At 66.8% G+C, this 55,066-nt stretch carries 58 protein-coding genes and 4 tRNA genes (2 of these 62 only partly in view); 20 read left to right on the forward strand and 42 right to left on the reverse strand.

From position 1 onward, the window contains the following. From AC4D14_RS12540 to AC4D14_RS12550, 3 genes are all read right to left on the reverse strand, one after another. Positions 1-355: the start of a carbohydrate ABC transporter permease gene (locus AC4D14_RS12540; RefSeq protein WP_490903306.1), read on the reverse strand. The gene continues 533 nt to the left of window position 1, outside the view; 355 of the gene's 888 nt are visible here — the first part of the coding sequence; it begins with the start codon at positions 353-355; the stop codon falls past the left edge of the window. Positions 356-429: 74 nt separating this feature from the next. After that, positions 430-1,359 carry a carbohydrate ABC transporter permease gene (locus tag AC4D14_RS12545; protein WP_490903307.1) on the reverse strand — a complete coding sequence of 310 codons (930 nt, stop codon included), beginning with the start codon at positions 1,357-1,359 and terminating at the stop codon, positions 430-432. Between the two features lie 167 nt (positions 1,360-1,526). Next, positions 1,527-2,882, reverse strand: a complete 1,356-nt coding sequence (locus tag AC4D14_RS12550; RefSeq protein WP_490902768.1) for an ABC transporter substrate-binding protein — start codon at positions 2,880-2,882, stop codon at positions 1,527-1,529. 244 nt (positions 2,883-3,126) lie between these two features. Between AC4D14_RS12550 and AC4D14_RS12555 the strand changes: the two genes are divergently transcribed. Continuing rightward, positions 3,127-4,866, forward strand: a complete 1,740-nt coding sequence (locus AC4D14_RS12555; RefSeq protein ID WP_490902770.1) for a glycoside hydrolase family 13 protein — start codon at positions 3,127-3,129, stop codon at positions 4,864-4,866. A 27-nt stretch (positions 4,867-4,893) separates the two neighbouring features. Here AC4D14_RS12555 and AC4D14_RS12560 read toward each other — a convergent pair whose 3' ends face one another. From AC4D14_RS12560 to AC4D14_RS12595, 8 genes are all read right to left on the reverse strand, one after another. After that, entirely contained in the window at positions 4,894-5,520 is a 627-nt protein-coding gene (locus AC4D14_RS12560) for a hypothetical protein (RefSeq protein ID WP_490902773.1), read from the reverse strand. Next, on the reverse strand, positions 5,517-6,170 hold the full coding sequence (locus AC4D14_RS12565) for a DUF6286 domain-containing protein (protein ID WP_490902777.1): 654 nt from the start codon (positions 6,168-6,170) through the stop codon (positions 5,517-5,519). Before AC4D14_RS12565 ends, AC4D14_RS12560 begins: the two co-directional genes overlap by 4 nt. Continuing rightward, positions 6,167-6,556: a hypothetical protein gene (locus AC4D14_RS12570; RefSeq protein WP_490902779.1), complete on the reverse strand. Its 390-nt coding sequence runs from the start codon at positions 6,554-6,556 to the stop codon at positions 6,167-6,169. The genes AC4D14_RS12565 and AC4D14_RS12570 overlap by 4 nt, the downstream gene beginning before the upstream one ends. Further along, entirely contained in the window at positions 6,553-6,744 is a 192-nt protein-coding gene (locus tag AC4D14_RS12575) for a DUF2273 domain-containing protein (RefSeq protein ID WP_490902781.1), read from the reverse strand. The genes AC4D14_RS12570 and AC4D14_RS12575 overlap by 4 nt, the downstream gene beginning before the upstream one ends. Before the next feature lie 11 nt (positions 6,745-6,755). After that, entirely contained in the window at positions 6,756-7,214 is a 459-nt protein-coding gene (locus AC4D14_RS12580; RefSeq protein ID WP_490902783.1) for an Asp23/Gls24 family envelope stress response protein, read from the reverse strand. Between the two features lie 113 nt (positions 7,215-7,327). Beyond that, a tRNA-Phe gene (locus tag AC4D14_RS12585) sits at positions 7,328-7,400 on the reverse strand. 61 nt (positions 7,401-7,461) lie between these two features. After that, positions 7,462-7,535 (reverse strand) — tRNA-Asp (locus AC4D14_RS12590). Positions 7,536-7,626: 91 nt separating this feature from the next. Then, positions 7,627-7,699, reverse strand: a tRNA-Glu gene (locus AC4D14_RS12595). A 183-nt stretch (positions 7,700-7,882) separates the two neighbouring features. Here AC4D14_RS12595 and AC4D14_RS12600 point away from each other — a divergent pair. Next, on the forward strand, positions 7,883-8,242 hold the full coding sequence (locus tag AC4D14_RS12600) for a metallopeptidase family protein (protein ID WP_490902787.1): 360 nt from the start codon (positions 7,883-7,885) through the stop codon (positions 8,240-8,242). Positions 8,243-8,283: 41 nt separating this feature from the next. Here AC4D14_RS12600 and AC4D14_RS12605 read toward each other — a convergent pair whose 3' ends face one another. After that, positions 8,284-8,646 carry a hypothetical protein gene (locus AC4D14_RS12605; RefSeq protein ID WP_490902789.1) on the reverse strand — a complete coding sequence of 121 codons (363 nt, stop codon included), beginning with the start codon at positions 8,644-8,646 and terminating at the stop codon, positions 8,284-8,286. Positions 8,647-9,027: 381 nt separating this feature from the next. After that, positions 9,028-10,050 (reverse strand): universal stress protein, encoded by a 1,023-nt coding sequence (locus tag AC4D14_RS12610; RefSeq protein WP_490902791.1) that lies wholly within the window; start codon positions 10,048-10,050, stop codon positions 9,028-9,030. A gap of 316 nt (positions 10,051-10,366) precedes the next feature. Between AC4D14_RS12610 and AC4D14_RS12615 the strand changes: the two genes are divergently transcribed. Beyond that, on the forward strand, positions 10,367-10,954 hold the full coding sequence (locus tag AC4D14_RS12615) for an FAD-dependent monooxygenase (RefSeq protein ID WP_490902793.1): 588 nt from the start codon (positions 10,367-10,369) through the stop codon (positions 10,952-10,954). A 24-nt stretch (positions 10,955-10,978) separates the two neighbouring features. On the opposite strand, the gene AC4D14_RS12620 is transcribed toward AC4D14_RS12615, so the two are convergent. Continuing rightward, positions 10,979-11,602 carry a copper resistance CopC family protein gene (locus AC4D14_RS12620; protein ID WP_490902795.1) on the reverse strand — a complete coding sequence of 208 codons (624 nt, stop codon included), beginning with the start codon at positions 11,600-11,602 and terminating at the stop codon, positions 10,979-10,981. 104 nt (positions 11,603-11,706) lie between these two features. On the opposite strand from AC4D14_RS12620, the gene AC4D14_RS12625 reads away from it, so the two are divergent. Further along, positions 11,707-13,158 carry an NCS2 family permease gene (locus AC4D14_RS12625; protein ID WP_490902797.1) on the forward strand — a complete coding sequence of 484 codons (1,452 nt, stop codon included), beginning with the start codon at positions 11,707-11,709 and terminating at the stop codon, positions 13,156-13,158. Between the two features lie 24 nt (positions 13,159-13,182). On the opposite strand, the gene AC4D14_RS12630 is transcribed toward AC4D14_RS12625, so the two are convergent. The 3 genes from AC4D14_RS12630 to AC4D14_RS12640 all read right to left on the reverse strand — a co-directional run bounded on the left by AC4D14_RS12630 (position 13,183) and on the right by AC4D14_RS12640 (position 15,055). Then, a complete protein-coding gene (locus AC4D14_RS12630; protein WP_490902799.1) occupies positions 13,183-13,995 on the reverse strand; it encodes a spermidine synthase in 813 nt (270 codons plus the stop codon). Between the two features lie 104 nt (positions 13,996-14,099). Beyond that, entirely contained in the window at positions 14,100-14,609 is a 510-nt protein-coding gene (locus tag AC4D14_RS12635; protein ID WP_490902801.1) for a GNAT family N-acetyltransferase, read from the reverse strand. A gap of 104 nt (positions 14,610-14,713) precedes the next feature. Further along, positions 14,714-15,055, reverse strand: a complete 342-nt coding sequence (locus tag AC4D14_RS12640) for a thiamine-binding protein (protein ID WP_490902803.1) — start codon at positions 15,053-15,055, stop codon at positions 14,714-14,716. A gap of 99 nt (positions 15,056-15,154) precedes the next feature. Here AC4D14_RS12640 and pta point away from each other — a divergent pair, with 99 nt between their 5' ends. Together pta and AC4D14_RS12650 are read left to right on the forward strand one after the other, a co-directional pair. Next, positions 15,155-17,287: a phosphate acetyltransferase gene (gene pta, locus AC4D14_RS12645; protein WP_490902805.1), complete on the forward strand. Its 2,133-nt coding sequence runs from the start codon at positions 15,155-15,157 to the stop codon at positions 17,285-17,287. 2 nt (positions 17,288-17,289) lie between these two features. Then, on the forward strand, positions 17,290-18,429 hold the full coding sequence (locus AC4D14_RS12650; protein ID WP_490902806.1) for an acetate kinase: 1,140 nt from the start codon (positions 17,290-17,292) through the stop codon (positions 18,427-18,429). A 41-nt stretch (positions 18,430-18,470) separates the two neighbouring features. Here the strand turns inward: AC4D14_RS12650 and AC4D14_RS12655 are convergent, their stop codons facing one another. Further along, positions 18,471-18,782 (reverse strand): AzlD domain-containing protein, encoded by a 312-nt coding sequence (locus AC4D14_RS12655; protein ID WP_490902808.1) that lies wholly within the window; start codon positions 18,780-18,782, stop codon positions 18,471-18,473. Beyond that, on the reverse strand, positions 18,779-19,495 hold the full coding sequence (locus AC4D14_RS12660; RefSeq protein WP_490902810.1) for an AzlC family ABC transporter permease: 717 nt from the start codon (positions 19,493-19,495) through the stop codon (positions 18,779-18,781). Before AC4D14_RS12660 ends, AC4D14_RS12655 begins: the two co-directional genes overlap by 4 nt. A 108-nt stretch (positions 19,496-19,603) precedes the next feature. Here AC4D14_RS12660 and AC4D14_RS12665 point away from each other — a divergent pair, with 108 nt between their 5' ends. Then, a complete protein-coding gene (locus AC4D14_RS12665) occupies positions 19,604-20,782 on the forward strand; it encodes a zinc-dependent alcohol dehydrogenase (RefSeq protein WP_490902812.1) in 1,179 nt (392 codons plus the stop codon). On the opposite strand, the gene AC4D14_RS12670 is transcribed toward AC4D14_RS12665, so the two are convergent. Both AC4D14_RS12670 and AC4D14_RS12675 read right to left on the reverse strand, forming a co-directional pair. Next, a complete protein-coding gene (locus AC4D14_RS12670; RefSeq protein ID WP_490902814.1) occupies positions 20,757-22,607 on the reverse strand; it encodes a glycoside hydrolase family 15 protein in 1,851 nt (616 codons plus the stop codon). The two genes, AC4D14_RS12665 and AC4D14_RS12670, sit on opposite strands and share 26 nt — an antisense overlap. A 12-nt stretch (positions 22,608-22,619) precedes the next feature. After that, the gene (locus tag AC4D14_RS12675) at positions 22,620-23,513 is read right to left on the reverse strand and encodes a glycerophosphodiester phosphodiesterase (protein ID WP_490902816.1); all 894 of its coding nucleotides are present in this window, start codon (positions 23,511-23,513) and stop codon (positions 22,620-22,622) included. Between the two features lie 120 nt (positions 23,514-23,633). Here AC4D14_RS12675 and AC4D14_RS12680 point away from each other — a divergent pair, with 120 nt between their 5' ends. Further along, the gene (locus AC4D14_RS12680) at positions 23,634-24,881 is read left to right on the forward strand and encodes a DUF445 domain-containing protein (protein ID WP_490903308.1); all 1,248 of its coding nucleotides are present in this window, start codon (positions 23,634-23,636) and stop codon (positions 24,879-24,881) included. Positions 24,882-24,915: 34 nt separating this feature from the next. Here the strand turns inward: AC4D14_RS12680 and AC4D14_RS12685 are convergent, their stop codons facing one another. Together AC4D14_RS12685 and AC4D14_RS12690 are read right to left on the reverse strand one after the other, a co-directional pair. Further along, a complete protein-coding gene (locus tag AC4D14_RS12685; RefSeq protein WP_490902818.1) occupies positions 24,916-25,707 on the reverse strand; it encodes a hypothetical protein in 792 nt (263 codons plus the stop codon). 187 nt (positions 25,708-25,894) lie between these two features. Beyond that, complete coding sequence (locus AC4D14_RS12690; protein WP_294568821.1) at positions 25,895-26,161, reverse strand: GlsB/YeaQ/YmgE family stress response membrane protein; 267 nt, start codon at positions 26,159-26,161, stop codon at positions 25,895-25,897. A 339-nt stretch (positions 26,162-26,500) separates the two neighbouring features. Between AC4D14_RS12690 and AC4D14_RS12695 the strand changes: the two genes are divergently transcribed. The 5 genes from AC4D14_RS12695 to AC4D14_RS12715 all read left to right on the forward strand — a co-directional run bounded on the left by AC4D14_RS12695 (position 26,501) and on the right by AC4D14_RS12715 (position 31,252). Next, positions 26,501-26,755, forward strand: a complete 255-nt coding sequence (locus AC4D14_RS12695) for a DUF6458 family protein (protein ID WP_490902820.1) — start codon at positions 26,501-26,503, stop codon at positions 26,753-26,755. Between the two features lie 184 nt (positions 26,756-26,939). After that, complete coding sequence (locus AC4D14_RS12700; protein ID WP_490902822.1) at positions 26,940-27,707, forward strand: DeoR/GlpR family DNA-binding transcription regulator; 768 nt, start codon at positions 26,940-26,942, stop codon at positions 27,705-27,707. Then, positions 27,704-28,723, forward strand: a complete 1,020-nt coding sequence (locus tag AC4D14_RS12705) for a 1-phosphofructokinase family hexose kinase (RefSeq protein ID WP_490902826.1) — start codon at positions 27,704-27,706, stop codon at positions 28,721-28,723. The genes AC4D14_RS12700 and AC4D14_RS12705 overlap by 4 nt, the downstream gene beginning before the upstream one ends. Then, positions 28,724-30,817, forward strand: a complete 2,094-nt coding sequence (locus tag AC4D14_RS12710; RefSeq protein ID WP_490902827.1) for a PTS fructose transporter subunit IIABC — start codon at positions 28,724-28,726, stop codon at positions 30,815-30,817. Between the two features lie 156 nt (positions 30,818-30,973). Next, complete coding sequence (locus tag AC4D14_RS12715) at positions 30,974-31,252, forward strand: HPr family phosphocarrier protein (RefSeq protein ID WP_490902831.1); 279 nt, start codon at positions 30,974-30,976, stop codon at positions 31,250-31,252. 189 nt (positions 31,253-31,441) lie between these two features. On the opposite strand, the gene AC4D14_RS12720 is transcribed toward AC4D14_RS12715, so the two are convergent. The 5 genes from AC4D14_RS12720 to AC4D14_RS12740 all read right to left on the reverse strand — a co-directional run bounded on the left by AC4D14_RS12720 (position 31,442) and on the right by AC4D14_RS12740 (position 35,417). Continuing rightward, on the reverse strand, positions 31,442-32,167 hold the full coding sequence (locus tag AC4D14_RS12720) for a hypothetical protein (RefSeq protein ID WP_490902833.1): 726 nt from the start codon (positions 32,165-32,167) through the stop codon (positions 31,442-31,444). Further along, positions 32,164-32,886, reverse strand: coding sequence for a hypothetical protein (locus tag AC4D14_RS12725; RefSeq protein WP_490902835.1), 723 nt, complete (start codon positions 32,884-32,886; stop codon positions 32,164-32,166). The genes AC4D14_RS12720 and AC4D14_RS12725 overlap by 4 nt, the downstream gene beginning before the upstream one ends. Before the next feature lie 219 nt (positions 32,887-33,105). After that, a complete protein-coding gene (locus tag AC4D14_RS12730; protein WP_490902837.1) occupies positions 33,106-34,401 on the reverse strand; it encodes an endonuclease/exonuclease/phosphatase family protein in 1,296 nt (431 codons plus the stop codon). A 128-nt stretch (positions 34,402-34,529) separates the two neighbouring features. Further along, on the reverse strand, positions 34,530-35,174 hold the full coding sequence (locus tag AC4D14_RS12735; protein ID WP_490902838.1) for a hypothetical protein: 645 nt from the start codon (positions 35,172-35,174) through the stop codon (positions 34,530-34,532). A gap of 170 nt (positions 35,175-35,344) precedes the next feature. Beyond that, positions 35,345-35,417, reverse strand: a tRNA-Lys gene (locus AC4D14_RS12740). Positions 35,418-35,509: 92 nt separating this feature from the next. Between AC4D14_RS12740 and AC4D14_RS12745 the strand changes: the two genes are divergently transcribed. The 3 genes from AC4D14_RS12745 (at position 35,510) to AC4D14_RS12755 (ending at position 37,974) form a co-directional block, all read left to right on the forward strand. Further along, positions 35,510-36,157, forward strand: a complete 648-nt coding sequence (locus AC4D14_RS12745) for a hypothetical protein (protein WP_490902840.1) — start codon at positions 35,510-35,512, stop codon at positions 36,155-36,157. Positions 36,158-36,345: 188 nt separating this feature from the next. Next, a complete protein-coding gene (locus tag AC4D14_RS12750) occupies positions 36,346-36,963 on the forward strand; it encodes a DUF47 domain-containing protein (RefSeq protein ID WP_490902841.1) in 618 nt (205 codons plus the stop codon). Further along, positions 36,964-37,974: an inorganic phosphate transporter gene (locus AC4D14_RS12755; RefSeq protein WP_490902843.1), complete on the forward strand. Its 1,011-nt coding sequence runs from the start codon at positions 36,964-36,966 to the stop codon at positions 37,972-37,974. It abuts the gene before it with no gap. A 167-nt stretch (positions 37,975-38,141) separates the two neighbouring features. On the opposite strand, the gene pstB is transcribed toward AC4D14_RS12755, so the two are convergent. The 4 genes from pstB to pstS all read right to left on the reverse strand — a co-directional run bounded on the left by pstB (position 38,142) and on the right by pstS (position 42,284). Further along, positions 38,142-38,921 carry a phosphate ABC transporter ATP-binding protein PstB gene (pstB, locus tag AC4D14_RS12760; protein ID WP_490902845.1) on the reverse strand — a complete coding sequence of 260 codons (780 nt, stop codon included), beginning with the start codon at positions 38,919-38,921 and terminating at the stop codon, positions 38,142-38,144. 31 nt (positions 38,922-38,952) lie between these two features. Beyond that, positions 38,953-40,056 carry a phosphate ABC transporter permease PstA gene (pstA, locus tag AC4D14_RS12765; protein WP_490902846.1) on the reverse strand — a complete coding sequence of 368 codons (1,104 nt, stop codon included), beginning with the start codon at positions 40,054-40,056 and terminating at the stop codon, positions 38,953-38,955. Further along, positions 40,057-40,974, reverse strand: a complete 918-nt coding sequence (pstC, locus tag AC4D14_RS12770) for a phosphate ABC transporter permease subunit PstC (RefSeq protein ID WP_490903309.1) — start codon at positions 40,972-40,974, stop codon at positions 40,057-40,059. Between the two features lie 191 nt (positions 40,975-41,165). After that, on the reverse strand, positions 41,166-42,284 hold the full coding sequence (gene pstS / locus AC4D14_RS12775) for a phosphate ABC transporter substrate-binding protein PstS (protein WP_490902848.1): 1,119 nt from the start codon (positions 42,282-42,284) through the stop codon (positions 41,166-41,168). Between the two features lie 239 nt (positions 42,285-42,523). Here pstS and AC4D14_RS12780 point away from each other — a divergent pair, with 239 nt between their 5' ends. The 3 genes from AC4D14_RS12780 to disA all read left to right on the forward strand — a co-directional run bounded on the left by AC4D14_RS12780 (position 42,524) and on the right by disA (position 46,388). Next, the gene (locus tag AC4D14_RS12780) at positions 42,524-43,651 is read left to right on the forward strand and encodes an FUSC family protein (protein ID WP_490902850.1); all 1,128 of its coding nucleotides are present in this window, start codon (positions 42,524-42,526) and stop codon (positions 43,649-43,651) included. A 68-nt stretch (positions 43,652-43,719) separates the two neighbouring features. Continuing rightward, positions 43,720-45,105: a DNA repair protein RadA gene (radA, locus tag AC4D14_RS12785; protein WP_490902852.1), complete on the forward strand. Its 1,386-nt coding sequence runs from the start codon at positions 43,720-43,722 to the stop codon at positions 45,103-45,105. A gap of 206 nt (positions 45,106-45,311) precedes the next feature. Further along, positions 45,312-46,388 (forward strand): DNA integrity scanning diadenylate cyclase DisA, encoded by a 1,077-nt coding sequence (disA, locus tag AC4D14_RS12790; RefSeq protein WP_490902854.1) that lies wholly within the window; start codon positions 45,312-45,314, stop codon positions 46,386-46,388. 45 nt (positions 46,389-46,433) lie between these two features. Here the strand turns inward: disA and AC4D14_RS12795 are convergent, their stop codons facing one another. Then, the gene (locus tag AC4D14_RS12795; protein ID WP_490902856.1) at positions 46,434-47,066 is read right to left on the reverse strand and encodes a hypothetical protein; all 633 of its coding nucleotides are present in this window, start codon (positions 47,064-47,066) and stop codon (positions 46,434-46,436) included. Between the two features lie 87 nt (positions 47,067-47,153). On the opposite strand from AC4D14_RS12795, the gene AC4D14_RS12800 reads away from it, so the two are divergent. Further along, positions 47,154-48,107 (forward strand): HhH-GPD family protein, encoded by a 954-nt coding sequence (locus tag AC4D14_RS12800; RefSeq protein WP_490902858.1) that lies wholly within the window; start codon positions 47,154-47,156, stop codon positions 48,105-48,107. Here AC4D14_RS12800 and dhaM read toward each other — a convergent pair. From dhaM to lysS, 9 genes are all read right to left on the reverse strand, one after another. Then, entirely contained in the window at positions 48,104-48,850 is a 747-nt protein-coding gene (gene dhaM, locus AC4D14_RS12805) for a dihydroxyacetone kinase phosphoryl donor subunit DhaM (protein WP_490902860.1), read from the reverse strand. The two genes, AC4D14_RS12800 and dhaM, sit on opposite strands and share 4 nt — an antisense overlap. After that, on the reverse strand, positions 48,847-49,488 hold the full coding sequence (dhaL, locus tag AC4D14_RS12810; RefSeq protein ID WP_490902862.1) for a dihydroxyacetone kinase subunit DhaL: 642 nt from the start codon (positions 49,486-49,488) through the stop codon (positions 48,847-48,849). Before dhaL ends, dhaM begins: the two co-directional genes overlap by 4 nt. Before the next feature lies 1 nt (position 49,489). After that, on the reverse strand, positions 49,490-50,491 hold the full coding sequence (gene dhaK / locus AC4D14_RS12815) for a dihydroxyacetone kinase subunit DhaK (protein WP_490902865.1): 1,002 nt from the start codon (positions 50,489-50,491) through the stop codon (positions 49,490-49,492). Positions 50,492-50,714: 223 nt separating this feature from the next. Then, entirely contained in the window at positions 50,715-50,897 is a 183-nt protein-coding gene (locus AC4D14_RS12820) for a CsbD family protein (RefSeq protein WP_490902867.1), read from the reverse strand. A 128-nt stretch (positions 50,898-51,025) separates the two neighbouring features. Beyond that, positions 51,026-51,535, reverse strand: a complete 510-nt coding sequence (locus AC4D14_RS12825) for an amino-acid N-acetyltransferase (protein ID WP_490902869.1) — start codon at positions 51,533-51,535, stop codon at positions 51,026-51,028. Positions 51,536-51,664: 129 nt separating this feature from the next. Continuing rightward, positions 51,665-54,172, reverse strand: coding sequence for an ATP-dependent Clp protease ATP-binding subunit (locus AC4D14_RS12830; RefSeq protein WP_490902871.1), 2,508 nt, complete (start codon positions 54,170-54,172; stop codon positions 51,665-51,667). A gap of 101 nt (positions 54,173-54,273) precedes the next feature. After that, positions 54,274-54,597, reverse strand: coding sequence for a histone-like nucleoid-structuring protein Lsr2 (locus tag AC4D14_RS12835; RefSeq protein ID WP_490902873.1), 324 nt, complete (start codon positions 54,595-54,597; stop codon positions 54,274-54,276). Between the two features lie 76 nt (positions 54,598-54,673). Next, a complete protein-coding gene (locus tag AC4D14_RS12840; RefSeq protein ID WP_490902875.1) occupies positions 54,674-54,889 on the reverse strand; it encodes a hypothetical protein in 216 nt (71 codons plus the stop codon). Between the two features lie 3 nt (positions 54,890-54,892). Then, positions 54,893-55,066, reverse strand: the final stretch of a protein-coding gene (gene lysS / locus AC4D14_RS12845; RefSeq protein WP_490903310.1) for a lysine--tRNA ligase. 1,281 nt of this gene lie beyond the right edge of the window; 174 of the gene's 1,455 nt are visible here — the last part of the coding sequence; its start codon lies off the right edge, out of view — the gene reads right to left on this strand; it ends in the stop codon at positions 54,893-54,895.

Here is a 55,066-nt window from a genome sequence, read left to right on the forward strand (position 1 = left end):
AGATGAAGAGGCTGTCCTTGCCGCGGAACCGGCCCCAGGCGAACATGTAGGCGGCCATCGACCCGATCACCAGGGTGAAGACGGTTCCCGGGATCACGATCGCCAGCGAGTTGACGAAGTAGGAGAGCAGGTTCGGAGACTGGCTGCCGCCCGGGCTGAGGACGTCTTCGTAGTTGGCGAGGGTGAACTCGAAATCGGTGAAGACGTTCCACCAGCCGTTGCCCTTAATATTCGCCTCGGGGCGGAACGAGGAGATCAGCAGGCCGAAGGTCGGGACCGTCCAGATGGCGGCGATGATGATCGCCGCCGCCGTAGCGCCGCGCGAGGTGAGGCGCTGCCTCACCCGCCGCTGCATCGGAGGCCGGCCGCCCGGTTCGATGTCCTTAAGCTCGGGGAAGACCTTTTGGGTGTTCTCGGCCGGGATGGCACTCATCGGATCTCCTTTTGCTGGCGGAGCAGCCGTGCGTTGTAGACGACCACCGGAAGGACCATGAGGAACAGCACCAGCGCAAGCGCCGCACCGCGGCCCGGCTCGCCGGCACGGAATGCCTGCGTGTACATTTCGTTGGCCACGACCGAAGTCTCGTACTGGCCGGCGGTCATGGTGCGGACGATATCGAACACCTTAAGCGTGCCGATGGTGATCGTCGTAACAACCACGATGAGCGATCCGCGGATTGTGGGAATTGTGACGTTGCGGAACTGCTGCCAGGGGCTGGCGCCGTCGAGGCGTGCCGCCTCGACGATCTCCGTGGGAATGCCCTTGATCGCGGCCGAGAGCACCACCATGGCGAAGCCGGTCTGGATCCAGATCATGACGGCGATGAGGAAGAAGGTGTTCTCGGGGGCGTCGAGCAGGAACTGCTTTGGTTCCTGGCCAAGCCACACGAGTATCTGGTTGAACAGGCCGATCTGGTCCTGTTCCGGCCCCTTGTAGGCGTAGACGAAGCGCCAGATGACGCCTGCGCCAACGAACGAGATGGCCATGGGCATGAACACGAGCGCCTTGAGCGCCTTCTCGCCGCGTGCCTTGTCGATGAATACCGCGTAAGCCAGGCCGATTGCGGTGGCCAGCAGCGGGACAAGGACCACCCAGATCACCGTGTTGCGCAAGGTGATCAGGGCTTCGGGCTGGGTGAACATCCAGACGAAGTTGTCGAGGCCGACGAACTTCTCGTTCCGGTCGGTGAAGGCCAGGTAGGAGGTGCGCAATGCCGGATAAACGAGGCCGACACCCAGGAGGATCAGTGCCGGCGCGAGGAACCCGGCGATCTGGAACTTGTCCCGGGACGATTTCGGCGCCCGGTCCACCAGGAGCATGATCAGCCCGATGACGGCGGCGAAGATGGCCAGCGCCATCACCACCTGGATTCCTTTGTCTGCTATATCTTCCACAGGCCAGCCTCCTTGGTGTCCGTGATGAAGAATGGGGTGGGTCTAAGGTTCGGCTGCCCCTGGGAAAAAGGGTGCAGCGCATGGCGCCGCCGGCGGCTGAAAACGTAAGCCGCCGGCGGCGTCGGGTGCTGCTAGGAGCTCGGCCAGCTGCTCTCGACCGAGTCGACCATTTCCTTTGTCGAGGATCCGTTGACCCAGTTCACGATCCCGCTCCAGAAGGAGTTGGCGCCGACAGCGCCGGGCATGAGGTCTGAAGCGTCAAAGCGGAACACCGTTTCCTCGTTCTGGAGGAGTTCGATCGACTTGCGGTCGAGCTCCGAGGTGGCGACGGCCGGGTCGAGGCCCTTGTTCGCGCTGATCGCACCGCCCTGCTCGACGCGGGCGTTGGCGAACTCAGAGCTGGCCAGGTAGGACTGCAGCGCAACAACCTCGGGACGGTCGGCGTACGCGCCGATCATTTCGCCGCCGCCGGTGATTGCCGTTCCGTCTTCGGCGTTGACCGGAGGGGTCATGAAGGCCCAGACGTCTCCGTCCTCGGCAACCTTGGTTCCTTCAGGCCAGTTGGCGGCCTGGAAGGATGCCTGGTGGTGCATGGCGCATGCGCCGTCGAGCACGGGCTGTCCGGCCTCGGCGAACGGGGTCGAGAGGATCGAGCGGACATCTCCGAAGCCGCCGTTGACGAACTTGTCATCCTTGAGGATGTCGCCGACCCGGTCGATGGATTCGACGATCTTGGGATCGTTGAAGGGGATTTCATGGGCGACCCACTGGTCGTAGACCTCGGGGCCGTGGTCGCGGAGGACGGCGTCCTCGATCCAGTCGGTTCCGGGCCAGCCGGTTGCTTCACCGGATTCGAAGCCTGCGCACCACGGCTTCATCTCGGCTTCTTCGCTGGCGATCTTCTCGGTCAGCGCCATCATGTCGTCCCAGGTTTCGGGGACTTCCCAGCCCTTCTCCTCGAAGGTGGCCGGCTTGTACCAGACGTAGCCCTTGACGTTCGCGAGCATGGGCGCGGCGTAGAACTTGCCGTCAACCGTGCCGTACTTCTTCCAGTCCTCCGACCAGCCCTCGTCAACGAGGTCCGAGACCTCCTGCGGGGCTTCCTTCAGGTTGCCCGCGCGTGCCTGGTCGGCGAGCAGGCCAGGCTGGGGGAAGATCGCGAGGTCCGGCGGGTTGCCGGCCTTGGCGCGCACGCCGATCTGGGTCTCGAACTCCTTGGAGCCTTCGTAGGCGACCTCGATGCCGGTGCATTCGGCGAAGTCGGCCCAGGAGTTTTCAAGCAGCTCGGCTTCGACGTCGACGATTGTTGAGTAGACGCTGACCTCGGTGCCTTCATGCTGTCCGTAGGCTTCGTACGCGGCACAGTCCGCGTTTTCCCCTCCCCCGGCATTGTCCGATCCACCTGAACCGCAGGCGGAGAGAGCAAGTGTCAGTACGCTCAGCGCCGCGACCGGTAGCAGGGCGCGCTTTGTACGAAGATTTGGCATGAAACAGACTCCTTTGTCCGGCGCCACGCATCGGTTTCTCCAAGGTTTCCAAGGAAACCGCGAAGCTCAACCGTGCCGCCGCCTCACCAGATTGATAACCTTGAGAGTAAGCGCTTACATAACGCACAACAAGTCGCACGTGACCTGCGTGACACACCGATACCAAATTGTGACTCGCTGTATCGCCGTTCCCGCGGATGTTCCCGGACCTCCGGCCGCCGCACCCCGCCTGTAAGGAGACCCCATGACCAGTTCCACAGTGACTGGCACCGCACCACGTTCCGCCGACCCCGGGCGTCTTCGCCCGTGGTGGGCCGACGCAGTCATCTACCAGATCTATCCGCGGTCCTTCGCCGACGGCAATGGCGACGGCATGGGCGACCTGCCCGGTATCCGCTCGCGCCTTCCCTACCTCCGGCAGCTCGGCGTCAACGCCGTCTGGCTCTCGCCGTTCTATGTTTCACCACAGGCCGACGCGGGCTACGACGTCGCTGATTACCGCGGCGTCGACCCCCGGTTCGGCACGTTGGCGGACTTCGACGAGATGCTCGCCGAAGCACATGCGCTCGAACTGAAGATCATCGTCGACCTGGTGCCCAACCACACCTCCGATGAGCACGCATGGTTCAAGCAGGCCCTTGCGGCCGGGCCGGGATCGCCGGAGCGGGACCGGTACATGTTCCGTGACGGCCGGGGAGAGGACGGGTCCCTTCCGCCGAACAACTGGCAGTCCATTTTCGGCGGGAACGCCTGGACCCGCGTGCCCGACGGGCAGTGGTATCTTCACCTCTTCGACACCAAGCAGCCCGACCTCAACTGGGAAAACCCTGAGGTCCAGGCGGAGATGATCTCGGTCCTGCGTTTCTGGCTTGACCGCGGCGTCGACGGATTCCGCATCGATGTGGCTCACGGCCTGGTCAAGGCCGACGGGCTCCCCGACTGGTCGGAACGCGCAAGCATGGTGGAGGGTTCGGCGAAAGACGACGACGCCAGGGGCGCCGCTGCCGAACCTGAACCGACACCGCCCTATTTCGACCAGCCGGGGGTCCACCAGATCTACCGCGACTGGAACCGGGTCCTTTCGGAGTACCCGGGAGACCGCATGCTTGTGGCCGAGGCGTGGGTTGAGCCAATGGAACGGCTCTTCCACTATGTCCGCAGCGACGAGATGCAGCAGGCGTTCAACTTCGACTTCCTGCTGGCCGGGTGGGACGCCCAGCGCCTTACGGCAAGCATCAAGGAGTCGATCCACCAGGCCGGTGCCGTGAACGCGGGGAACACGTGGGTGCTCTCCAACCACGATACGGTGCGTCACACCAGCCGGTTCGGGCTCCAGAACCCGACGCTGTTCCCCAAGGGAATCAGCGCCGAGGACGAGCAGCCCGATGAGGCCCTCGGCCTTGCCCGGGGGCGGGCCGCGGCGCTGATCATGCTGGCGCTGCCGGGATCGGCCTACGTCTACCAGGGCGACGAGCTGGGCCTGCCCGAACACACGACGCTTCCTCACGACGTCAGGGAGGATCCAGCGTTCTTCCGGACCGCGGGCGCCGAGCGGGGACGCGACGGGTGCAGGGTGCCATTGCCGTGGAAGGCGGACGCTCCGGGGTTCGGCTTCGGCGACTACACCCCGGCCGCCGGCACCGCAGCGGCAACGCCCTGGCTTCCGCAGCCGGAGGGCTTCGCCGCGTATGCGGTTGACCGCCAGGTCGACGTGCCCGGGTCGACCTTCGAGCTGTACCGTGCGTTGCTGCAGGTGCGGAAGGACAACCTGCTCGGGGCCGGAACCGTTGAGTGGTCCGAGTTCCACGACCCTGCTGCGGGAGTGCTTTCCTTCCGGAACGGCGACATGCTGGTTCTTGCCAATCTCGGTGCGGTTCCGGTGCCGGTCCCCGAGGGCTACGTCGTCGCAGCAGCGAGCACGGGGCAGGCGGACATTGCGGACCTTCCACCCAACGCTTCGGTGTGGCTTCGTCCCGGGCGGTGAGTCCGGGCAGGGATTGATCCAGTAGTCCTAGTCCACGCGGTCGGCCCGCTTGAAGCGCGCACGGGCGCCGGTGCTGATGCTGATCAGCACCGGCGTGCGGCGTCCCAGAACGAGGTCGAGGGCCGCTACGAGCCTCGAGACATCGTCGGCAACCTTGTAGGGGGCAACACCTTTCCGTGGGAACACCCTCACCCACAGGGCGGGGCTGCCCCGGAACTGCCAGGTCGACACCGACGCGTTCGCCAGCTCCCCCCGCTCAAGCAGTGCACCGCGCAGGGCCTGCTCGGCTGCCCCCGCGGTGATCGAGACGCTGCCCGGAACCCCGCCGTTCCCGCCCGCGGCGCCGTCGTTGTCTTTGACGAAAATTCCGGTCCGGCCCCGGCCTTGGGCCGTAATCCACGCAACCATCAGGACGGCCGCGAGGAGGAAGCCTGCGGCGAGGGCAAGCCACATCCAGCTTCCCCGCTGGTCGGCAGCGGGGGTGCGCTGCAGCGCCGTCTCTATCCCTTCGCCTGCCGCGGCCGCCACCGAACGCCAGGCCCGGGCTGCGGACGGTGATACAGCGATGGCTGCGCCAAGCCCGCCGGCGGCCATCAGCAGCAGACCGAACAGGCCGAGAAGCAGCCGGTTCAGCGCGCGCGGAGTCGAATTCACTGGCCCACCACCCCCGTCGGGGCGATCAACACATCGACCTTTGGAACGGACTTTCCCAGGGTGAGCCGCAATTCGTCCTCGACCGCTGCCCTGACGCCCTCGGCGGCGACGGGTATCCCGGAGGTGGGGCGTACCTGCACCTCGACCGAGCGCCGCCCCACTGTGACGAGAACCTGTTCGGGGCCCACCCCCGCAACCCGGCGGGCCCGGCGGGCCAGGGACGACGCAAGGACTTCCGCATCCACAACGACGGCTGCGCGGTCGTTCGGCAGTGAATACCGCGCCCTGCGTCCGGGCAGCACCGCTGCGAGGAACAGCCCGAGGCCCACGAGGAAGAGTACGAGGCTCCCCGAGACCAGTGAGACGGCGGGAACTCCGGCGGGCAGTCCCCCAAGCCACGCGGCAACCCGTTCCAGGTCGGCCAGAAGGGGTTCTTCGTCGAGCACCTTGAGCAGTGCCTCGAGGAGCAGCACAACAGAGCCCGCTCCGACGATTGATCCGGTGATGATCGCTGGCACCGCGCGGGAGGAATGCAGCTCACGCCTGAGGGCATGCGCCGTCAGGTTTTCAAGGTCGCCGCCCACCCCCGGGGCCCGCCGTCGCGTTGTTTCGTCGCCTGCCGCGCCGCGCTCCATTGCTTGCCTTGTCATCGAACCCTTGCACCTTCGGCCACGGTGACGCCGGTGACCCGGATGTCGACCCTGCTGAGCCGTGCGCCGCTCAGCGCTGCAACAGCGTTGAGGATCGTTTGTTTTGCCCCGGCGGCGCGGTCCAGGACCGGCCCGCCGAACTGGTCGAGGACGGCGGCATCGTCAGCCACCCTCGCGAGGGCGGGGATGGGCAGCGGGAGGGCAAGATGCAGCGCGAGGAGGCCCTCATCGTCGGAGAAGTCGGCGCGGACCGAGGCCGGGGAGATGCCGAAAGCCTCGGCAGCGGCGGCGCGGGCGGTGCTTATCAGCGCCTGGGTGCTGATCCTGTTGTGACCGTTGAAGTGAGGGCCGCCGGGCGCGGCCGCGGAGTGGACGGCGGTGCTCACGAGGATGATCGGCGGCCGGCGAGGGCGTCGCGGAGTCCGCGCACGTCGAGCTTGCCCTCAGCGGTCCGCCCCAGAATGGCGCCGACGCCCATGAGCAGGGCTGTCAGCAGGAATCCCCAGAAGCCGAAACTGAGCGCGGCGAACGCAAGGACCGCCCCAGCCGCCATGCCTGTCACAGTGGGTGTCATTACGCTGCCCTTCATCGTTCAGGTCGGTGGGCCTTCGCCCCGCTGCGGTCAACGCCGCGGGTTTCGCTCAATTCTGGAACGTGGACATCACTTATCTCAACATTGACCTCAATGACCTCAAGGCCAACGAGTTCGCTCACCGCTTGGTAGACAGCCGCCCGGACGGCGTCGGCGAGCCGGTTCAAGGGGTAGCCGTACTGGGCGATGAGGCTCACGTCGACCGCCACCTGGGTCTGGCCGATCTCCACCCGCACCCCCTGCACGGCGTCGCTGGCGCCCACGGCTTCGCGCAGCGCCCCGAGGCCCCTGCCGGTGGCTGCTCCGAGTGCAAAGACCCCGGGAACCGCGCGTGCGGCCACCGCGGCGATCTTAACCGCGGCAGCATCGGCAATGACGGTGCGGCCGGTTGCTGGGCCGGGCGGGAGCGGTGCCAGGGGGGAATCGGCACCGTACCGGGGAGTGTCGTCCATTCGCGCCATACCTTTCGTCAGTGCCAGCCTATGCCCAAGGTACCCCGGCAATGGTGTGCTTAAACGAAGAAACCCCGGGAATTCCAAAGGGAAATCCGCGGGGTGTTCAGGTGTGGCTCCGACCGGCGTCGATCCGGTGACCTTTCGATTTTCAGTCGAACGCTCTACCAACTGAGCTACAGAGCCGCGCAACCATCTTTCGATGATCACCGTATCCAGTCGGACGCGGGTTACCACGCCGCCTGAGCGACCCTGACGGGACTTGAACCCGCGACCTCCGCCGTGACAGGGCGGCGCGCTAACCAACTGCGCTACAGGGCCTTGCGATCTTGCACTTTCCAATTTCACAAGAGTTTCATCCTACCAGCATCTCTGCCGCAGTTTGAACCGCCGCTGCGCGGCGCCTCTTGCGTACCCCCAACGGGATTCGAACCCGTGCCGCCGCCGTGAAAGGGCGGTGTCCTAGGCCGCTAGACGATGGGGGCCTTGACCACACGGGATGAAATCACCCTCCCGGACGCCTTGCTTTTCCGGGGAAGTTTTCCCTGCCGTGGACCTATAAAACTATAGGACCAAGTTCTCGAATATCCAAAATGGGTTTCCTGACCGCGTCCTCCGGCGCATGGACCAGGGGCGGGCGGTTATACAGTCGAAGGGTGCCCATCGACATGAGTCTTGCGGATTTTGAAGCCGCCGTGGACGACGCGATCGACTCGATCCCCGAAGACCTCGCCCGCGCCATGAACAACGTCGCCATTTTCGTTGTCGAAGAACACGAGCCCGGCCCCGGAGAGGACCCGGACCCCGACCTGCTTGGCCTCTACGAGGGAACGCCCCTTACTGAGCGGGATTCCTGGTGGGCCGCCGGGTCGCTGCCGGACCGGATCAGCATCTTCCGCCAACCGTTGATGCGGCTCTGCTCAACGCGCGAGGAGCTGGTTGAGGAAATCCTTGTCACCGTTATCCACGAGGTGGCGCATCACTTTGGGATCGACGACGACCGACTCCATGAACTGGGCTGGGGTTAGCAGATACAGCGCCGACGACGTCGGATTGAAGTTCGGCCCGCTCAGACAGCGGTGAACGTCAACAGGATGCCGGCCACAGTGAGGACCAGCCCGGCAAGAGCGGCGAACCGCGCCCCCCGGTGGGGCCGGCGGGACGTCCACTGCTCGGGCTTCCGCGCCCGGTAGTAGATGGCGCACTCATCTCCCGGTGCGCAGCCGTCGTGGACGCCCGCCGCCAGGGCCCTCTCGCGAAGTTCATACCGTGTGTCATGCCACCGCAGCACCCTTATGCCCGCCTCAAGCGAATGGACCGCCTGCGTCCTCACCCACGAGCCCTCGATGCAACGCAGCACCAGCGCTGCGACAAGCAGCGCGATGCCGGCTGCGGTGAGGCCCGTGGTGAGCAGTTCCACTGCCACGAGCATTGCGGAATCCGCATTGTCGAGGGCACCGTTTCGATTCGGGATCCGAGTACCTCCTGGATTGTGGCGGTGTCGCCTACGTGGCTAAAGCATAGGTCGGGAACCCTGTGGCTCGCCCGTCCGGGAAGCGGGTGGGCATGTCAAGGGAACGGGCGAGGGAAAAAGCATTAACTTTTGCCTTCCGATCCTGTTTTACTGAAAACGGTCCTCAGGCTTGTTTAGCAGCGGGCAGGCTTCACGGCCGGGCGGGATTGCAGGGCATGTAGAGGATGCCCTGCAATCCTGCTGAGCCGCATCCGCCGTGCGCTAAGCGGCAGCAAGGATCCGCGGATTCCGCCAGGTCCTGCAGCCGGTTCCGCGGAGTTGAGTCCAGTTCAGCGCCGCTCAGTTCGGTGTTGGGATCATCGGCCCGAATTCGCTCCGGTTCAGCAGGCGGGGGTCTTCGCTGTCCGGCACCACCATCACCGGCCCCTTGGCGTGATGAAGCACCCCTTGGCTTGTGGAGCCCATGAGCATCCCGGCGAATCCGCCCCGCCCGCGCGTTCCCACAACCAGCAGTTCCGCTGTGCGTGAGGCCTCGATCAGCACCTCGGCCGGCGGTCCGTCGAGCAGTTCCACGGTGATGGTCAGCGACGGGAAGTGGCTCTGCAGCCAGTCCCGCCCGGCACCAAGCTGGGCTGTGATGTCGGAGCGGACGGCGTCGCGGTCAAGCGGAGCCGGAACCCACGCAAGGGAGCCGTTGAAGGGCGGAATCGAACAGATCACCCGGAGCGGAATACCCCGGGAGAGGGCCTCCTCGGCAGCTGCAAGGGAGGCCCGCCGGGCCTGCTCCGAACCATCCACCCCGACAACCACGACCTTCTCAATGCCCGCGGCCGGAGGCCCGGGCACCGTCCTGCCCCTGTGCTCGAGGAGGTGGTCCTGGCCGAACCGGGGGGCGCAGGAGAGCGGAACGACGACGGTGGGGCACTGCGCGTGGGCCGGAAGGGCGCTGCTCACCGAGCCCAGCAGCCTTCCGACGAAGCCGCCCCTGCCCCGGGAGCCGACCACGACGAGCTCCGCTTCGGCCGAAAGGTCGAGCAGCACCCCGGCGGCGTCGCCCGTCTCGATCCGGGGAACAATCTCGATGTCATAGCCCTCGATGTGCCTCAGCGACTCGTCCAGGGCGCCACGCGCACCTTCACGGATCACCGAGTCATCGACGGTCGCATATCCGGCGTCCATGCTCGACGCCGCGAAAACCGGGACGCTGTAGGCGGTGACCACGTAAAGGGGGACCCGGCGCCGTTCGGCTTCCTGGGCGGCCCAGCTAAGGGCGCAGATGCTCTGGGGCGACCCGTCAACACCGGCCACAATGCCGTGTCGTGCCGGGTCCCGAGCCGCGTCGGCCCCGTGCGAAGCGTCCATGATTTTCCTCCCCGCCACAAGCAGCTGCCCGGCCGCCGCTCCTTTGTCAACTAGTTGTAGCCTAACCCCCGAGCCCGGTCTATCCACGGTCCAAAAAGTTATATAAGCTTCGTGCAATCGATATGGGGGATTCCTGCCGCCTGGGGGCGGCAGCCCCGGACGTGACTCTCGGTTGACCCGTTCGCAACCGAGACACCGTACAGCCCGGAAGAGGCGCCGGGCTGTACGGTAACAACCCTTCTTCCTGGAGGTCTCAACAGTGAAATGTCTCCCGCCGGTCCCGGCTCGCGCCGCGCTTGGATCCCCTCTGGCGGAGGTGACAACCACAGTGATCATCGGTTCGGGACTGCCGGGGCTCGCCGTGGCGAGCGAACTCAGCCGCCGCGGGATCGAATCCATCACCGTCGAAGGGCTTGAATGCCTCGATTCGGGCGCCTTCCACGCCGTGACGGGCGACTCGATGTCCCTTTCGGAGCGCTCGGAGCTGCTCCGCCTGCTGCGGGGATACGCCGCCAGCCATCACCTCGACGTGCGTCCGACCTTCGCCGAGGACCTGAGCATCATCGGTTACTCGGAGCTTCTTCCAACGCCCGTCTGCGGCTCGAAGAAATGGGCGGTGCAGACAGCGAACGGCGTGCTGCTGGCGGATCACGTGGTGCTGACGAAGTACCCGCAGAACCGGCTCCGGCGGTTCCTCCGGTCGATGGGCATCGCGATCGGCAAGGACTTCCGGGCGGCGCTGCGCGCCATCGGACTGCACCTGGTGGGCGTCGGCGAACTCCTGACCCCAACCACCCGCGAAATCGTCCGACAGGCCAAACTCGTCGGCGACGCAATCAGCGCCGAGGCACGCGGGAGCGCGATCGCCCCCAACCGCCCAGCGCTGGCCGCCCTTCACGCCTGACTCCGTTGCCGGAGGCGCCCCGGCCTACTTCTTGGTCGAGCCCAGCTTCCTGCGGGCGGTGAGGGCCAGCGCCACAGCCAGCGCGAGCAACACGGCGATCATCACCGCAATACTCCAGGGGAAGCCCCCGACGCCGGCCGCCTGCTCCTGCTCCCCGCCGGCGTCCGGAGTGTCGATAGGGACGGCGGTTCCAGCCGCGTCGGGGACGGCACCGGTGCCTGCGGCTTCGGCCGTGAATCCGAACGTTCCCTCGATCGGGTGCGAATCGGAGGAGACAACCCTCCAGTTCACCGTGTATTTCCCGGCAGGCGCTCCGGCACGAAGCGCCTGCACCGCTTTCGTGTCGGTGATCTGAACCGGACCCTCCGCCCAGTCGGTGCCGGATCCGTCAAGGACCTGTACCTGGGCACCGATGCCCGAGGGAACGCTCGAGAAGTTCAGCTCAAGGGTTTCGGGAAGCGACTCGACGGTGGCGCCGGCCTCGGGGCTGCTCGAGGCAAGCTCATCGTGGGCCAGGGCCGGTGCCGCTCCGAGGGAGAGCAGCAGGGCAAGGGCAAGCGCCAGGACCGTTGCCCTGCCCGTTCCCGCACGCAAGGGTGCTCGGTTCGCGGAGGTGGACACGGTGCGGCGCGGCGGAAGAGAAAGCATGATTTCAGCCTACGCTCCGTTTGCAGCGTCGCGGGCAGCGTCAGCGGCGCCGCTTCCCTGTAGGATTTCCGGCATAACACCTCCTTCTTTCCCTAGGAATGATCATGCTCAAAACGGGATCCGCACTGGACCGCTATTTCGACGTCACCTCACGCGGTTCGACCTATTCGCGGGAGATTCGTGGAGGAGTAGCCACATTCTTCGCGATGAGCTACATCGTTGTCCTCAATCCGCTGATCCTCGCCGGAGCCGACGCGACGGGCAGTGAACTCGGGTTCGAACGCGTCGCGGCCGTGACGGCACTGGTTGCGGGCATCCTGACAATCCTCATGGGCGCCTGGGCGCGGTACCCGTTTGCCCTTGCAACAGGGCTCGGCGTCAACGCCTTCGTCGCAATCACCGTTGCGACGAACCCCGGCCTCACCTGGCCCGACATCATGGGGCTGGTCATGCTGGCCGGGCTCACGATGCTGGTGCTGGTGCTCACCGGCTTCAGGACCGCGGTTTTCAACGCGGTTCCCGAAAGCCTCAAGACCGCAATCGTTGTGGGAATCGGCCTCTTCATCGCCCTCATCGGGCTGGTCAATGCCGGCTTTGTCCGCCGGGTCCCCGATGAGGCACAGACAACCGTTCCCGTCGGGCTCGGCTTCCAGGGCGTGCTCCTTGGCTGGCCGACTGTCGTCTTCCTCTTCGGCCTCGTGCTGACCATCGCCCTCGTGGTGCGGCGGGTGCGCGGCGGCATCCTCATCGGGGTCCTCGCTGCGACCGCCCTCGCGGTCATCATCGAAGCCGTTGCCAATGTGGGCCCCAGTGTCGCTCCCGGACAGGAGCCGAACCCCCAGGGCTGGTCCCTCGTGGTTCCCGAGCTTCCCTCCGGGGCGTGGGTCGGCCTTCCGGACCTCAGCCTGATCGGCAACGTGAGCATCTTCGGCGCGTTCGGACGGCTCGGAGCAACAGCGGCGCTCCTGCTGACCTTCACCATCCTGCTGAGCATCTTCTTCGACGCGATGGGCACAATGGTCGGCCTCGCCAACGAGGCCAAGCTGGTCGATGAGCGGGGAAACATCCCCGGGGTCGACCGCGTGCTCATCGTCGATGCCCTCGGCGCCGTCGCCGGCGGTGCCGGATCGGTTTCCTCAAACCAGATCTACGTCGAATCCGGGGCGGGCATCGGGGAAGGTGCACGCACCGGTATCGCCAACGTGGTCACCGGCGCCCTGTTCCTGCTCGCGATGTTCTTCACGCCGCTGATCAGCCTCGTGCCCTTCGAGGCCGTTGCCCCGGCCCTCGTGGTTGTGGGCTTCATGATGGTGGCGCAGGTCGGCCGCATCGACTGGCAGGACTGGGGCATCGCGATTCCGGCGTTCCTCACCTTCACGCTCATGCCCTTCACCTACTCGATCGCCAACGGGCTCGGGGCCGGATTCATCGCGTTCGTGCTGACCCGGACCATCCAGGGCCGTGCACGGGAGGTCCACCCGCTGATGTGGGCAGTGGCCGGCGCGTTCGTGATCTTCTTCGGCATCGGCCCGATCGAGCAGCTGCTGGGAGTCTGAGCCGGCCCGGCCGCTGGCCGGCGGTCAGTCGGACAGGATCTGGGCTCCGGCCGCGAACTTCCGCACCTGCGCGTCCGGCCAGAGGTGGGCGGGCACTCCTCCGCCGAGCAGTTCACGGGCAAGCCCCGGATCCTCGCCCAGCGGAGCATCGCTTCCGGCGATGATGACGTTGCCGTACCTTCGCCCCTTGAGCATTGCGGGGTCGGCGATGACTGCGGTGTGGCTGAACACCGCCGCAATCGTTGCCGCTTCCCGGCGGGCCATGCGCAGGTCCGGCCCATCGCCGCAGTTGACAAGGTAGACGCCGTCGGCCGCGAGCACGGTTTTGGCCTCCTTTGTGAATTCGGTGGTGGTCAGCGCCTCCGGCGTCCTGCTTCCGGCGAAGACGTCGCGGATGATCAGGTCGCGGCTCGACTCGGAGAGCGACCGGGTGACCTCCCGGGCCTCGCCCACCCGGATCCGCAGCAGCGGGGCGCGCGGCAGGTCGAACCATTCCCGCACCAGCTCCGCGAGGCGTCCGTCGAGCTCAACAACCACCTGGCGCGCCTGGGGATACGCTGCCGCGAAATACCGGGCCAGGGAGCACGCGCCGCCGCCAAGGTGCAGCACCCGCAGCCTCGCCTGCGCGTCCCAGCGCGAGTTCACCAGCGAGGCGATCCACCGCATGTATTCGAAGTCGAGGCGCAGCGGATCGTCGAGATCGATGTGCGAGCTTGGCACACCGTTGACGCGCAGCACCCAGCTGTTGGGGCTGTAGGGATCGGGCTCAAGTTCGCAGGTGCCGGTGTCGATTGGAAATTCGCCGGAGACCGGACGCGGGCGGGGCTGTCGCGCCATCAGCCCTGGCTCATCGAGGGCCGCCGTTGGCGGCACTTGCCGGAAGCGCCCGCAGGCGGGCTGGTTGCTGCATCCCCCAATGCTATCCGCGCCGGCGGGCCCGCTCAGACGCGGTGCATCCGGAACATCGGCCGGTGGTGCCAGCTCGGTCCGCACAGGGCGGTGGTTCCGTCCGGCGTGAAACCGTTTCGGGAGTAGAAGCGCTCGGCCCGGGGATTGCCGTTGAGGATCCACAGGTAGGCCGGCCGGTCCCCTGCCGCCACGTCGAGCAGCCTCTGCCCGAGCCCGGTGCCGTGGGTCCGTTCGAGGGTGTAGAGCCGGTGGAGTTCAAAATCGGGGCGGTCGGGATCCCTCCCGGTGCCGGAAGTCACGATCCCGACGGCGCCGCCGGCGTCGTCGTAGGCGATCCAGCTCCCCACCTCGCCCGCGGATCCGTCAGCGGCGGCGGCCAGAAGGCTCCGGCGCCGGGCGACGAGGTCGGGGAGCTGGGCGTCGTAGTGGTCGTGGAACGCACGCGGCAGGAGCTCCGCATAGGTTTCGTGGAGGGCCTGGACATGCGTCCGGGTATAGGTTTCGGCGTCATCGACGCCGGCACGGCGAATCTCGAAAATCACCGCTCAAGCATAGGCGGCCCGGTTCTTCCAGGAGGCACGGTTTCTCCCAACAGACGCCGGGTCTTCAAAGCGGACCTGGGCCTTCGCCCTGAAACCCGCAGCCTTCAGGAGTGGCCTTCGAACTCCTGCAGTTCCCCCAGCGCCTTCTCGAGCCGTTCCACCTTGCCGGTGAGCTCGCCGGTGCGTCCGGGCCGGATGTCGGCCTTGAGCACCAGCGAGACGCGGCTGCCGTATCTTCCCGCCGCTTCGGTTGCGTGCTTGATCACCTGCATCACCTCGTCCCATTCACCCTCGAGCGTGGTGAACATCGCATCGGTGGAGTTCGGCAGCCCCGATTCCCGCACCACGGCCACAGCAGCGGCAACGGCGTCGTGCACCGACCCTTCGGGGTCGGCCTCGGAATGCGGCGAGGATCCGGAAGGGGCAACGGAGAAGGCTACAAGCATTCCCACAGTCTTGCAGAAAGCGCCGGAATAGTCGCCGCCCATTGTGCGGCTGTGGCCTGCGTTATGGTCAGTGGCGCGCGTGCCTGACAGGATGGGGCAATGACCCGCGGAATATACGTCAGCGCAATGACCCCCGGCTCCGGCAAATCCCTAATTTCCCTGGGGCTTGCCGACATGCTCCACCGGCACGCGGACAGGGTGGGATTTTTCCGCCCCATCGTCGAAGGCCCCGACCCGGCAGCCGACCCCATGGTGCAGCTGCTGCAGCGCGTCTTCGACCTTCCACCCGAGCGCTCCCGCGGCGGGTTGACCCGCGCCGAGGCACGGGCGCTGATCGTGTCGGGGAACCGCGAGGAGATCGACACCCGGTGCGTAGCGATCTACAGCGAGATCGCCAGCCAGTGCGACGTCGTGATCGTCGAAGGCACCGATCTCGGCGGGCACGACGCAGCCGTCGAATTCGACCTCAACGCCCGGCTGGCGAACAACCTCGGGGCGATGGTCCTCGCCGTTGTCAGCGCCAAGGAAATGTCGGTCGACGAAGCGGCTGACGCCGTCGACGTCGCCCGGAGGGAACTCGACGAGGCGAAGGTCTCGCTGCTCGCGATGATGGTCAACCGCGCCCCCGATGACGCCGTTGAGGAAATCCGGTCACAGGTCCGTCCCGGGCGCTCCGGCCGGCCCGTCTACGTGATTCCCGAACTCGCCGAAATCTCCCGGCCGACGATTTCCGAGGTGGCCGCCGAACTCGGGGCACGGCAGATCGCGGGAAGCACGACCCTCGAACGCGACGTGAACTCCGTCCGGGTGGCGGCGATGAACGTCGGCAACTTCCTCCACCTGCTCACCGACGGTGCCCTCGTGATCGTCCCGGGCGACCGCGCGGACGTGCTCACCGCAACCCTCGCTTCGTCCTTCTCCCCCGAGTTCCCGGTGCCCTCCGGGCTGATCCTCACCGGCGGCCTCGCCCCCGACCCGCATCTGCTCCCGCTGCTCGCCCAGGCGCCGTTTCCCGTTTTCGCTGTCGATGATGACACCTACACCGCCGCCCAGCGCGTTGGCGGGGTGCGCGGGGAAATCGCAACCGGGCTGCGCCGCAAGTCAGCGGCCGCCCTCGGCGCCTGGTCGCGCCAGGTGGACGAGCAGGAACTCCTCGAACGCCTCGAGCTGCCCCGTGCCGTTTCAATGACCCCCCTGCGGTTCCTCCATGAACTGATCCAGCGGGCCCGATCCCAGCGCCGGCACATCGTCCTTCCCGAGGGCACCGACGTGCGGATCCTCAAGGCGGCCGAGATCCTCCACCGCCGCGACGTCTGTGACCTGACCATCCTCGGCCCTGAGGCGAAGGTCCGGGAACTGGCCGCCGGCCAGGGCGTCGATCTGACCGGCATCACGTTGGTCGACCCCGAAACCTCAAGCCTGCGCGAGGAATTCGCCGCCGAGTACACACGGCTCAGAGCCCACAAGGGCGTCTCGATCGAAGCGGCCCGCGAACGCATGCTCGAAGGTGCATACTTCGGGACGATGATGGTGCAGCTCGGCCGTGTCGACGGCATGGTTTCCGGTGCCGCCCACACCACGGCCAACACCATCCGCCCCGCCCTCGAGTTCGTCAAGACAAAGGACGGCGCCAAGATCGTCTCATCGGTTTTCCTGATGCTCCTCCGCGACCGCGTGCTGGTCTACGGCGACTGCGCCGTCAACCCCGAGCCGAACGAGGAGCAGCTGGCCGATATCGCCCTGGCCTCGGCCGACACGGCAGCCCAGTTCGGGGTGGAGCCGCGGGTGGCGATGCTTTCCTACTCGACCGGGGAGTCCGGGTACGGCGGGGCCGTTGATGAGGTCCGCCACGCAACGGAGCTGGTGCGCAAGCTCCGGCCCGACCTGCCCGTCGAGGGTCCAATCCAGTACGACGCCGCCGTCGACGCCTCGGTTGCCGCGTCGAAGCTTCCCGGGTCGTCGGTCGCGGGCCAGGCCACGGTCTTCATCTTCCCGGACCTGAACACCGGCAACAACACCTACAAGGCCGTGCAGCAGTCGGCCGGAGCCGTTGCGGTCGGGCCCGTGCTCCAGGGCCTGCGCAAACCCGTCAACGACCTCTCCCGGGGCTGCACGGTCGAAGACATCGTCAACACCGTCGCCATCACGGCGGTGCAGGCCCAGCAGGAACCCGCGGCGCCGGCTCCGGCCGTGGCAGCAGGGTCCCCCGCACTCTCCCCAGGAAAGCAGTAAGCATGATCGTCCTCGTCATCAACTCCGGCTCGTCGTCCTTGAAGTACCAGGTGCGTGAGGGAAATGAAGTGCTCGCCCAGGGATCGATCGAAAGCATCGGCGAGGAATGGGTACCGGACCACGCCGCGGCGATCGAACATTTCGACACGGAGCTGGCGGTGATCCTGCAGGGAAAGACAATCGACGCCGTGGGCCACCGGGTTGTTCACGGAGGCGAGCGCTTCGGCGAGCCGGTGCTCATTACCCCGGAGATCATCCGCGCCATCGAGCGCCTGAATCCACTGGCTCCGCTGCACAACCCCGCCAACGTGCTGGGCATCCGGGCGGTTGCCGAGAAGTGGCCGGACATGCCCCAGGTTGCGGTTTTCGACACCGCGTTCCACCGGACGCTGCCCGAGCGTGCCTGGCGGTATGCAGTGCCCGATGAGCTTTACACCAAGTACGGGATCCGCCGGTACGGCTTCCACGGAACCTCGCATGACTACGTCGCGGGCAGGTCCGCCGAGTTCCTTGGAATGCCGCGCGATGAATTCAACGCGGTGATCGCCCACCTCGGCAACGGCGCGTCGGTGACGGCCGTGCGCGGCGGCAGGAGCATCGACACCTCGATGGGTTTCACTCCGCTTGAGGGCCTGGTGATGGGAACCCGCTCCGGCGACATCGATCCGTCGATCCTGTTCTTCCTCGCCCGGGAGGGCTATTCGCCCGAGGACCTCGACAACCTCCTGAACCGCGAGTCCGGCCTGCGCGGCCTCGCCGGCACTAACGACATGCGCTCAGTGGAGAAGGCCGCCGAAGCCGGCGACAAGTGGGCGGAGCTGGCCCTCGACATTGCCGCCTACCGGCTCGCGAAGTACATCGGCGGATACCACGTCGCGGTGGGCGGGGCCCGCGCCCTGGTGTTCACCGCGGGCATCGGCGAGAATTCGCCATCCTTCCGTTCCCGCGTGGCAGGCCAGCTCACGGCGCTTGGCGTCGAACTCGACGCCGGGCTCAACGAGTCGCGCGGCCGGGAGGCACGGCTGATCAGCACCGCCGCATCGGCCGTCCCCGTGCTCGTCGTGCCAACCGATGAGGAAGCGGCGATCGCCGAGGCTACAGCGGCCGTCGTCGGCGCGGCCGCCGGCGCCCAGGGCAGCTGACCGCCGCACCGACACGACACCCGGCCGGGCCGCCGGAAAGGTCAGGGAAGGCCCGCGAGACGCGCGCCGGCAGCGGCGAGCGCACCGACTGCCACAACGACAAGGAACGGCGCCCGCAGCACCAGGGCGAGCGCGGCCGCGGCCAGTGCCGCGACGCGGGCGTCGAAGGCAAGCGTATTCCCCGCCGCGAAGGTGTTGACCGCCGTGAGGGAGGCAAGGAGCCCGATCGTCAGGGCGCCCGCGGTGTGAAGCATCCGCGGGTTTTCGAGCAGCCGCGCGGGCACGAGGTACCCGGCGAGCTTGGTGGCGACGGAGATGAACGACGCAAGCAGGATCCAGAGCCAGACGTTCACCGGCTGCCTCCCGCCGGCGGACGGGGATGGGCCTTCACCGCAGGAAAGCGGAACCTGTGCCCCGCCCAGCCGATGGCGCCCGCGACGACCGCTGCCACGAGAATCGGAACGCCGGGCGGAGCGAACGGCACGGCGATCACCGTCACCACGGCACACACGACAGCGATGGCCATCGGTTCCCTTGACTTCAGCCGCGGCCACAGCAGGCCAAGGAACGCGGCGACGGCGGCGCCGTCGAGGCCCCACCGGCGGGGATCGCCCACTGCCGCGCCCAGGAGGGCCCCGACGATGGTAAAGAGATTCCACAAAACGAAAACCCCGATACCGGCCACCCAGAAACCCCGGCGCTGTTCGAGGGCGTCGGTCTGGCCGACGGCCGTTGCAACGGACTCGTCGATCGTCAGATGCGCTGCCGCGATCTTCCGCAGCCCCCGCGGGCGCAGCAGCAGGTTCAACTGCATTCCGTAGACGCCGTTGCGGATGCCAAGGAGGGCCGAGGCGGACATAGCTGAAAACCCGCTGCCTCCCCCGGCGATGACCCCCACGAATGCGAACTGGGACCCCCCGCTGAACAGGAGCAGGCTCAGGGCGGCCGTCTGCAGCAGGTCCAGCCCCGCTGCGACGGCGAGCGCGCCGAAGGATATGCCGTAGAGCCCGGTGGCCAGTGCAACGGACAAGCCCACGCGTACGGAGGGGAACTGCAGGAATCTCACCAACTCAGGGTAGAACGCCGGTGGGGGCCCGCAGTACCCGGCTTTCCAAATCGGCCGCTGCCGGGAATAGTGGGGATTGACAGCCTACTTACTAACTGAGGAGTGATCATGAAGGCAGTGACATGGCAGGGGCGGCGTTCGGTCAGCGTTGAGGAAGTTCCCGACCCGGTGATCCAGGACGCCACCGACGCAATCGTCCGGATCACCTCAACGGCGATCTGCGGCTCCGATCTTCACCTCTACGAGGTCCTTGGACCCTACATGCACAAGGGCGACGTCCTCGGCCATGAGCCGATGGGCATCGTTGAGGAAGTAGGCAGCGCGGTGACGAACCTGTCGCCCGGGGACCGGGTGGTTATCCCGTTCAACATCTCCTGCGGCACCTGCTTCATGTGTGTCCGGGGCCTGCAGTCGCAGTGCGAGACAACCCAGGTGCGGGAAAAGGGGATGGGGGCGAGCCTCTTCGGCTTTTCGGAACTCTATGGTTCCGTCCCCGGAGGGCAGGCGCAGTTCCTCCGGGTGCCGCACGCCGACTATGGTCCCGTGAAGGTCGGCACCGCGCTTCCCGACGAACGCTACCTCTACCTCTCCGACATCCTCCCCACCGCCTGGCAGGGGGTGAAGTACGCCGACGTTCCCGAGGGCGGAACGCTCGCGGTGTACGGGCTTGGCCCGGTGGGACAGTTCGCCGCCCGCATCGGCAGGCATCTTGGCCACCGCGTGATCGCCGTCGAGCCGGTGCCCGGGCGCCGTGCCATGGCCCAGCGTCACGGCATCGAAACCATCGACTATTCGAAGAACACCGGCGAGGAGCTGCGCAGCATGACGGGCGGGCGCGGCCCGGACGCGATCGTCGACGCGGTGGGCATGGAGGCCCACCACTCCCCCGTTGGCGCGTTCGCGCAGACCGCCGTGGGGCTTCTGCCCGATGCGCTCGCGCAGAAGGCGATGGAGACCGCCGGTGTCGACCGGCTCACAGTGCTCCACTCCGCCATCGACGCCGTGCGCCGCGGCGGAACCCTGTCCCTGAGCGGCGTGTACGGCGGAACCGCCAGCCCCATGCCCCTGCTGACGATGTTCGACAAGCAGATCCAGACGCGCATGGGCCAGTGCAACGTCAAGAACTGGATCGACGACCTGCTTCCGCTCGTCGAGGACCCGGCCGACCCGCTGGGCGTGACCGACCTGATGACCCATGAGGTGTCAATCGACGAGGCGCCGGCCGCCTACAAGAACTTCCAGAAGAAGCAGGACGGTGCGATCAAGGTTGTCCTGAAGCCCTGGTAAGCACGGCCGGCATCTGGTCCTGCCCGGCGCCGTCGACCTCGGCGACGGCGCCGGCCGCGTTGACGGCGTCGGCGGCGCGCACCAGCGCCAGGTGGGAAAAGGCCTGCGGGTAGTTGCCTGCCATGCGCTTGCCGTCGGGATCATATTCCTCAGCGAGCAGGCCGAGGTCGTTCGCATAGCCAAGCAGCTGGTCCATGAGGGCCCGCGCGTCGGAGCGCCGCCCGCAGCGGGCATACTGCTCCACCAGCCAGAAGGAGCAGGCGAGGAAGGGGTGTTCGCCTGGCTCGAGCCCGTCAACAGCCACCTCCGTGCGGTAGCGGAGCAGCAGTCCGTGGTCATCGACAAGGTCCTTCTCCATCACCGCCAGGGTGCCGAGCATGCGCGGATCGTCATAGGCGATGAAACCCACCTGCGGCAGTTGGAGCAGCGAGGCGTCGAGCTCGGTGCCGCCGTAGTACTGGGTGAAGGTGTTGCGTTCGGCGTCGAACCCGTTCTCGAGGATTTCGGCGCGCAGCTCGTCACGCAGGGCGGTCCAGTGCTCGACCGGCCCGTCGAGCCCATGGTCGCGCACGGCACGCACCCCGCAGTCGAATGCCGCCCACATCATCACCCGCGAATGCGTGAAGTGCTTGAGCTCCCCGCGCATTTCCCAGATCCCGCTGTCCTTGTCGTGCATGTGGTTTTCGGCGAACCCGAGCAGCGAGCGCTGCAGCGGCCAGGAGAAGTGATCCTCGGTGACGCCGTGCCCGCGCAGTTGCTCGAGGGCCACCATCACTTCACCCACGACGTCGGCCTGGTACTGGTTCACCGCTCCGTTGCCGATCCGGACCGGAACCGAATCCGCGTATCCCGGCAGGTGTTCGAGGATCGTTTCGGGAAGTTTGCGCTCCCCCGCGACCCCGTACATGATCTGGAAGTCCTCCGGGTCTCCTGCGACCGCCCGCAGCAGCCAGTTCCGCCACTCCAGCGCCTCGCCCTGATACCCGTGCGTCATCATCGCCTCAAGGGTCAGCGCTGCGTCGCGGAGCCAGCAGAAGCGGTAGTCCCAGTTCCGCTCCCCGCCGAAGCTCTCCGGAAGCGAGGTGGTGGGTGCCGCGACGATTCCGCCGGTGTCTTCATGGGTCAGGGCGCGCAGCACCAGCAGCGAACGCTTGACCATTGCGTCGTATTCGCCCTGGGGCTCGTAGTTCGCCGCCCACGCCTGCCAGTAGGCAATGGTGCTTTCGATGCAGGGCGCCGCCTCAAGTAGGCGCGGCGCACGGCGGTGCGAGGGGAACCATGCCAGTTCGATGTCGCGGATCTCACCGGCGCCGACAGTGAAGGTGCCTTGGTGCTTATGCCCGCTGGCGCGCAGGGTGTTCCCGCGGTGCATCATCGCGTCGGGGCCGGCGATGGCCAGCAGCATCGGCCCGTCGTCGTCGTGCGCCTTGCTCATCCACGGAACGATCTCGCCGTATCCGAAGCGCACCTCCAGCTCCTCACGCATCTCAACGCTTCCGCTGATGCCTTCGACGCGGCGGACGATCGACGCCCTCCGGTCCTCGACGGGCATGAAGTCGGTGACGAGGACTTCACCGGTAGGCGTGCGCCACCGTGACTGCAGGACGAAGGTGGAGTCGATGTAACTGCGTTCCACGACGTCCGCGTCTTCCGCCGATGGGGCAAGCAGCCAGCGTCCGTGGTCTTCGTTTCCGAGAATTGCCGCGAATACCGAGGGGGAATCAAAACGGGGAAAGCACAGCCAGTCGACGCTTCCCTTACGGGAAATCAACGCCCCGGTGTGAAGGTCGGAGACCAGTGCGTAGTCCTCTATGGGGGTAGGCATGGTTTAACTCAATCACAATCCGCTGCCCCGAGTCGCGGATTCCTCAGCCGCATCCGAAAAGATGCGAATCATTTCTGCGGGATAGTCGGTTGTAATCTCCTGGACCCCCAGATCGGCGGCGAATTCGGCATCTTCGCGCGTATTGACCGTCCACACCCGGACCCGGATGCCGTCTGCAATCCACGCGCGCACCTGCTCCGGATGGTCCCGCATATAGGCGACGCCCGGGCCGGCGAGGCCCACCATGTGCGAATCGATCAGCGCCTCGCCCTCGTCAATGGCCCGGCGCATCAGGTTTATCACCGCCCCGGACATCACCGCCCCGAAGCTGAGCGCCTCCCGCACCTCCTCCGGCTCAATGTCGGCAACGAGCTGGCACAGCGCGTGGGGTGACGCCGTCTCTGCGAGGCGGTGCATCGAGTCGGGGTTGAAGCTCATGAAGCTGATGCTGACGTTCCCGAGGCGGGAGCTCTCAGGATCCCACCCTTCGTCGAGGAGGAACGCGAGCAGCTCCTCTTCGAGCCGCAGGCCGAAAGGGCTCGGATGCTTGAGCTCGATGGCAAGGGCGATCTCCCTGCCGGAGCGCCGCAGCAGCTCGAGGAGGTCGGAGAGCAGCAGGAACTGGTTTCGGACGCCACCGTACTCCGCCGGAACCGGAACACCCCGCCAGGAGGCGAAGTCAAGCTCGCGGAGCTCCGCCAGGGTGGAATCGGCCACGTCACCGCTTCCGCTCGAGGTGCGGTCGAGCGTCGAGTCGTGGATGCACACGAGCTGTAGGTCCCGGGTCAGGTGCACATCGCACTCGACGCCGTCGGCACCCTCGGCCAGCGCCTGGAGGAACGCGGCGCGCGTGTGCTCGGCGAACATCCCGCTCGCTCCGCGGTGGGCAAAAATCAAGGGACGCATGGGTTGCTCCTGCTGATCCGACGAAATAGACAAAACTACCGTCGCCCACGCTACGCGACGAGCCGCAACCTGGGGACGCATGGGGCGCGGCTCGATAGACTTCACTGTGTGAATGCATCGATGCTGGGCACTGACGAGCAGAGGGCTGCGGCGCTGCGGCGCATGAAGATCGTGGCAACGGGACTGCTGGTGCTGCTCGCCGTCATCTTCGTGACAGCGTTTGCGCTCCAGGATTCCTACCCGTGGCTCCAGTATGTGCGCGCGGCGGCGGAGGGTGGAATGGTGGGCGCGCTCGCCGACTGGTTCGCCGTGACCGCGCTGTTCAAGCACCCCATGGGCATCAAGATTCCGCACACCGCCATCATTCCGCGGAAGAAGGACCAGATCGGCGAGTCCCTCGGGCAGTTCGTTGAGGAAAACTTCCTGTCGGAGTCGGTCGTGCGGGCCAAGCTCGATTCGGCGGGCATCGCCCAGAAGGCCGGCGCCTGGCTGGCGCGCCCGGAAAGCGCCGACCGCGTGGCCGTGGAGGGGGCGGCCCTGATCCGCGGAGCGTTCACCGTCCTCAATGACGAGGCCGTGCAGTCGGTGATCGAGTCGATGGTCCGCCGCCACATCCTGGCACCGCCCTGGGGGCCTCCGGTGGGCCGCCTCGCCGAGCGCATTTTCCGCGAAGGCCACCACCACCGCCTTGTCGACCTGCTCGTCGACCGCGCCGCCGAGTGGGTCGACGCGAACTACGGCGTCGTCACGCGCGTCGTGGCGCAGCGCTCCCCCACCTGGGTGCCGCGCCTCGTCGACGGTGTGGTGGGGGACCGGGTGTACGCCGAGCTGGCGAAGTTCATTCGGGCCGTCCAGGACGATCCGGAGCACGAGGTGCGGATCGCGCTCGATAAGTACCTGAAGGATCTGGCACAGGACCTGCAGTACAGTCCGGACACCATCGCGAAGGCCGAGGAGATCAAGGCCCAGCTGCTCGATGACCCGCGGGTCAGGGACCTGACCGCCCGCACCTGGAGCACAATCAAGACGGCATTGCTCGAAGCGGTGAACAATCCGCAGAGCGAACTGACCACGAACTTCAAGGCCGCGGTCCGCGACTTCGGCATGCGCCTTTCAACCGACCCCGAGCTGGCGGGTAAGGTGAACCGGTGGATCTCCGACGGCGCCGCCTACGCCGTGCGCACCTACCGCAGCGAAATCGCGAGCGTCATTTCCGAAACCGTTGCGCGCTGGGACGCCGATGAAACCTCGCGGAAGATCGAACTGCAGGTCGGCAAGGACCTGCAGTTCATCCGGATCAACGGCACTGTTGTCGGCTCGCTCGCCGGCCTCGCGATCTTCGCCGCTGCCCACGCGGCCTTCGGCTAGCTCAGGGGGAACCGCTGGGGCCGGCCTCAGCCCCTTAGCCCTTGGGCTTCCCGCCCGCGGCTTCCGGGGCGGAGGCGTCAAGCACGTTTGCAAGATCACCGGGGACCACCTGGGGAGGCGGGCCGAACGCCGTGCGGGTGGCGTTGATGACTGCCTTTCCCATCATGTGGTTTCCCGCACCGCCCACGGCTGCCCCCACTCCGAACGGGAGGGCGCGGCCGAGGAGGGCGCCGCCCTGCCGGGCGAGCATCTTGCGGACGAACCGTCGGCGGATGCTGGCGCTGAGGGCGCTCACCATGGACGCAGGAGCCGCACTTCCCACAGCGGTGCCCCAGGGCTCGGACCCTCCCTTGCCGCCGCCGAGGCCGGACTGGATGAGCGCCATGCCCTCCTCTCCCATCAGGATGGCCATGACCATGGTGCGCGAGCGCTCGGGGTCGTCGGTGTGGACGCCGTGCAGTTCGGCAATCGACTGGGCATAGAGGGCTGTCGCTTCGAGGAACCCCACTGTTGCCGCCGCCGACAGGCCCAGGGAGGCGATGGTCCCGATGGCGGGTACGGCCGCGGTTGCCCCGACTGCCGCTCCCGCTACGGTGATTGCGCGAAGGTAGTCGCGCTCGAGCATTTCGGAGAGTTCAGCGGGCGAGGCGTGTGGGTGGGCCTTGCGGATGCGGCGCAGGTTGGCCAGCACCAGCGGGCGCTGGACGTCGATGGCCCGCTCGATGGCGCGGTAGATGCCGGGCTTGGGATTGCCGTCCTTGTCGAAGAGCGCGCTCGATGCGGCTTTGGCTGCGGGATTGAAGCGGGTCCTGTTCAACGGGTTCACTCGCATGAGTTCCTTCCAGTCCTTTTCGCCGGCACGGCCGGGCGTCATTAGTCTAGGCCCGGGCAGCGCCTCGCGGCACTGATGGTTTTTTGCGGGGCCCGGCAAAATGAAGGGCGTTCCCGGAGATCCGGAAACGCCCTTCTACGGCTGTTCCCCCAGGTTCAGCCGGTCACAACTTATGCGCTTGTTATGCGCGGCTGCGGTTCTTGGTTACAGCGCCGTAGATGAGCAGCACGATGATCGCACCGCCGATGGCGAGCAGCCAGGTGGAGAGATCGAAGAAGCCTTCAATTCCGGTTCCGAAGAGCGCACCACCGATCAGGCCGCCGAGGATCGCGCCGACAACGCCGAGGACGAGGGTGATGACCCAGCCGCCGCCCTGACGCCCCGGCAGGATCAGCTTGGCGATGGCGCCAGCGATGAGTCCGAGAAGAAGAAAACCTAGAATACCCATGAGATGCTCCTTTGAGTGATGGTCATCCGCCGGAGCGAATAACGCAACTGATAAAACCGATGCACCGAGGTGCAACTTTTAGATACTCTACTTCATCAGCATGCTTAGGGTTCAATCCTATCACCCGAACTTTTACGATAAACCTCCGAATCCCCCTGCCGCAATGCCCCGGCGGGCGGACGAGTACCCGATCCGGCGCCGGGCGTCCTCCCGGGATTAGCCGCAATGGGAAGTATGCTGAGCGTTACCGTATTGTCACCAGGCAGCACGGCGCCGCGCGGGGAAGCGCCGAATGAATTGCCGGCTCCGCGGCGCATTTCGACCAAAGGAGTAATGGGCATGAGAATCGGATCCTCAATAGCAATGATCGCGATAGGGGCAATTCTCGCTTTTGCGGTTAAGGACGTCGTCAGCTTCGTCGACCTGACCCTTGTCGGGTACATCCTCATGGGGGTTGGCGTTCTCGGCCTGATCATCTCCCTGGTGCTCAACGCCCCCCGCAGCCAGCGCCGGGTGACGGAGTCGCGGTCGATCTCCGATCCGGGCACCGGCGAGACGGTCACGCGGAACGAGACGCGCGAGGGCGGGCTTTAATTACACAGCGAACGGAGGCAGGCCAGGGCGCTACCGCCCTGGCCTGTTTTTTGTCCAGCACCGGCCCGTGCCGGGTAACCGTTGACGCCCGGGCAAAACCGGAGATACTCTCACACAACCGAAGACGCACGGAGAACGGCCAGGAACGAGATGCGCCAGCTGGCACATCACCCATGGAGTCGCAATGTTCGCTGAGGAACGCCACCGTCACATCGGCACGCTCGTGCGTACCGATGGCCGCGTCACCGTGACGGATCTTTCCGCGAGGTTCAACATCACCCAGGAAACGGTGCGGCGCGACCTTGCCCTCCTCGAAAAGGACGGACTGCTCCGGCGGGTGCACGGCGGGGCCGTAGCCGAGAACCTCGCGGCGACCAGCGAGTCCGACCTCGCCAGCCGGCAGACCCGCTTCCGGGCCGAGAAACTCCGCATCGCCAAGGCCGCACTCGAGATGCTTCCGGCCACGGGGTCGGTGGTGCTCGACGCCGGCACCACCACCGGGGCCCTCGCGGCACTGCTCGCCGGCGAACACCGTCCGGGGGTAACCGTCATCACCCACTCCGTGCCCATCGCGCACGCGATCACCGGCTCGGCCCTGCACCTCGAGGTGATCGGCGGCCGCGTCAGGGCCTTGACCAGCGCCGGAGTCGGAAGCAGCGCCGTCGCCTCGTTCTCCCGCCTGCGCGCCGACCTCGCCTTCGTCGGGGCCAACGGCATCTCCCCCAAATTCGGCCTCAGCACCCCCGACACTGACGAAGCGGCGGTCAAGACCGCGATTGTCCACGCAGCGCGCCGGGTGGTCCTTGTTGCCGACTCCTCGAAGTTCAATGAGGAATCCCTTGTCAGCTTCGCCCAACTGGAGGATATCGATGCGTTCATCACCGACCGCCGTCCCGGGGCTGCACTCGCCGCAGCGCTCTCCGCAGCCGACGTCGAGGTGGTGACCGCGTGATCCTCACCCTGACGGCGAATCCGAGCATCGACCGCACCGTCGAACTGCCATCACCCCTTGCCCGCGGAGCGGTGCAGCGCGCCGTGGCCGCTCATGCTGAAGCGGGCGGGAAGGGGGTCAACGTCAGCCGGGCCCTCGCCATGTCGGGTGTCCCGACGCTTGCCCTCCTTCCGGGGGACGACGACGACCCGGTGCTTGCCGGCCTCCGCGCCGCGGCGGTGCCCTTCCGCAACCTGCCCGTGGGGGCTCCGCTGCGCACCAACACCGCCTTCACCGAGCCCGACGGCACAACGACAAAGGTCAACGAGCCCGGCCCCCTCCTCGACGCCGGGCAGGTGACCTCGCTCGTCGAGCTCGTCGTCGAAGCGAGCCCTGGAGCCTCGTGGCTGGTCCTCGCCGGGTCGCTTCCGCCCGGCGTTCCCGCGGATTTCTACGCCTCGCTCATCGCCGCCGTGCGGACCCGCCTCGGCGCGGGATCTCCCCGGATAGCTGTCGACTCCTCAGGCAGCGCCCTTGCCGAAGCCGCCCGCGGGGCCGTCCTGCCCGACCTGTTGAAGCCGAACGCCGAAGAACTCGCCGAACTCGCCGGCATTGGCACCGGGGACGAGCTTGAGGCCGACTTCCAGCTCGCGGCGCGGGCCTGCCGGGCCTTGATCGACGCGGGAACGGGTGCCGTGCTCGCCACCCTTGGAGCCCGCGGCGCCCTGCTCGTCACCGCCGAGGGTGCCTGGCATGGCCAGCACCCGCCGGTCACTGCCCGTTCAACCGTCGGCGCCGGCGATTCGGCCCTCGCCGGGTACCTGCTGGCTTCCGCAGCCGGTGAAACGGCTGAGAACTGCCTGCGGCAGGCTGTCGCCCATGGCTCCGCGGCTGCCTCATTGCCCGGATCGACGGTCCCCTCGCTCGATCAGACCACTCCCTCGGCGGTAACCGTCACTGCCCTGGCAATTCCCGCTCGAACGCACGGCGGCGCACCCGCGCAGCACGCAGCACCGTTCCCAAAGGAGGAAAATTGAATGTCCGATCTCATTACGCCGGAACTCGTCACTCTCGATGTGGACCTCGGCAGTGACCGCCAGTCGGTAATACGTTATCTCGCGGAGCAGGTGACCCAGCAGGGCCGAGCGACCGCCGCCGAGGGCCTCTACGCCGATGCCCTCGCCCGGGAAGAGAAAACCGCGACCGGGGTGCCGGGAGGTATTGCGATTCCGCACTGTCGCTCGACCTCGGTGACCCAGGCCACCCTGGCCATGGCGCGCATCAACCCGCGGGTTGACTTCGGTGCGAAGGACGGCCCGGCGGACCTCGTGTTCTTCATCGCCGCCCCTGAAGGCGCCGACCAGGAACACCTCAAACTGCTCTCCAAACTTGCCCGCTCCCTGATCCGCAAGGACTTCACCGCGGCCCTGCGTGCAGCGGCTTCCCCGGCCGAGGTCGTTGATCTGGTCGAAGGCGCACTCGGCACGGGGAAGAATGCGACACCGGTTGCGGCGGCCGGAGCCGCGGCGCCGGTTGCCTCGGCGGCCGGCCAGTCGGGCGCCCACGCTGCGGCACCCGCAGCGGGCGACGGCGCAGCGGGTTCTCCCTCCCCCGCTGCGGGGGACGGCGGAGATGGCGCGGTGCGCCGGCTCGTCGCAGTCACTGCGTGCCCCACCGGAATCGCGCACACCTACATGGCGGCCGATTCGCTCGTTGCTGCGGCCAAGGAACGCGGAATCGACCTTCAGGTCGAGACTCAGGGCTCCTCCGCCGCGACCCCGCTCGACCCCTCGGTGATCGCAGCGGCCGACGCCGTGATCTTCGCGGTCGACGTCGATGTGCGCGACAAGCAGCGCTTCGCCGGACTCCCGGTCATCAGCGCACCGGTCAAGCGGGGCATCGACGAGCCCGGGGAAATGGTTGACGAGGCAGTCGCCGCGGCCCGGAATCCGCAGGCGCGCCGCGTCGCGGGCACCGCCGGCGGCGCTGAGGGTGATAGCACCGAGAAGGCCGGAAGCGAGAGCTTCGGTTCGACGCTCAAGCGCGCGCTGCTCACCGGTGTCAGCTACATGATTCCGTTCGTTGCCGGCGGCGGGCTGCTGATTGCCCTTGGCTTCCTCCTCGGCGGCTACGCCATCACCGACGTTGCAGACGCCGTCGTGCTCGAGAACAGCCTGGGCAACCTGCCCGAGGGAGGGCTCGGAACCTACCTCGGCGCTGTGGCTTTCAAGATCGGCCAGCTGTCGCTGGGGTTCCTGGTTCCGGCCCTTGCCGGCTACATCGCCTACGCGCTGGCCGACCGGCCCGGAATCGCTCCGGGTTTCGTGGCGGGTGCGGTTGCAGGATTCATGGGGGCCGGTTTCCTTGGTGGCATCGTCGGCGGCCTCCTCGCCGGTTACGTGGCACGGGTGATTGGCCGGCTCAGCGTGCCCCGCTGGCTGCGCAGCCTGATGCCTGTTGTGATCATTCCGCTGCTTGCCTCGCTCATCGCTTCGGGTGCGATGTTCCTGCTGCTCGGCGGACCGATCGCCGGGCTCACCAATGCACTCAACGGCTGGCTGTCCGGGCTCACCGGGACCGCCGCGGTGGTCCTTGGCATCATCCTCGGGCTGATGATGGCGCTCGACCTTGGCGGCCCCGTGAACAAGGTCGCCTACTCGTTCGCCGTTGCCGGGCTCGGCGCCGGCAGCGCCGCCAACCAGGCACCGTGGCAGATCATGGCCGCCGTGATGGCTGCCGGCATGGTCCCGCCGCTGGCCATGGCCCTCGCCACGTTGATCGACCGCAACCGGTTCTCGCAGGCAGAGCGGGAGAACGGCAAGGCGGCCTGGCTGCTCGGAGCGTCGTTCATCTCCGAGGGCGCCATCCCGTTCGCGGCGGCCGACCCGCTGCGGGTCATCCCGGCCTCGATGGTCGGATCAGCAGTGACGGGTGCCATGATCATGGGACTGGGGGTAACCTCGCAGGCGCCCCATGGCGGATTCTTCGTCTTCTTTGCGATAGGCGGGTTCGGTTGGTTCCTCCTGTCGATCATCGTCGGCACCGTGGTTTCCGCCGTCGTGGTCGTTGCGCTCAAGCGCTACGCCTCACGCAACCGGGACGAAGTCGCAGCCGAACCGGTGAGCGTGTAGCGCAAACCCCGCGCATCGGCGACCCCGGCCCGCCTGCTTTGGAGAGTCCCTTCACTGAGGGACTCTCCGGAGCAGGGTGGCTACCCTTACAGAACCTTAGAAAAGGAAAAGGCCGGCACGAGTCAACGGCCCAACCACCGAGCAAAGGAAATCCGAATGTCAGAACGCAAAGCCACAGTCGCCAGCCGCGTCGGCCTGCACGCTCGCCCTGCCTCGATCTTCGCCGAAGCTGCGGGAGCGGTTCCTTTGGAGGTGACAATCGCCCTCGAGGGGGATCCGGTCGACGAGGCAATGGACGCTTCGAGCATCCTTTCGCTCATGAGCCTCGGCGCCTCCCACGGGGACGTCGTGGTGCTGCGCGCTGAAGGAGAGGGCGCCGACGCGGTCCTTGAGGATCTTGCGAAGATTATCGAGACGGATCACGACGCCGAATAGGCCGTGCCGTGCTGGCGGTTCCAGCCAGGAGGTGAATCCCCGGTACGTCCACCCGTTCTAATGGACGCACCGGGGATTCGTAACCATCCGCTGACCCCCCACGGTCAGCGGCAGTTACATAATCATTATATTTTCACACTGTCATGAAAACGTGAACCGATTTTGAACACGATTCGGTCTCGAAACCGATCAGCGGGGCTGTCTGCTGTGCTTTCGAGCCCTCAGCCTGCGCTTGCTGAACCAGATAAGGGTCAGTCCCGAGACAACGAGCAGGATTGCGGCGAACGGCAGCAGCACGTCCAAGGGACCGAGCACGCTGCTTTCGACAAACACCCGAACCGCCGCAAAGGCAACGATCAGCGCGAAACCCAGCCCGAGCAGCAGGCAGGCGACGCGGTGGATTCCACGGAAGGAGCGGTTGCGGGCCGCGGCCACGGCCGGCAGGACAAGGCATGCCGCAACATAGCCGGGGTAAAGCCTGCCGACAGCCGCGTAGAGCTGGACCTCCTGCTGGTCCTTGAACGCCGCCAGCCCCGTTGAGGAGCCGCGCAGGTCGCTCAGGAGGAACAGGACGACGGTGCAGGCAACCGCAATGACCAGCACTGTTCTGCCGACCGGCCCCACGAGCCGGGACCGCGACCGCCGGCAGCCGAAGGCCGCGGCCATGCGCAGGCCGAGCAGGATGATCACCGCATAGAGCGAGAGCCGGATGACGAGGTTTGCGAGATTTTCGCCGCCGAGGGCGGAGTCGACGGTGAGGTAGATCGGCGGCAGCGACAGCGCGACGGCCACCGAGAGCAGCACCAAAGCGGTGAACACGGACCTCCCCTGCCCCCGCACTGCGTCGGGGAGCCGCAGGCCGGTCCCGATCAGGCACAACACTAGGGCGGCCCACTGGACCGTTTGGACGCTCATCCGAGGTTCTCCAAAATTGCACGGTCCTTCCGGTCATCCGCTTCAGCCTTCTTCAACTGCTTGCCGAGCACCTCGAGACGGTCGCGCCCCAGGAGCACGAGGTCGATCTCGCTCAGCGCCTCAAGCGCCCGGCGCCGGCCGTCCTCGGGCCAGCCGCCCTCGGCTGCGGTCAGGAGCCCCGTCACGACCAGCCCGCTGGCGAGCGAAACCCCTGCGATGCGCGCTGCTTCAACCGCGAGATCCGGGCTGAGCCTTCCCGCGGTGAGCTGCGCCGAAATGTTCTGACGGGCGACGCCGGTACGCCGCGACAATGCCTGGCGCAGGTCCCCCGGATCGATTGCTTCGATCCAGGCCCGCACCGAATTGCGGTGGGGAAAGGGCTGGAGCTCGAAGGCCGTCTCCTGCCGGTCCTCGCTGTGCTGGACCACAAGCCTGAGCACGTCGATGTGGGAAACCTGGCTGAGGAGCTCGGCCTGGGTGGGCGCCCGGATGCCCGTGGGCAGATCGGCGTAGCCTTCGAATTCGCCAAGGGCCCGCACCGGATCGAGTCCGTAGCCGCGGGCGATGGCAATGACTGTTGCAACCGACACCTTGCCGCGGACGAGCTGCTGCGCGAGGGTCGACCGTTTCAGCCCGGCGGTCCTGCACACATCGGAGACGGTGTCGTGCGGAGCGATCCGCACACGCCACAGCTGGAACGCCTTTGCCGTGACGGCCATATTCGCCTTCCAACTGGACATTTTCGGACCACTTCGCAGTATACTTAAACCGCTGGCTCCCCTTTCTGCGATTCCCCCATACGCAGAACGCGGAGCCAGTTTCAATTTTAAGCCTGAGAGGTCAAAACAGGGATCGGTGCAGGTAGCCAGCCGGGTGGAAAACGAGAATGCCGCCGGCCAGGGTGCCGGCAGGGCCGGCGCCCTGGCGGAAGTCCGGAGCTATTTCCGCGGAAGCCTCACGTCGGTGAAGACGAGGCGGTGATCGCTTGAGGGGAACGGATAGATTCCGGTGAGTTCGGATCCCTCGGTTCCCACCCGCGGCCAGAAGACCCCTGAGCCGAGCACCGGAATGTTCTTTGAGGGAAGCACGTAGTCAACGCGCAGGTTCCCGGCACCGAGATCCTCGAAGTCCGCGGTGTCGTAGCGGGGACTCGTCGAGTGCCGGGTGTTCGCCCCGCCCTGGAGCGCCGAGGCTTCCTCCGCGCCTTCGGAGGAAGGCAGGGGATCCTCGATGAGCCGGTGAAACAGGAGTTGGCCGATCGAGCCGGGGACCGAGTCGCCGTCGAGCGGGTCGCTGTTCTGGTCTCCCATGATGACGAACCGGGAACCGCGCGCCAGCCCGCCCCGCACTCCCGCGTCGTCGTAGAGGTAGGCGGCCGTCTTCCCGCCCTCGACGTAGTCCGCCCAGAGACGGATTTCGTCGTTATTGCGCTTGCCGTTGCGGTCTTCACGGCCGTCGAAGACCGGCGGGGTCGGATGGCTCGCAAGGACATGGACCGTCTTGCCGCCCACCTTGACCGGCACGTCCCAGTGGGACTTGCTCGAAAGCCGGACGCGCTCGAGCTCGTCGGGCGAGTACCAGCCGTTGCCTTCGGTTGAGACCGCGTCGGTGGGAAGCAGCGCACCTGGCATGTCCTTCCAGAGGAACTCCTGGAAGGTGCGGATGTTCGCTTCATCGATTGGGTATTTCGAGTAGAGAACCATCCCGTACTGGCCTTCGAAGGCCCCGAAACCGAAGGCGTCATCGGGCCCGCCGGTCACGCCGTCGTTGTTCAGGTCGAGCCCGCTGGGAACCCCGGTGTTGGAGGGTGCGACGTAGACGTAGGGGTAGGTGACGCCCGCACGGCCGCCCTGGCCCACCTCGAGGTAGTTGGTGCGGAAGAGGTCGGCGGCTCGGTGCTCGGAGTCGTAATCGAACTCGTTGAGCAGCAGCACGTCCGGATCCGTGCTCTGGACTACTGCCGCGATGGTCCGCGCCTGCGCATTGTTCCTGGTGCTGAGATCGCGGACGAGGCCTCCGGCGTTCGGGCGGGTAAGGCTCGCGTTGTAGGTTGCGAACCGCACTCCGGCCGTAACTGCGCCGGCCGCATTTCCGCCGGCCCGGGATTCTGCGCTGACGCGGGGTTCGGCGCTGAGGCGGCCCGGCTCGACCGCGGCGGCACCGACGGGAAGGGCTCCGACGACAAAAAGAGCTGCTGCGGCAGCTGTCGCAAGGCTTCTTCTCACTAGGCGCATTCGTCCCTCTCGAAACACTTTTCCTCCGGGATTCCCACCCTACAGGGCATCCGCCGGGGGGAAAGGGTCCTGCGGTAACGATTGTGGATCGACTGTTCTCCGGCGCGGAAGCCGGCGGCCTGCGGCCCTTACGGGCGGGGCTGGGAGGCCGCGTCGAGGAATGCCGAAGGTGCCGCGCGGCCGGCCGGCAGGGCCACCCCGGCTTCGCGTTCCGCGGCAATCAGTGCGTGCTCGAACCGGCGCACCGCGGCCCGGTACCCGCCGGCAACCTCGAAGCCCGTGTGCCGATTCGAGCCGCCCGCCGCCCGTGCCGCCCACTCATTGTCCGAGTCACGCAAAGCAGCGAGCACGCGGCGCGATGCGGCCCTGGAGGGGTCGGACATCGCCGGGTAGGCGATGGCTTTGCCGGGATCCAACTCGTAGTCGATCCAGCGGCGCACCGCCGTTTCGTGGCGCAGCCGAAGGCTTGCCCATTCCGTTTCCGCCGCGGCTTCGGCCAGGCCCGAAGCCCGCCTCCGCTGCCGCAGCGCGACGTAAACCGCGAGGATGGAAGCGATCAGCAGGACGGCAAGAATTGCAGGCTTCCCGCCCGGGGATCCTGCGCCCGCGGCGGCGAGGGCGGTGACGGTGAACACCCCGGGGAAAATCAGCCAGAACAGGGAGTCAGCGTCGGCCCGCCGGCTCAGGGCCACGTCGGCCCGCCAGGCCGTGAAGCAGGCGGCAGCAACCGCTGCCAGCAGCGGGCCGGAAAGCCCGAATGCGACGTCGCTCATGGGAATCCTCATGACTGGGCGCCAGTGCCCGGCACCCGTTCGGAGCTACTTCCCTCAATTGCAGACCGCCGGAGGGCGTTAGTCAACGCCCAAGCGCAGACGCCGCCGCTTCGGCAATGCAAAAGCCTCCGCCGGCCATGGCCGACGGAGGCTTTCCACTCTCGAAAGAGTGGGCCCTGTGGGGCTCGAACCCACGACCCACGGATTAAAAGTCCGATGCTCTACCAGCTGAGCTAAAGGCCCGTCATCGGGCGGGCTGGACCCAGCCAGCTCGAACGACCTTTTAACTTTATCGTAAATCCCCGCACCGCTGGTGCAGGAGTATTCTCGTTCCCATGGACGGCGACTACACAAACAAGACCCCGCGGCCGCACAAGCCCAAGCCATTTGCTCCTGTTGACTTCGAGGTCTTCGCCGGCGGCGTCGACCCGTCGCGCGTTTCCGAAGCGGCGCACATGGCGGCGCATGCGCTGGTCCACCACGGCCGGGACAACGACGATCCCGAGGTGACCCGCCGGTTGGTGGAGCTGGCCGACAGGCAGGGTCTTGAGGCGGTCGCGGAGATGTGGGCGGAGAGCCCGGCACGGTCCCTCCCCGGGGCTCTGTGGCGCCTTTACGCGCTGCGGGCGGCAACGCAGAAGGACCCGGAGCGGATCGCCTCGTACTTCAGCGCCGGAAAGGAGGTTGCGCAGGTCTCCAAGGTGGTGGCCGGCGTTGCCGAACCTCCCGGTGCCACCGAGGTCGCTGAAATGGCCGACACCATCCTTTCGGGGGCGTTCGAAGGGGAGTTCGACGTCGCCCTTGAACGCTTCGCGGCCTTCTGCAGGGTGATCGCCCTCGGACAGGCAAACCATGCTGCCGACGCCGAACACTCAAACAGTGCGCACGCGGCGAAACTGACGAGGAACTCCCACCAGCTCATTAAGACGGCCGAGGACCTTGAGCACGCCGCAGCCGCCTGGCGTCGGGGAGAGCTTGACTAACGGCGCCGGAGGCGCGTGTTGACACAGACGCCGCAGAGGAGAAAACTGAAACTGGCGTCGGACCGTGGAACCCCCGGGCTTCAACACTCAGCCGCTTCGAGCGGCCTTCCGCCGAGAGGCGCTCCCGGTTCGGCGCCATTACCATGCCATCCATCGAGTCCAGCCGCACCTGAGCGCAGGAAGCATCCGTGAAGTTACGCCTCTTCCCCCAGGAAACCGCCGGTCTCGAGCTCCTCTCCCGAATGGCCCAGCAGCTCGTGCTCGGAGTCGGCACGATGTCGGCTGTTCTTGGCGCCGCGACCGAGGAGTACGACAGGCTCGCCGAGGAACTGCACCAGCACGAGGCGGCTTCGACCGACCTCCACTTCGCACTGCTGACCTCAATGCGCACCTCCTTTGTGAACCCCCTGCCCCGGGAGGACATGTACTCCCTCTCACGGCTCCTCAACGAGGCAATCGAGAAGCTCGACGGGGCCGCCGAACTGATCGCCCTGTACAAACTCAGCAGGCTGAGCCCCCGCGCCGCGGAACAGCTCGAGGTCATCAACCGGCAGGCCGAGCTCACCGCCGTGGCGATGCGCCGCCTGAATTCGATGGACGAACTCGAGGAATACTGGATCGAAATCCTCCGCCTTGCCCGTCGAGCCGAGCGGACCCACCGCAGTTGGTGCGCCGAGCTGCTTTCGGACCACAAACCGCTCGCCTACGCGCGGCACCGGGATGTTGCAAACCAGCTTGTGGATGTGACGAAAGACATCCGCAAGGTCGCCACCCATGTTGGCAGCATCCTCGTCAAGGAATCCTAGGTGGAGCCTGTCCTCCTGGTTGCCGTGATCGGCCTGGCGGGAGGTTTCGCATTCCTCAACGGGTTCCACGACGTCTCCAACTCCGTGGCGACGGCCGTGCGCACCCGGGCGCTGACCCCCACAGTCGCGGTGCTGCTCGCGGCGTTTTTCAACCTCGTCGGAGCGCTGCTGAGCACCTCCCTTGCGCTCTTTTTCGCTGACGAAGGGCTCCGCCTGCCCCCGGGCACCACCGGACTCGGCGTGCTCATTGCCGGGCTGCTCGGCGCCGGCTGCTGGGGGCTCTTCACCTGGTACCGCGGCAAGCCAAGCTCGTCGACGCATGCCCTGATCGGGGGGCTGATCGGGGCCGGCGCGGCCTCGAGCCTGCTCGGCGGCGAAGCGATCGCCGGCCCGGGCCGGGTGCTCCTCCTCCAGATCGTGCTGCCGCTGCTGCTCTCCCCTGTTGTGGCCTATCTTCTGGCGTATGTCGCAGTGTTCCCCGCGATCTGGCTGCTGCGCTACAACTCCCCCCGCAAGGTGAACACGGGCAACCGGATCGGTCAGTCGGTTTTCGCGGGGATCTTCGCCCTCGGGCACGGGCTGCAGGACGGCCAGCGGACAATGGCCGTGATCCTGCTCGCGCTCGTGGCCACCGGGGCTTCCTCAGGGACGCAGATGCCGCTGTGGGTGCAGGTTTTCGCGGGCGTCCTGCTGGCGTGCGGCTCGCTGTGCGGCGGCTGGCGCATCACCCACACCCTGGCGCACCGGCTCGTCCGCATCGACCCCCTGCGGGGCATGACGGCCCAGGGGGTCAGTTCGGTCATGCTGTTCGTAGGGGCGATCTCGCTGCAGGTCCCGCTCTCAAGCACCCACACAATGACGTCGGCGATCGTCGGAGCCGGCGCCAACCAGCGCTTCGCCTCGGTGCGCGGCTCCGAGCTGCTGCGGATCCTCCTGGTCTGGCTGGCCACCGCCGCCGTCGCCGCACTCCTGGGCGCCGTGTTCTTCCTGGCGCTGAGCCCGCTGTTCTAGCCTCGCGGCACAGCTTCCTTTCACAACTTAACTTCCCGGTACGGCTCCCGCTCCGCTTGGGCCGTACCGGGCGCGGCCTGAACGCGTCGGCTTAAACGCGTCGGTCCCGCCGCCGCCGGGATGTTCCGGGCGGGACGGCGGGACCGATGATCGGTTTTACCCGGGGGTTATCCGAAGCGCCCCGAGACGTAGTCCTCGGTCGCCTTCACGGAGGGCTTGCTGAAGATGGTTGCCGTGTCGCCGTACTCGATAAGCTTTCCGGGCTTGCCGGTTCCGGCGATGTTGAAGAACGCCGTCTTGTCAGAAACCCGTGCCGCCTGCTGCATGTTGTGGGTCACGATCACGACCGTGTAGTCGTTCTTGAGCTCGTTGATGAGATCCTCGATGGCGAGCGTGGAGATCGGGTCGAGCGCGGAGCAGGGCTCATCCATGAGGATCACCTCGGGCGAGACCGCGATCGCGCGGGCGATGCACAGGCGCTGCTGCTGGCCGCCGGAGAGTCCCGAGCCGGGACGGCCCAGCCGGTCCTTCACCTCGTTCCACAGGTTTGCACCCTGCAGCGACTTCTCAACGAGGTCGTCGGCGTCGGACTTGCTGATCCGCTTGTTGTTGAGCTTCACGCCGGCGAGGACGTTGTCGCGGATCGACATTGTGGGGAATGGGTTGGGCCGCTGGAACACCATGCCGATCTGGCTGCGCACGGTGACCGGGTCAACACCCTGGTCGTAGAGGTTGTCTCCATCGAGGAGCACTTCGCCCTCAACCCGGGCGCCGGGGATGACCTCATGCATGCGGTTCAGGGTGCGCAGGAACGTTGACTTGCCGCAGCCGGACGGACCGATGAACGCGGTGACCGAGCGGGCCTTGATTTCAATATTGACGTCCTCTACGGCAAGGAACTTGCTGTAGTAGACATTGAGGTCCTTGACGTCGATTCGCTTGGACATGAATTCCTTTTTCGTTTGGTACCGCGCGGGCTCAGCGGCTTGTCTTGGGGGCGAACATACGGGCGATCAGGCGGGCGGCGAGGTTCAGCAGCATGACCATGAGGATCAGCAGGAGTGCCGCCGCCCACGCCCGCTGCGTACTTGGGTCGGTGTTTGTGGGAGAAGTCGGCGTGAGGATCTGGTAGTAGATCAGCGTGGGGAGGGTGCTCATCCAGCCGCTGAACGCACTCCAGTTGATGGCGCTGGCGAATCCTGCCGTAACAAGGATAGGCGCCGTTTCGCCGATCACCCGGGCGATCGCGAGGGTTACGCCAGAGGCGATACCGGAAATGGCAGTGGGGATGACAACCTTCGTGATGGTGCGCCACTTGCGCACGCCAAGGGCGTAGGACGCCTCGCGCAGCTCGTTCGGCACGATCTTGAGCATTTCCTCGGTGGAGCGGACCACCACGGGAATCATCAGAACCGACAACGCAACGGCCGCAACGAAGCCCGTGCGGGTTCCGGGCCCGAACAGCAGACCGAAGAGGGCAGCCGCGAAGAGACCCGCGACGATCGAGGGGATGCCGGTCATCACGTCGACGAAGAACGTGATGGCGCGGGTCAGCGGGCCGCCGGTGCCGTATTCGATGAGGTAGATGGCGGCGAGCAGGCCGATGGGCACCGAGATGGCCGTTGCCCAGAGGGTGATCTGCAGGGTGCCGATCACCGCGTGGTAGGCGCCGCCGAGCACGGGAGTTCCCGCTGCGACCGACTGGTTGTCAACGGCACCGGTCACGCCGTTCATCGAGGTGAACAGGAAGTCGTAGGAGATTCCGGGCAGGCCGCGCTCGAGGACAGTCCACAGCACGGACAACAGCGGCAGGAGCGCGAGCACGAAGCACCCGTAGACGAGGTACGTGGCAAGCGAGTCGGTTGCCTTCCGCCCGCCTTCGACGACGGCCGTCACCCCGGTGGCGCCGAGAATGAAGAACACGGCCGAGAGGACACCCCAGGTCACGGCGCTGAAGCCCACGAGGGAGGCGACGGCCGCACCGAAGATGAGTGCGGCGCCGAGCACCACCCAGACGGCGTAGGAGGGCAGTTTCCCCTTGGTGAGCTGGGACTGCCGGCGGGTGAGGGTTGCATTTGTCATTTAGTTGGCCCCCGAGAAGTCCTTGTGGCGGGTGATAATCCAGCGGGCCACCATGTTGACGGCCAGGGTGATGAGGAACAGGACGAGGCCGGCGGCGATGAGTTCGCTGAGCCGGAGCCCGAAGGCCTCGGGGAAGTTGAGGGCGATCTCCGCGGCGATTGTCTGGTTGCCCGATGCGATGAGGCTTGCGGTGAGCGCTCCGCCGGAGAGGACGAGGGCCACTGCCATTGTCTCGCCAAGCGCGCGGCCAAGGCCGAGCATCGCGGCACTGATGATGCCGGGGCGGGCGAAGGGAAGAACCGCCATCTTGATCATTTCCCAGCGGGTGGCTCCCATCGCCAGCGCCGCCTCCTCGTGGAGGTTGGGGGTCTGGAGGAAGATTTCCCGGCTCAGGGAGGTGATGATCGGGAGCACCATGACGGCGAGGACGATGCCCGCCGTGAGCATCGTGCGCCCGGTCTGGCTGGCCGGACCTTCGAAGATGGGGATCCACCCCAGGTTTTCAGCAAGCCATGCGTAACCCTTGGCCAGCTCCGGGGCCAGGACCGCGTATCCCCAGGCTCCGTAGACGACCGAGGGGATCGCGGCAAGCAGGTCGATGACGTACCCGAAGCCCTGCGCAAGCCGCCGTGGGGCGTAGTGGGAGATGAACAGCGCCACGCCGATTCCCAGCGGGGTGGCGATCAGCAGGGCGATGAGGGCGGCAACGATCGTCCCAATGACGATCGGGAAGATGTAGGTGGCGAAGCCGGCCCCTCCGGTGATCTCCGAGGGGTCGGCGCTGGCCACGGGCAGCGCCTGCACCAGCAGGAAGACCGCCACGCTGAAGAGAACGGCGAGGATGAGGCAACCTGCGGCGAGTGTCGCGCCGGAGAAGATCTTGTCTCCGGACTGACCCGACCGGCGGGTCTCGGTCATCGTGATGGTGGACACTGGTAAACCCTTCGGAACTGTTGCGCTGGAGTGCACTTGATGAAGCGGATAGTGCTCTGGATAGTGTTCATCGTTCAACCGGCCATTACAAACCGGCGTCGGCGGTCCGGTCCCCTCGGACAGCCGACTGCCCCGCCCGGCCGCTGAGCGGCCGGACGGGGCATGGGTGTGATGCTTTAGGAAGCAACGGCGATCGAGTCGATCGCCGTCATCGCCTGGTCGCGCAGGGTGTCGGAGATCGGCGCGTTGCCGGCGGACCCGGCAGCGTCGTCCTGGCCCTGCTCACTCACTGCGTAGGTGGCAAACGCCTTGACGAGGTCAACCGTCTCCTGGTCCTCGTAGGTGGAGCAGTAGATGTGGTATGAGACAAGGACGATGGGGTAAGCGCCGGAAGCCTCGGTGTCGCGCTCGAGCTCGAGGGACATGTCGACGTCGGAGCGTCCTTCGACCGGCTTGGCAGCCTCAACGGCGAGCGAAGCGGCCTCGGGGCTCAGTTCGACGTACTCTTCGCCGACCTTGACATGCACCTGTCCCAGATCGCCGACTGCCGAAGCGTCGGTGTAGGTGATAGCACCCTCGGTTGACGAAGTGGTCGAGACAACGCCGTTGGTTCCCTGGGCGTTCTCGGCAACGATGTCGGCGGGCCATTCTCCGGAGGCCTCATCCGTCCACGCCTTGGGCGCCGCCTGGGAGAGGTATTCGGTGAAGTTTTCGGTGGTGCCCGACTCGTCGCTGCGGTGGACAACGGTGACCGGGGTGTCGGGAAGGTCGACGCCCTCATTCTGGGAGGCGATCGCGTCGTCGTTCCAGGTCTTGATCTCGCCGCGGAAGAGCGAGGCGATGGTTTCCGCGTCGAGGTTCAGCGACTCGACGCCCGGAAGGTTGAACGCCACGGCGATCGGGGAAACGTAGGCCGGGATGTTGATCGCGCCGTCGGGGCCGCAGATCTCCTTCGAGGCTTCGTACTCTTCGTCGTCGAGGGCGGCATCGGAACCGGCGAACTGCACGCCCTGGGCGAGGAACGCATCCCGGCCGGCACCCGAACCGTCGGGCGAGTACTGCACCGTCGCGCCGCTGTTCGCAGTCTGGAACCCCGACTGCCAGGCGGTCATTGCGGCGTTCTGGGCCGAGGAGCCGGCTCCGGTGAGGGTTCCGGTGACGGAGGCACCGGCTGAGGTGGACTCGCCGCCCTCAGCTGCCGGCGCGTTGGTTGCGTTGTCGGAGCCACAGGCGGTCAGTGCGAGCGCCGCAACGGAAATTACTGCTGCTGCGCGGCCAAAGCGAAGAACCTTCACTTGATATTGCCCCTTTCAGGGATTTAACGGTGGTGCGTGAGGCACCGAGTCGAATGAACGCGTCCTTGTACATCGTTCAAGCTAGGCGTCCCAGGTAACGAGATTGGCCGCACTACATGAACGGAAGGTGAACAACGCAGAGACATTGCTTTCAGGGGCTTGAGCCGGGCCCCTGCCGGAGGTAGGGAAACGGTGGTGCCCGCGGCGGTTCGGGGGGCCGGTTGTGGGAAACTGATGCCATGCCGCCGCGCCAGGGTTTATCAGCTGCAACGGCTTTCCTGCGCGACCGGACCCGGGTGGGCCTGAAGCGGAGCGCAAACTCGGTAGTGACTGCACTCCAGATGACCGTGTGCGCAGTCGGCGCGTATGCCTTCGCGGAAACGGTGCTTGGGCACAACGGCCCCCTCTTCGCCGCAACGTCGTCGATGATCTCCCTGGGCTTTTCGACCGACCCGCGCCTGCGCCGGGTCCTTGAGGTGGGACTGGGCTGCACCCTTGGGATAGCCCTCGGCGATGTTCTCCTCGCCCTGCTGGGCACCGGGATCTGGCAGGCCGCGGTGGTGCTCCTGATCTCGATCCTGCTGGCACGGTTCCTTGACGGCGGAACCATCTTCACCACGCAGCTGGGCCTTCAGTCCCTGCTCGTGGTGCTGCTCCCCGCACCGGAGGGCGGGCCGTTCACCCGCAGTGCGGACGCCGTGGTTGGCGGGTTGTTCGCCCTTGTCATCACCATGCTCGTGCCTCGCGATCCCCGGCGGGAGCCCAAGGCCGACGTGCGGGAGCTCCTCTCCGAGCTTGCCGCCGTGCTGCGCGAGAATGCGTCGGCTCTCCTGACCAGCGACTCGACCCTCGCCTGGCACGCCCTGGTCCGCGCCCGGAACTGCCAGTCGAGGATGGATTCGCTTTCGAGCAGCCTGCGGGCCGCCCAGGAGGTCGCAACGATTTCCCCCGCCTACCGCAGGCACCGGGACGAGCTCCACGCCCTTGAGGGGTCGATCGAGGCGATCGACCTTGCCATCCGGAACAGCCGCGTCTTCACCCGGCGCCTCGCTTCGGTTATCAACCATGCGGCGCTGACCGATGAAGCAATCGCCTCGCTGAGCGAAGCCCTCGAGGACACTGCCGACGCGGTCGATGTGCTGAACCGGGCGCTCGCGGCCCACGACGCCGCCGAAAGGCGGCTGAACCTGCGCCAGGCCCGCAACGAACTCGCCGCCGTCGCGACCCTGCTGCACCCGGCAACCCTCAACGTTCACCGGCTTGAGGGCGAAGGGCTGATCCTGCAGTTCCGACCGCTTGTCGTTGACCTGCTTGAGGCAGCGGGCCTGAGCCACACCGAGGCCGCCGGCTACCTGCCCCGTCTATAGCCGCGCCGCCGGACGCTGCCGGTGATGCCACGGCCGGGAATGTCGATGGCCGCGGCTACGCTGAAACCATGGCAGCAAAGAGTTCCTCAGCAGTGCGCGCCGGGCGCGCCAACAGCCCCAACTACCGGTGTGCCGAGTGCGGTTGGACAACCGCCAAGTGGGTTGGCCGTTGCGGGGAGTGCCAGGCGTGGGGAACCGTCGAGGAGACCGGGGCGCCGGTGGCACGGACGACGGCGGCCGCTTCGGTTGCCAAGGTCGCCCAGCGCATCGCCGAAGTCGATGCGACGACGGCGGCGTTCCAACCCACCCAGATCGACGAACTGGACCGGGTGCTCGGCGGCGGGCTCGTGCCCGGCGCGGTGATCCTGCTCGCCGGGGAGCCGGGCGTCGGAAAGTCCACGCTCCTGCTCGACGTCGCCGCACGCGTGGCACGGCTGGGCCGCGACGTGCTCTACCTGACCGGCGAGGAATCGGCCGCCCAGGTGAAGCTGCGGGCGGAACGGATCTCCGCCGTGGCCGACTCGCTCTACCTCAGCGCCGAAACGGACCTTGGCCAGGCGCTGGGCCAGGTGGAGAAGATCGACCCGGCGCTGCTCATCGTGGACTCGGTGCAGACGCTGAGCAGTTCGGCGGTCGACGGCACCGCCGGCGGGGTGACCCAGGTGCGCGAGGTCGCCGCCTCCCTGATCAACGCGGCGAAGCTCAAGGGCATGACCACCCTCCTTGTCGGCCACGTCACGAAAGACGGCTCGATCGCCGGACCCCGGCTGCTTGAACACCTTGTCGACGTCGTCTGCCAGTTCGAAGGCGAGCGGCATTCACGGCTGCGGCTGCTGCGGGCGGTGAAGAACCGGTACGGGCCAACCGACGAGGTTGGCTGCTTCGACCTCACCGACACCGGCATCGAGGGCCTCGCCGATCCCAGCGGCCTCTTTGTCTCACGGACGAAGGACCCGGTGTCGGGAACCTGCATCACCGTCACCCTTGAGGGGAGGCGTCCGCTGCTGGCCGAGGTGCAGGCCCTGCTTGCCGAATCGGCCAACGCCCAGCCGCGGCGGGCAACCAGCGGGCTCGACAGCGCCCGGGTGGCGATGCTCCTTGCCGTGCTCCAGCGGCGGGCCTCGCTCAGCCTGGCCAAGGACGACAGCTACGTGGCAACGGTCGGCGGCGTCAAGCTCGGCGAACCGGCAACGGACCTGGCCGTGGCGCTGGCCATCGCCTCGGCCAAAACGAACCAGCCCCTTCCCGCGCGGCTTATCGCATTCGGCGAGGTGGGGCTCGCCGGTGAGGTGAGGCCCGTGCCCGGCATCGCCCGGCGCGTCCAGGAGGCCGAACGCCTCGGGTTCACCCATGCCGTGGTTCCCGCCTCCCCCAACGGGCCCGGCGACATCCCAGCCGGGTTCACGGTGCGCGAAGTCTCCACCCTTACCGAAGCTTTGGCCCTGCTCTTCTAGGACCGTCCCCGGCGCGCGGGGCGGCCCGGCGGCGCGAGCGGTGGCGGGCTTGGGCCGTGAGGTCGGGTAGCAGGTAAACCGTGCGCGCCCATTAGTATTATGAACGGCTGCATGGAAACCCGTATCTGCTGTAGCCCGGCACCTCCGCCGCGCGGCTGCCGAACGCGCGGGGATTGAAGGCGCGCGGACGCTGAAAGGATGGGACCATGGCCCGTAGTCCCGAGGACTCTCTCAAAGCCACGCTGGCCCGGGTCGCACCCGGCACCCAGCTGCGCGATGGGCTCGAACGGATCCTGAGGGGCAGGACGGGCGCGCTGATCGTGCTCGGCTTCGACCGCACCGTTGATTCGATCTGCTCCGGTGGATTCGACATCGGCATCGACTTCTCCCCCACCCGGCTGCGCGAGCTCGCGAAGATGGACGGCGCAATCGTCTGCGATAAGGATGCGAGCAATATCCTCCGCGCCGGCGTCCAGCTGGTTCCGGACCACACGATCGAAACCCAGGAGTCGGGAACCCGCCACCGCACGGCGGAGCGTGTTGCAATCCAGACGGGGTTCCCGGTCATCTCGGTGAGCCAGTCGATGCAGATCATCGCCCTCTACATCAGCGGCCTGCGCCACGTCCTCGAGGGATCGGAACCCGTGCTTGCACGGGCCAACCAGGCACTTGCCACCCTTGAGCGGTACCGGGCACGGCTGGACCAGGTCACCAATGCTCTCTCCGCACTCGAGATCGAGGCGATGGTGACCGTGCGCGACGTCGCGGTGACCCTGCAGCGCCAGGAGATGGTGCGCAGGATCTCCGAGGAAATCTCACAGTACGTCCTTGAGCTGGGCGTCGACGGGCGGCTGCTTTCCCTCCAAGTGGAGGAGCTCACCACCGGGCTTGGCCCCGGCAGTGAGATGGTGCTGCGCGACTATATGGACCTCGGCGGCAACGGGGCCTCGCCCGAGGACCGCCTGGGCCGCCTCCAGGGTTTCAGCTCCACCGACCTCATCGACCTGGGGACCATCGCCAGCGTCCTTGGGTTCAATCCGTCAACCGACTCCCTCGACGCGGTCATCCAGCCCAAGGGTTACCGGCTGCTCTCCGGCATCAAGGCCGTGCCGCCGGCGATCGCCGCCCGCCTCGTTGACCACTTCGGCGGGCTCCAGAACCTGATGGCGGCAAACATCGACGACCTGATGGCAGTTGACGGGATCGGCGAGCAGCGTGCGCGCACGGTGCGTGAGGGGCTCTCGCGGATAGCCGAGACAAGCCTGCTCGACCGGTTCATGTAACGCAGCCTGAGGCTTCGCGAACGGGCAGTGCCGCTGCGGCAGGGCCTACTTCAGGACGAAGGTCGTCTTCTCGCTGGTGCGGGTGCCGAGCTTCGTGACCAGCGCATAGGTGCCCGGTCCGGGCTTCGCCTCAACGGCCGAGCAGCCCGGAGCGCTGCGCACCCGGTCCCAGATGAGTGTCGCTTTCTCCTCCTTCCCCGGGCCGATCACCTTCTGGAGGTCAGTTGCTCCGTCCTGGCAGTCGACCGAGGAAAAGACGCGGTCCTCGGCACTCGTCACCTGGAACTCCATCTGGGAGGTGCCGACGTTGACCTTGCATGGAGCCTTGCCGGTGTTCCGCACCGAAAGCGTAAGGACCGGTTCCTCGCCGGGACCGTAGGTTGCAGCATCGGTTTCGGCGGCGACGATCATCTTGGCCTGGTCGCACTCCCCCGCCGGTGCCGGCGGTGCGCTTGCCGTGGCGGTGGGTTCGCTCCCTGCGACCGGTTCCGAGGGCCCCCGCGCCGGCCCTGCGCCGGTCAGGGCGCCGACCACCGCCGAAATCCCAAAGATCAGCCCGGCCAGGACCGCCAGCGCGAGCACCGCCGCGACGAGGCGCCGCCGGCGGTACACGGCGGGGCTGGGCCGCCGCCGGGCGCTGGAACTTCCGGTGCCGTGCGCCATCCCTGCTGAGTCCATGGGTTAAAGGCTAGGGAGGGGAAGCGGAATTACACCCCGCACCACGCCGGTCGATAGAGTAAGAATGATGATGGTCCGGGAATATCGATGAGCTCCACCGCCACATCCTCTGCCGCCGCCGTTGAGGATGTGCAGCTGCGCATCACACAGTGGTTCGCCGCCGAGGCGCGGGACCTGCCCTGGCGCAGCCCGGACCGCACCCCATGGGGTGTGCTTGTGAGCGAGGTGATGCTCCAGCAGACCCCGGTGGTGCGGGTGCTTCCCGTCTGGCTCGAGTGGATGGACCGGTGGCCCTCCCCCTCCGACCTGGCCCGCGAGCCCTCCGGCGAGGCAGTCCGGCACTGGGGACGCCTTGGATACCCGCGGCGCGCCCTGCGGCTGCACGCCGCCGCTGCGGCAATCCATGACCGGCATGGCGGTGAAGTGCCCGGGAACCATGCCGACCTGCTGGCGCTGCCCGGAGTGGGAAGCTACACCGCGGCCGCAGTTGCCGCGTTTGCCTTCGGCCAGCGGGAAACCGTCGTCGACACCAACATCCGCCGGGTCCAGGCCCGGCTCTTTACGGGCGCCGCACTCCCCCGTCCCTCGCTCACTTCAGCCGAAACGAGCCTCGCCTCGAAGCTGCTCCCGGAGGATGCCGAAACCTCGGTGCTGTGGAACGCGGCGGTGATGGAGTTGGGTGCCGTCGTATGCACTGCAAGGAGCCCGCAGTGCGGGCTGTGCCCGGTGCGCGCGTCGTGCGCCTGGGTGGCCGCAGGGCGGCCCGCCCCCGACTACGCGCCCAAGGGGCAGGCGTGGGCCGGCACGGACCGGCAGGTCCGCGGGGCGATTGTCGCCGTGCTCCGCGAAGCTGACGCACCTCTCGGCAGGGACCTGCTGCTCACCGGGCCCGTCGACCTGGGGGTGGCCGGCCCGCCGACCGCCCTGGCCCGCCTCCACGCGCTGCGGGCGCCGCAGGAACAGGTGGAGCGCTCGCTCGCCGGCCTGCTGCAGGACGGCCTCGCCCAGGAGACCGCCCGGGGCATCCAGCTCCCGGCCTAGCGGTGGGAACCGTCCATCTCACCGAAGCCCGATTCAACCGCCGCGCCGATCAGTTCAAGGGCGGCCGGGGCGTCGGGGCCGGTTGCCTCGGCGGTGACGGTCTTCCCCTTGCCCAGTCCAAGACTCATCAGCAGCATGACCGATTTGCCGTCGACTCCGTTCACCGTGACCTCGGCGTCCAGGTCGGCCAGGCCCTTGGCGATGACGGCGGCCGGGCGGGCGTGGAGGCCCATGTCGTTGGGCAGGACCCACGCCCTGGTCAGGGTCGGCCCGTCGGGCTGCCCGGCGGGGCGCGGATCCCCCGGCGCCGCGGCCTTGTGGGAGACGAACGGTTCGAGCGCTTCCGGGCTGATTGAGACAATAGCCGCTTCGGCGGCCCGCACAACCTCCTCGAGGGTGCCTCCCGACTGGGCCAGGACGGCTGCGGCGACGGCCCCTTCGACAAGCGCGGCGCTGGCCACGCGCACGGTGCTCCGCTGCTCGTCGTCGAGGAACTCCAGTGCCATTTCCGCGGTCATCACCGCCGACCCGAGGTCGGTGAGAATGACGACGCCGTCGCCGCCGCCGGCCCTGGTGATCCCCGCGCTCACCCGCTCAAGGCTGGTGCCGATACGGGAGTGCCCGCCGTCGTCAACACCGCCGGCGGGCACGAGGCGCACATCCGGGGCCATCTGGGCGGCGAGGTCGCACACCCCCTCGGCGATTTTCTGGCTGTGGGAGACAATTACGAGGCCGACGGTCATACCTGTGCCCCTGCGGCGGCAGCCGCGGCCGCGAGGATCAGCGCCGACGAAACCGCTCCCGGATCACGGTGACCGGCGCTCCGCTCACCGAGGTAGCTCGCCCGGCCCTTCCGGGCGATGAGCGGGTCGGTGGCAACCGCCCCGGCGTGGGCGGCGCTTGCCGCAGCGGCAAGGACCTCCCCGGCCGTTGCGCCGGCCGTTGCCGCCGTTGCCGCCGCCTCGACCGCTGGGGTCCAGGCGTCGATCATCGTCTTGTCGCCCACCTCGGCCTTCCCGCGCGCCACGATGCCGTCGCGTGCGGCTTCGAGCATCGCGGCAAGCGCCTCCGGCCCGGCCTCCTCCGCTCCCCCGAGGGAGGTTGCCGCCCGCAGGAACGCGGTTCCGTACAGCGGGCCGGCGGCGCCTCCGACTGTCGACATGAGGGTCATTGCTGCCGTCTTGAGCACTTCGGCGGGTGTTGCGGGCGCAGCCGATGCGGCGAGCTTCTCAACGACGGCGGTGAAGCCGCGGTCGAGGTTCTCGCCGTGGTCGGCGTCGCCGATGGCCCGGTCCAGGTCGATCAGCAGGGCACGGTTTTCCGAGACGGCCTCGGCCGAGGCCTTCAGCCACGCCTGGGCCCAGCCGGCGTCAACCGCCATTTCAGATTCCCCAGCGCAGGGCCGCGGTTTGGACCGGGGAGTCCCAGAGCTCGATCATTTCGTCATCGAGCCTCAGCACCGTCAGGGAGGCCCCCTCCATCTCAAGTGCCGTGATGTAGTTGCCCACCAGCGACCGCTCCACGCTGACCCCGCGCTCAACGAGCAGCTGGACGGCCTTGCGGTAGACGATGTAGAGCTCGCTCGCCGGGCTGCCGCCCATGCCGTTCACCATCAGCAGCACGCGGTCGCCCTGGGTGAGGTTCATGTCGGTGGTGATGGGCTCGAGGAGGCGGGTGGTGATCCCGTCGGCATTCTCCATGGCAATGCGGTGCCGGCCGGGCTCACCGTGGATCCCAATGCCGATTTCGATCTCGTCCTCGGCGAGGTCGAAGCTCGGAACTCCGGCGTGGGGAACGGTTGAAGGTGCGAGGGCAGCGCCCATGGAGCGGACGTTGTCGATGACCCGCTGGGCAATTGCCGCAACGGCGTCGAGGTCGTCTCCGCGCTCGGCGGCCGCTCCGGCGATCCGCTCGACGAAGACCGTTCCGCCGACACCCCGGCGTCCGGCGGTGTAGAGGGAGTCCTCGACTGCCACGTCGTCATTGACGAGCACGGTGCGGACAGTGACGCCTTCGGCCTCGGCGAGCTCCGCGGCTGTCTCGAAGTTGAGCACGTCCCCGGTGTAGTTCTTGACGATGTGGAGGACGCCGGCGCCGCCGTCTACCGCCGTCGTCGCGGGAAGGATCTGATCGGGGGTGGGCGAGGTGAAAACGGCGCCGGGGACCGCGGCGTCGAGCATGCCGCGCCCGACATAGCCTGCGTGGAGGGGCTCATGGCCGCTGCCGCCGCCGGACACGAGTCCGACCTTGCCCTGGACCGGGGCGTCGCTGCGCACAACAAACAGGGGGTCCGGATTGACTCTTACGAGGTCGGCGTGGGCCAGGCCGAAGCCCTCCACCGATTCGGTCACCACAGCCTTGGGGTCATTGATGAGCTTTTTCACGACGGCACGCTCCTGGTCATCTCGGGCGAAGTTACGGCCCTGCCGCCCACTGTGGACCGCACCGGCCACGATGAACGATACCCGGTGGCGTGCGCCATTCCTATAGCGGTTCCGTTCTCCGGAACCGGGTTAAAGCACTGCGGGAGAGGCCCGATACTGGGCGCTCTCCCGCAGATTTTTTCTATCCGGCAGCCGGTGCCGGACTACGTTTCAGGCTGCCGGCCTAACGGTCGTCCTTCTTGAACGCGTCCTTGATTTTCTCGCCGGCGTCTTTCAGGTTCGCTTTGGTCTGGTCGGTGTGGCCTTCGGCTTCAAGGCGCTCGTCGCCGGTCGCCTTGCCAAGACCTTCCTTGACCTTGCCGCCCAGGCTCTCGCCCTTGTTTCCGATCTTGTCATCTAAACCCATGATTAGACTCCTTTTCTCTCGGCGTCCAGGCCCCAGTTCCGGGATACCCAACCGCATCTCAAGCGATGCTAAGCCCTCTTAGTATATCGCGGGATGCCGGTTCGGGCCATGGGGGCCGCTTCTGGGGCTCAGAGCCAGCGGATCATGCGGGTGTTGCCCAGGGTGTTGGGCTTGACCCGGGCCAGGTCGAGGAACTCCGCCACTCCCTCGTCGTGGGAGCGCAGGAGCTGCGAGTACACCTCGGGGTTGACCGCGCTCTGGTCGGCCATGACCTCGAACCCGCGCCTCCGGAAGAACTCGACCTCGAAGGTGAGGCAGAAGACGCGTTTCACCCCGAGGTCTTTGGCGTCGCTGATCAACCGCTCCACCAGGGCGCTTCCCACCCCCCGGCCCTTCGCCGACTCGGCTGTGGCAAGGGTGCGGACCTCGGCGAGGTCCTCCCACATGACGTGGAGCGCCCCGCAGCCGAGGATTTCCCCGTCGGCCGCCTCGGCGATGCGGAACTCCTGGAGGCCCTCGTAGTAGGCAACGGCCTCCTTGGCGATGAGCACGCGCTCGTCGGCAAGGGGTGCCACCAGCGCCTTGATTGCCGCGACATCGGAGGTGCGTGCGGGACGGACGACAAAGGGCTGGTTCACGTAGGCCAGTCTACAAAGGCGCCGGATGGCCTCCTGCCGCCGGCTCCTTCCCTAACGCAGAAAGGCCCGCCCCGGCGGTGCCGGGACGGGCTTTTCTGTTAGCTCGGAGCGCGCGGTCGCCGCGGGCCCTTATTCGGGAACGGTTGCCTCGATGGCGGGCGGGGCGTCCTCGATGGCCTTGGGCTCCCCGTGTCCAACGAAGGTGAACCTGGCGTCGACTCCTTCGCCCTCGACGTCGACCTCCACCCGCTCGCCGGACTTGAGGTCTCCGAAAAGGATCTTCTCGGAGAGCTGGTCCTCGATCTCGCGCTGGATGGTGCGGCGCAGCGGCCGGGCACCCATTGCGGGGTCGTAGCCGCGTGTTGCAAGCAGCACCTTGGCGGCGGGAGTCAGCTCGATCGTCATGCCCTTGTCCGCCATGCGCTTGCCGAGGCGCTCGAGGAACAGGTCGACGATCTCGACGATCTCGCTCTGGGTGAGCTGCGGGAACACCACCGTGTCGTCAACACGGTTGAGGAACTCGGGCCGGAAGTGCTGCTTGAGCTCCTCCGTGACCTTCGCCTTCATCCGGTTGTAGCTGGTGTTGGTGTCGGTGCCCGACTGGAAGCCGGTCATGACGCCCTTGGAGATGTCGCGGGTTCCAAGGTTGGTGGTCATGATAATCACCGTGTTCTTGAAGTCGACGACCCGGCCCTGGCTGTCGGTCAGGCGGCCGTCTTCAAGGATCTGCAGAAGCGAGTTGAAGAGGTCGGCGTGGGCCTTCTCCACCTCGTCGAACAGCACAACGGAGAAGGGCTTGCGGCGGACCTTCTCGGTGAGCTGGCCACCCTCCTCGTACCCGACGTAGCCAGGAGGCGCACCGAAGAGGCGCGACACCGTGTGCTTCTCGGAGTACTCGGACATGTCAAGGGTGATCAGTGCGTCTTCGTCACCGAAGAGGAATTCGGCGAGCGCCTTGGCCAGCTCCGTCTTACCGACGCCGGTGGGGCCGGCGAAGATGAACGAACCGCCCGGACGCTTGGGATCCTTCAGGCCGGCACGGGTACGCCGGATGGCCTGGGAGATCGCCTTGATCGCCTCGTTCTGGCCGATGACCCGCTTGTGCAGCTCATCTTCCATGTGAAGCAGCCGCGAGGACTCGGCCTCGGTGAGCTTGAAGACGGGGATGCCCGTGGAGTTCGCAAGCACCTCGGCGATGAGTTCCTCGTCGACCTCGGCGATGTCGTCGAGCCCGCCCGACTTCCACCGGCGCTCCTTGTCGGCGCGCTGGTCCTGGAGCTTCTGCTCCTTGTCGCGCAGCGACGCGGCACCCTCGAAGTCCTGGGCGTCGATCGCCGATTCCTTCTCGCGGCGGACATCGGCGATACGCTCGTCGATCTCCTTGAGCTCCGGCGGAGCTGTCATCCTGCGGATCCGAAGCCGGGCACCGGCCTCGTCGATCAGGTCGATCGCCTTGTCGGGCAGGAACCGGTCGGAGATGTAGCGCTCGGCGAGTGTTGCCGCCGAAGCCAGCGCCGCATCGGTGATCGAGACCCGGTGGTGGGCCTCGTACCTGTCGCGCAGCCCCTTGAGGATTTCGATGGCGTGGGCCACCGACGGCTCCTGGACCTGGATCGGCTGGAACCGGCGCTCCAGGGCTGCGTCCTTCTCGATGTGCTTGCGGTATTCGTCAAGCGTTGTTGCACCGATGGTCTGCAGTTCGCCGCGGGCGAGCATCGGCTTCAGGATCGATGCAGCGTCGATCGCTCCTTCGGCGGCACCGGCACCAACGAGGGTGTGGATTTCGTCGATGAAGAGGATGATGTCGCCGCGGGTGCGGATTTCCTTGAGGACCTTCTTCAGGCGCTCCTCGAAGTCACCGCGGTAGCGCGAGCCTGCGACGAGCGAGCCGAGGTCGAGCGTGTAGAGCTGCTTGTCCCGGATTGTCTCGGGCACGTCGCCGCGCACGATCGCCTGGGCAAGCCCTTCGACGACGGCTGTCTTGCCGACGCCGGGCTCACCGATGAGCACGGGGTTGTTCTTCGTACGGCGGGAGAGGACCTGCATGACCCGCTCCATCTCCGTCTCGCGCCCGATGACCGGGTCGAGCTTGGACTCGCGGGCGGCCTGTGTAAGGTTGCGGCCGAACTGGTCGAGCACGACGGAACCGGCAGGGGTTCCCTCCTGCTGCTGGCCTCCGGCGGCTGCCGGCTCCTTGCCCTGGTAGCCCGACAGCAGCTGGATGACCTGCTGGCGGACACGGTTAAGGTCGGCTCCGAGCTTCACGAGCACCTGTGCCGCAACGCCCTCACCCTCACGGATGAGTCCCAGCAGGATGTGCTCCGTGCCGATGTAGTTGTGGCCGAGCTGCAGGGCTTCCCGGAGGGAAAGCTCAAGCACCTTCTTGGCACGGGGGGTGAAGGGGATATGCCCGGACGGAGCCTGCTGGCCCTGCCCGATAATCTCCTGAACCTGCTCTCGCACAGCACCCAGGGAGATGCTGAGTGACTCCAAAGCCTTGGCGGCGACACCCTCACCCTCGTGGATCAGGCCAAGCAGGATGTGCTCGGTGCCGATGTAATTATGGTTGAGCATGCGGGCCTCTTCCTGGGCCAGCACCACAACTCGACGGGCACGATCTGTAAATCTCTCAAACATGAGACACACTCCTAGCTAACGCGTATTTCGATGCTACGGGCATTAGCTATGGTTTTGGGGCGTGTTCGCCACAGGCGAGAATATGCCGCGAAATGTGGCGTTCAGCGCTGGGCGGCCCGGTAGGCCTCGACAATCTCGCTGTTCACCCGGCCGCGTGCGGATACGTTGTAGCCGTTTGCCTTGGCCCACTCCCTCACCTGGGCCGCCTCCTGGTTGCGTGCGGGGGCAGCAGCGGGCCGCTGCTTCGACTGGCTGCTGCGCCGGGCCGAGGAGATGTAGCCGGAGAGGGACTCGCGCAGCTCTGCGGCGTGCGCCTCGGACAGGTCGATTTCGTACTGAACGCCGTCTAGTCCAAAACGGACGGTCTCGTCGGCTTCTCCGCCGTCGGTATCGTCAATGAGGATGATTTTCACTTTTTGCGCCACAATGTGCTCCCAAATTAGTGCCTGCGAAGATATCCCCTAATTAGATTATGTTACAGGCAGGGGGCGGCGTCAAAAGCTATTTACTTGTATTATGACCGTCATTTTCGGGCTCCGGATCGGAGTCGGCGCTTTCCGGTGCCGGGTCCTCCAAACGAGCCTCGGGGCGATATGGTTCCCGCGCCTTGGTCAACGCTTCACGCTCGGCGCGGTCGGCATTCAGGATCGACCTCATCACAAAGTAGAAAAGAACCGCGAGTGTGGCCGACGGCAACAGTACGGCGAGGTATTCCACGGCCTAGCCCAGTTCCGGCTTCAGAATTGGAAAGAGGATGGACTCGCGAATTCCCGCGTTGGTGAAGAGCATCACGAGGCGGTCAATGCCGAGGCCAATGCCGCCCATGGGCGGGGCTCCGTATTCGAGTGCCCGGAGGAAGTCCTCGTCCAACTGCATTGCCTCTTCGTCACCGGC

The sequence above is a fragment of the Arthrobacter sp. TJ-254 genome, assembly GCF_058269175.1.

Bases quoted from the DNA above. Each gene is read 5' to 3' on its own strand.
- AC4D14_RS12545 (WP_490903307.1), bottom strand. From the start codon at position 1,359: ATGGCGCTGGCCATCTTCGCCGCCGTCATCGGGCTGATCATGCTCCTG.
- AC4D14_RS12555 (WP_490902770.1), top strand. From the start codon at position 3,127: ATGACCAGTTCCACAGTGACTGGCACCGCACCACGTTCCGCCGACCCC.
- AC4D14_RS12820 (WP_490902867.1), bottom strand. From the start codon at position 50,897: ATGGGTTTAGATGACAAGATCGGAAACAAGGGCGAGAGCCTGGGCGGC.
- dhaM (WP_490902860.1), bottom strand. From the start codon at position 48,850: ATGACCGTCGGCCTCGTAATTGTCTCCCACAGCCAGAAAATCGCCGAG.
- pstC (WP_490903309.1), bottom strand. From the start codon at position 40,974: ATGACCGAGACCCGCCGGTCGGGTCAGTCCGGAGACAAGATCTTCTCC.
- AC4D14_RS12550 (WP_490902768.1), bottom strand. From the start codon at position 2,882: ATGCCAAATCTTCGTACAAAGCGCGCCCTGCTACCGGTCGCGGCGCTG.
- AC4D14_RS12580 (WP_490902783.1), bottom strand. From the start codon at position 7,214: ATGGACGACACTCCCCGGTACGGTGCCGATTCCCCCCTGGCACCGCTC.
- AC4D14_RS12650 (WP_490902806.1), top strand. From the start codon at position 17,290: ATGATCGTCCTCGTCATCAACTCCGGCTCGTCGTCCTTGAAGTACCAG.
- AC4D14_RS12710 (WP_490902827.1), top strand. From the start codon at position 28,724: ATGTCCGATCTCATTACGCCGGAACTCGTCACTCTCGATGTGGACCTC.
- AC4D14_RS12605 (WP_490902789.1), bottom strand. From the start codon at position 8,646: ATGCTCGTGGCAGTGGAACTGCTCACCACGGGCCTCACCGCAGCCGGC.
- disA (WP_490902854.1), top strand. From the start codon at position 45,312: ATGGCCCGTAGTCCCGAGGACTCTCTCAAAGCCACGCTGGCCCGGGTC.
- AC4D14_RS12665 (WP_490902812.1), top strand. From the start codon at position 19,604: ATGAAGGCAGTGACATGGCAGGGGCGGCGTTCGGTCAGCGTTGAGGAA.
- dhaL (WP_490902862.1), bottom strand. From the start codon at position 49,488: ATGGCGGTTGACGCCGGCTGGGCCCAGGCGTGGCTGAAGGCCTCGGCC.
- pstB (WP_490902845.1), bottom strand. From the start codon at position 38,921: ATGTCCAAGCGAATCGACGTCAAGGACCTCAATGTCTACTACAGCAAG.
- AC4D14_RS12690 (WP_294568821.1), bottom strand. From the start codon at position 26,161: ATGGGTATTCTAGGTTTTCTTCTTCTCGGACTCATCGCTGGCGCCATC.
- AC4D14_RS12715 (WP_490902831.1), top strand. From the start codon at position 30,974: ATGTCAGAACGCAAAGCCACAGTCGCCAGCCGCGTCGGCCTGCACGCT.
- AC4D14_RS12780 (WP_490902850.1), top strand. From the start codon at position 42,524: ATGCCGCCGCGCCAGGGTTTATCAGCTGCAACGGCTTTCCTGCGCGAC.
- AC4D14_RS12565 (WP_490902777.1), bottom strand. From the start codon at position 6,170: ATGACAAGGCAAGCAATGGAGCGCGGCGCGGCAGGCGACGAAACAACG.
- AC4D14_RS12675 (WP_490902816.1), bottom strand. From the start codon at position 23,513: ATGCGTCCCTTGATTTTTGCCCACCGCGGAGCGAGCGGGATGTTCGCC.
- AC4D14_RS12800 (WP_490902858.1), top strand. From the start codon at position 47,154: ATGAGCTCCACCGCCACATCCTCTGCCGCCGCCGTTGAGGATGTGCAG.
- pstA (WP_490902846.1), bottom strand. From the start codon at position 40,056: ATGACAAATGCAACCCTCACCCGCCGGCAGTCCCAGCTCACCAAGGGG.
- AC4D14_RS12620 (WP_490902795.1), bottom strand. From the start codon at position 11,602: ATGCTTTCTCTTCCGCCGCGCCGCACCGTGTCCACCTCCGCGAACCGA.
- AC4D14_RS12730 (WP_490902837.1), bottom strand. From the start codon at position 34,401: ATGCGCCTAGTGAGAAGAAGCCTTGCGACAGCTGCCGCAGCAGCTCTT.
- pta (WP_490902805.1), top strand. From the start codon at position 15,155: ATGACCCGCGGAATATACGTCAGCGCAATGACCCCCGGCTCCGGCAAA.
- AC4D14_RS12630 (WP_490902799.1), bottom strand. From the start codon at position 13,995: ATGGCGCGACAGCCCCGCCCGCGTCCGGTCTCCGGCGAATTTCCAATC.
- AC4D14_RS12720 (WP_490902833.1), bottom strand. From the start codon at position 32,167: ATGAGCGTCCAAACGGTCCAGTGGGCCGCCCTAGTGTTGTGCCTGATC.
- AC4D14_RS12725 (WP_490902835.1), bottom strand. From the start codon at position 32,886: ATGGCCGTCACGGCAAAGGCGTTCCAGCTGTGGCGTGTGCGGATCGCT.
- AC4D14_RS12610 (WP_490902791.1), bottom strand. From the start codon at position 10,050: ATGGACGCTTCGCACGGGGCCGACGCGGCTCGGGACCCGGCACGACAC.
- AC4D14_RS12700 (WP_490902822.1), top strand. From the start codon at position 26,940: ATGTTCGCTGAGGAACGCCACCGTCACATCGGCACGCTCGTGCGTACC.
- AC4D14_RS12625 (WP_490902797.1), top strand. From the start codon at position 11,707: ATGCTCAAAACGGGATCCGCACTGGACCGCTATTTCGACGTCACCTCA.
- AC4D14_RS12735 (WP_490902838.1), bottom strand. From the start codon at position 35,174: ATGAGCGACGTCGCATTCGGGCTTTCCGGCCCGCTGCTGGCAGCGGTT.
- AC4D14_RS12745 (WP_490902840.1), top strand. From the start codon at position 35,510: ATGGACGGCGACTACACAAACAAGACCCCGCGGCCGCACAAGCCCAAG.
- AC4D14_RS12640 (WP_490902803.1), bottom strand. From the start codon at position 15,055: ATGCTTGTAGCCTTCTCCGTTGCCCCTTCCGGATCCTCGCCGCATTCC.
- AC4D14_RS12695 (WP_490902820.1), top strand. From the start codon at position 26,501: ATGAGAATCGGATCCTCAATAGCAATGATCGCGATAGGGGCAATTCTC.
- AC4D14_RS12670 (WP_490902814.1), bottom strand. From the start codon at position 22,607: ATGCCTACCCCCATAGAGGACTACGCACTGGTCTCCGACCTTCACACC.
- AC4D14_RS12575 (WP_490902781.1), bottom strand. From the start codon at position 6,744: ATGACACCCACTGTGACAGGCATGGCGGCTGGGGCGGTCCTTGCGTTC.
- AC4D14_RS12600 (WP_490902787.1), top strand. From the start codon at position 7,883: ATGAGTCTTGCGGATTTTGAAGCCGCCGTGGACGACGCGATCGACTCG.
- AC4D14_RS12795 (WP_490902856.1), bottom strand. From the start codon at position 47,066: ATGGACTCAGCAGGGATGGCGCACGGCACCGGAAGTTCCAGCGCCCGG.
- radA (WP_490902852.1), top strand. From the start codon at position 43,720: ATGGCAGCAAAGAGTTCCTCAGCAGTGCGCGCCGGGCGCGCCAACAGC.
- AC4D14_RS12680 (WP_490903308.1), top strand. From the start codon at position 23,634: ATGCTGGGCACTGACGAGCAGAGGGCTGCGGCGCTGCGGCGCATGAAG.
- AC4D14_RS12830 (WP_490902871.1), bottom strand. From the start codon at position 54,172: ATGTTTGAGAGATTTACAGATCGTGCCCGTCGAGTTGTGGTGCTGGCC.